General features: G+C 57.7%; 49 protein-coding genes, 1 tRNA gene and 1 pseudogene. 34 read left to right on the forward strand and 17 right to left on the reverse strand.

The features are described 5' to 3' along the window. From M6F29_RS03360 to M6F29_RS03375, 4 genes and pseudogenes are all read left to right on the forward strand, one after another. Positions 1-260 (forward strand): annotated as a pseudogene (locus tag M6F29_RS03360) (dihydroxy-acid dehydratase domain-containing protein); the annotation flags it as partial. A 24-nt stretch (positions 261-284) separates the two neighbouring features. Further along, positions 285-704 carry a secondary thiamine-phosphate synthase enzyme YjbQ gene (locus M6F29_RS03365; protein WP_298157528.1) on the forward strand — a complete coding sequence of 140 codons (420 nt, stop codon included), beginning with the start codon at positions 285-287 and terminating at the stop codon, positions 702-704. Positions 705-847: 143 nt separating this feature from the next. Further along, a complete protein-coding gene (locus M6F29_RS03370; RefSeq protein WP_298157531.1) occupies positions 848-4297 on the forward strand; it encodes a DEAD/DEAH box helicase in 3450 nt (1149 codons plus the stop codon). Between the two features lie 163 nt (positions 4298-4460). Then, complete coding sequence (locus M6F29_RS03375) at positions 4461-4832, forward strand: HVO_A0114 family putative DNA-binding protein (RefSeq protein WP_298157534.1); 372 nt, start codon at positions 4461-4463, stop codon at positions 4830-4832. Between the two features lie 148 nt (positions 4833-4980). On the opposite strand, the gene M6F29_RS03380 is transcribed toward M6F29_RS03375, so the two are convergent. From M6F29_RS03380 to M6F29_RS03415, 8 genes are all read right to left on the reverse strand, one after another. Next, positions 4981-5065, reverse strand: a tRNA-Leu gene (locus tag M6F29_RS03380). A 44-nt stretch (positions 5066-5109) separates the two neighbouring features. Next, the gene (locus M6F29_RS03385) at positions 5110-7131 is read right to left on the reverse strand and encodes a hybrid sensor histidine kinase/response regulator (protein WP_298157536.1); all 2022 of its coding nucleotides are present in this window, start codon (positions 7129-7131) and stop codon (positions 5110-5112) included. Continuing rightward, on the reverse strand, positions 7131-8261 hold the full coding sequence (locus M6F29_RS03390; protein ID WP_298157539.1) for an FIST signal transduction protein: 1131 nt from the start codon (positions 8259-8261) through the stop codon (positions 7131-7133). Before M6F29_RS03390 ends, M6F29_RS03385 begins: the two co-directional genes overlap by 1 nt. Before the next feature lie 83 nt (positions 8262-8344). Next, a complete protein-coding gene (locus M6F29_RS03395; protein ID WP_298157542.1) occupies positions 8345-9094 on the reverse strand; it encodes an energy transducer TonB in 750 nt (249 codons plus the stop codon). Further along, positions 9084-9491, reverse strand: coding sequence for an ExbD/TolR family protein (locus tag M6F29_RS03400; protein WP_297455260.1), 408 nt, complete (start codon positions 9489-9491; stop codon positions 9084-9086). The genes M6F29_RS03395 and M6F29_RS03400 overlap by 11 nt, the downstream gene beginning before the upstream one ends. Further along, positions 9488-10141: a MotA/TolQ/ExbB proton channel family protein gene (locus M6F29_RS03405; protein WP_297455263.1), complete on the reverse strand. Its 654-nt coding sequence runs from the start codon at positions 10139-10141 to the stop codon at positions 9488-9490. Before M6F29_RS03405 ends, M6F29_RS03400 begins: the two co-directional genes overlap by 4 nt. 23 nt (positions 10142-10164) lie before the next feature. Beyond that, a complete protein-coding gene (locus M6F29_RS03410; RefSeq protein WP_298157547.1) occupies positions 10165-12540 on the reverse strand; it encodes a TonB-dependent receptor in 2376 nt (791 codons plus the stop codon). Positions 12541-12588: 48 nt separating this feature from the next. Then, a complete protein-coding gene (locus tag M6F29_RS03415; RefSeq protein ID WP_298157549.1) occupies positions 12589-15315 on the reverse strand; it encodes an Rne/Rng family ribonuclease in 2727 nt (908 codons plus the stop codon). Between the two features lie 421 nt (positions 15316-15736). Between M6F29_RS03415 and rluC the strand changes: the two genes are divergently transcribed. After that, complete coding sequence (gene rluC / locus M6F29_RS03420) at positions 15737-16732, forward strand: 23S rRNA pseudouridine(955/2504/2580) synthase RluC (RefSeq protein ID WP_298157552.1); 996 nt, start codon at positions 15737-15739, stop codon at positions 16730-16732. Here the strand turns inward: rluC and M6F29_RS03425 are convergent. Both M6F29_RS03425 and M6F29_RS03430 read right to left on the reverse strand, forming a co-directional pair. Next, complete coding sequence (locus M6F29_RS03425) at positions 16691-17428, reverse strand: SAM-dependent methyltransferase (protein ID WP_297457186.1); 738 nt, start codon at positions 17426-17428, stop codon at positions 16691-16693. The genes rluC and M6F29_RS03425 overlap by 42 nt on opposite strands. 12 nt (positions 17429-17440) lie before the next feature. Beyond that, positions 17441-18019: a Maf family nucleotide pyrophosphatase gene (locus M6F29_RS03430; protein WP_297457183.1), complete on the reverse strand. Its 579-nt coding sequence runs from the start codon at positions 18017-18019 to the stop codon at positions 17441-17443. 113 nt (positions 18020-18132) lie between these two features. Here M6F29_RS03430 and M6F29_RS03435 point away from each other — a divergent pair, with 113 nt between their 5' ends. From M6F29_RS03435 to M6F29_RS03535, 21 genes are all read left to right on the forward strand, one after another. Then, positions 18133-18642 (forward strand): YceD family protein, encoded by a 510-nt coding sequence (locus M6F29_RS03435; RefSeq protein ID WP_298157555.1) that lies wholly within the window; start codon positions 18133-18135, stop codon positions 18640-18642. A 45-nt stretch (positions 18643-18687) separates the two neighbouring features. Then, positions 18688-18867, forward strand: a complete 180-nt coding sequence (rpmF, locus tag M6F29_RS03440) for a 50S ribosomal protein L32 (RefSeq protein WP_031597042.1) — start codon at positions 18688-18690, stop codon at positions 18865-18867. Positions 18868-18888: 21 nt separating this feature from the next. After that, positions 18889-19920: a phosphate acyltransferase PlsX gene (plsX, locus tag M6F29_RS03445; protein ID WP_297453733.1), complete on the forward strand. Its 1032-nt coding sequence runs from the start codon at positions 18889-18891 to the stop codon at positions 19918-19920. Further along, complete coding sequence (locus M6F29_RS03450; protein WP_298157559.1) at positions 19917-20879, forward strand: beta-ketoacyl-ACP synthase III; 963 nt, start codon at positions 19917-19919, stop codon at positions 20877-20879. The genes plsX and M6F29_RS03450 overlap by 4 nt, the downstream gene beginning before the upstream one ends. 28 nt (positions 20880-20907) lie before the next feature. After that, positions 20908-21828: an ACP S-malonyltransferase gene (gene fabD, locus M6F29_RS03455; protein WP_297453726.1), complete on the forward strand. Its 921-nt coding sequence runs from the start codon at positions 20908-20910 to the stop codon at positions 21826-21828. A gap of 28 nt (positions 21829-21856) precedes the next feature. Next, positions 21857-22597: a 3-oxoacyl-ACP reductase FabG gene (gene fabG, locus M6F29_RS03460; protein WP_298157562.1), complete on the forward strand. Its 741-nt coding sequence runs from the start codon at positions 21857-21859 to the stop codon at positions 22595-22597. 86 nt (positions 22598-22683) lie between these two features. Beyond that, positions 22684-22923: an acyl carrier protein gene (gene acpP / locus M6F29_RS03465; protein ID WP_031597031.1), complete on the forward strand. Its 240-nt coding sequence runs from the start codon at positions 22684-22686 to the stop codon at positions 22921-22923. 69 nt (positions 22924-22992) lie between these two features. Beyond that, positions 22993-24234, forward strand: a complete 1242-nt coding sequence (fabF, locus tag M6F29_RS03470) for a beta-ketoacyl-ACP synthase II (protein ID WP_297481286.1) — start codon at positions 22993-22995, stop codon at positions 24232-24234. Positions 24235-24248: 14 nt separating this feature from the next. After that, complete coding sequence (mltG, locus tag M6F29_RS03475) at positions 24249-25250, forward strand: endolytic transglycosylase MltG (protein WP_298157564.1); 1002 nt, start codon at positions 24249-24251, stop codon at positions 25248-25250. Continuing rightward, complete coding sequence (gene tmk / locus M6F29_RS03480; RefSeq protein ID WP_298157566.1) at positions 25240-25866, forward strand: dTMP kinase; 627 nt, start codon at positions 25240-25242, stop codon at positions 25864-25866. Before mltG ends, tmk begins: the two co-directional genes overlap by 11 nt. After that, complete coding sequence (gene holB, locus M6F29_RS03485; RefSeq protein ID WP_298157567.1) at positions 25863-26816, forward strand: DNA polymerase III subunit delta'; 954 nt, start codon at positions 25863-25865, stop codon at positions 26814-26816. The genes tmk and holB overlap by 4 nt, the downstream gene beginning before the upstream one ends. 15 nt (positions 26817-26831) lie before the next feature. Next, positions 26832-27596 (forward strand): TatD family hydrolase, encoded by a 765-nt coding sequence (locus M6F29_RS03490; RefSeq protein WP_297484431.1) that lies wholly within the window; start codon positions 26832-26834, stop codon positions 27594-27596. A 68-nt stretch (positions 27597-27664) separates the two neighbouring features. Beyond that, a complete protein-coding gene (locus M6F29_RS03495) occupies positions 27665-28198 on the forward strand; it encodes a cytochrome b (RefSeq protein WP_298157569.1) in 534 nt (177 codons plus the stop codon). Between the two features lie 97 nt (positions 28199-28295). After that, positions 28296-28769, forward strand: a complete 474-nt coding sequence (locus M6F29_RS03500; protein ID WP_298157570.1) for a YceI family protein — start codon at positions 28296-28298, stop codon at positions 28767-28769. Positions 28770-28778: 9 nt separating this feature from the next. Then, positions 28779-29576 carry a 3-methyl-2-oxobutanoate hydroxymethyltransferase gene (panB, locus tag M6F29_RS03505; protein ID WP_298157571.1) on the forward strand — a complete coding sequence of 266 codons (798 nt, stop codon included), beginning with the start codon at positions 28779-28781 and terminating at the stop codon, positions 29574-29576. After that, positions 29566-30921, forward strand: a complete 1356-nt coding sequence (locus tag M6F29_RS03510) for a TolC family protein (RefSeq protein ID WP_298157572.1) — start codon at positions 29566-29568, stop codon at positions 30919-30921. The genes panB and M6F29_RS03510 overlap by 11 nt, the downstream gene beginning before the upstream one ends. Beyond that, positions 30918-32102 (forward strand): HlyD family secretion protein, encoded by a 1185-nt coding sequence (locus tag M6F29_RS03515; RefSeq protein ID WP_298157573.1) that lies wholly within the window; start codon positions 30918-30920, stop codon positions 32100-32102. Before M6F29_RS03510 ends, M6F29_RS03515 begins: the two co-directional genes overlap by 4 nt. A gap of 224 nt (positions 32103-32326) precedes the next feature. Then, the gene (locus M6F29_RS03520; RefSeq protein ID WP_298157574.1) at positions 32327-33214 is read left to right on the forward strand and encodes a tetratricopeptide repeat protein; all 888 of its coding nucleotides are present in this window, start codon (positions 32327-32329) and stop codon (positions 33212-33214) included. 18 nt (positions 33215-33232) lie between these two features. Further along, a complete protein-coding gene (locus tag M6F29_RS03525) occupies positions 33233-33646 on the forward strand; it encodes a DUF2946 domain-containing protein (RefSeq protein ID WP_298157575.1) in 414 nt (137 codons plus the stop codon). Between the two features lie 211 nt (positions 33647-33857). Beyond that, positions 33858-34772 carry a hypothetical protein gene (locus M6F29_RS03530; protein WP_298157576.1) on the forward strand — a complete coding sequence of 305 codons (915 nt, stop codon included), beginning with the start codon at positions 33858-33860 and terminating at the stop codon, positions 34770-34772. Between the two features lie 68 nt (positions 34773-34840). Continuing rightward, positions 34841-35758, forward strand: coding sequence for a copper chaperone PCu(A)C domain-containing protein (locus tag M6F29_RS03535; protein ID WP_298157577.1), 918 nt, complete (start codon positions 34841-34843; stop codon positions 35756-35758). Here M6F29_RS03535 and pabB read toward each other — a convergent pair. Next, complete coding sequence (pabB, locus tag M6F29_RS03540) at positions 35739-37472, reverse strand: aminodeoxychorismate synthase component I (RefSeq protein ID WP_298157578.1); 1734 nt, start codon at positions 37470-37472, stop codon at positions 35739-35741. The genes M6F29_RS03535 and pabB overlap by 20 nt on opposite strands. An 86-nt stretch (positions 37473-37558) precedes the next feature. Here pabB and M6F29_RS03545 point away from each other — a divergent pair, with 86 nt between their 5' ends. Genes M6F29_RS03545 through M6F29_RS03560 form a run of 4 tightly spaced genes read left to right on the forward strand, consistent with a single transcriptional unit; the run spans position 37559 to position 42882 of the window. Then, complete coding sequence (locus M6F29_RS03545; RefSeq protein ID WP_298157579.1) at positions 37559-39940, forward strand: 3-hydroxyacyl-CoA dehydrogenase/enoyl-CoA hydratase family protein; 2382 nt, start codon at positions 37559-37561, stop codon at positions 39938-39940. Between the two features lie 13 nt (positions 39941-39953). Then, positions 39954-41138, forward strand: a complete 1185-nt coding sequence (locus tag M6F29_RS03550; protein WP_298157580.1) for an acetyl-CoA C-acyltransferase — start codon at positions 39954-39956, stop codon at positions 41136-41138. Positions 41139-41172: 34 nt separating this feature from the next. Beyond that, positions 41173-41922, forward strand: a complete 750-nt coding sequence (locus tag M6F29_RS03555; RefSeq protein WP_297481250.1) for an electron transfer flavoprotein subunit beta/FixA family protein — start codon at positions 41173-41175, stop codon at positions 41920-41922. A 3-nt stretch (positions 41923-41925) separates the two neighbouring features. Further along, positions 41926-42882, forward strand: a complete 957-nt coding sequence (locus M6F29_RS03560) for an electron transfer flavoprotein subunit alpha/FixB family protein (protein WP_297505179.1) — start codon at positions 41926-41928, stop codon at positions 42880-42882. Between the two features lie 11 nt (positions 42883-42893). Here M6F29_RS03560 and panD read toward each other — a convergent pair whose 3' ends face one another. Next, positions 42894-43274 (reverse strand): aspartate 1-decarboxylase, encoded by a 381-nt coding sequence (panD, locus tag M6F29_RS03565; protein WP_366525929.1) that lies wholly within the window; start codon positions 43272-43274, stop codon positions 42894-42896. A gap of 157 nt (positions 43275-43431) precedes the next feature. On the opposite strand from panD, the gene nadC reads away from it, so the two are divergent. Further along, complete coding sequence (gene nadC / locus M6F29_RS03570; RefSeq protein ID WP_298157581.1) at positions 43432-44304, forward strand: carboxylating nicotinate-nucleotide diphosphorylase; 873 nt, start codon at positions 43432-43434, stop codon at positions 44302-44304. After that, positions 44291-45382, forward strand: a complete 1092-nt coding sequence (gene nadA / locus M6F29_RS03575) for a quinolinate synthase NadA (RefSeq protein WP_298157582.1) — start codon at positions 44291-44293, stop codon at positions 45380-45382. Before nadC ends, nadA begins: the two co-directional genes overlap by 14 nt. Positions 45383-45389: 7 nt before the next feature. Here the strand turns inward: nadA and nadB are convergent, their stop codons facing one another. Next, positions 45390-46976 carry an L-aspartate oxidase gene (nadB, locus tag M6F29_RS03580; RefSeq protein ID WP_297481242.1) on the reverse strand — a complete coding sequence of 529 codons (1587 nt, stop codon included), beginning with the start codon at positions 46974-46976 and terminating at the stop codon, positions 45390-45392. A gap of 168 nt (positions 46977-47144) precedes the next feature. On the opposite strand from nadB, the gene M6F29_RS03585 reads away from it, so the two are divergent. Continuing rightward, positions 47145-47849: a response regulator transcription factor gene (locus M6F29_RS03585; protein WP_297481239.1), complete on the forward strand. Its 705-nt coding sequence runs from the start codon at positions 47145-47147 to the stop codon at positions 47847-47849. Here the strand turns inward: M6F29_RS03585 and rfbA are convergent, their stop codons facing one another. The 3 genes from rfbA to M6F29_RS03600 form a co-directional block, all read right to left on the reverse strand. Next, positions 47850-48728: a glucose-1-phosphate thymidylyltransferase RfbA gene (rfbA, locus tag M6F29_RS03590; RefSeq protein ID WP_297455087.1), complete on the reverse strand. Its 879-nt coding sequence runs from the start codon at positions 48726-48728 to the stop codon at positions 47850-47852. Beyond that, positions 48725-49795, reverse strand: coding sequence for a dTDP-glucose 4,6-dehydratase (rfbB, locus tag M6F29_RS03595; RefSeq protein WP_298157583.1), 1071 nt, complete (start codon positions 49793-49795; stop codon positions 48725-48727). Before rfbB ends, rfbA begins: the two co-directional genes overlap by 4 nt. 208 nt (positions 49796-50003) lie before the next feature. After that, on the reverse strand, positions 50004-50639 hold the full coding sequence (locus tag M6F29_RS03600) for an outer membrane lipoprotein (protein ID WP_297481233.1): 636 nt from the start codon (positions 50637-50639) through the stop codon (positions 50004-50006). 148 nt (positions 50640-50787) lie between these two features. Here M6F29_RS03600 and ettA point away from each other — a divergent pair, with 148 nt between their 5' ends. Further along, positions 50788-52455: an energy-dependent translational throttle protein EttA gene (ettA, locus tag M6F29_RS03605; RefSeq protein WP_297455096.1), complete on the forward strand. Its 1668-nt coding sequence runs from the start codon at positions 50788-50790 to the stop codon at positions 52453-52455. Here ettA and M6F29_RS03610 read toward each other — a convergent pair. Beyond that, entirely contained in the window at positions 52434-55598 is a 3165-nt protein-coding gene (locus M6F29_RS03610; protein ID WP_298157584.1) for a DEAD/DEAH box helicase, read from the reverse strand. The two genes, ettA and M6F29_RS03610, sit on opposite strands and share 22 nt — an antisense overlap. Positions 55599-55635: the final 37 nt, after the last annotated feature.

The raw sequence follows: 55635 nt of genomic DNA on the forward strand, positions 1-55635 counted from the left end.
GCTCGCCTGAAGCAGCGGCTGGCGGCGCGATTGGATTGGTCAGGAATGGTGACCGTATCCGTATCGATATTCCGAACCGCAGCATCCATGCATTGGTGAGCGAGGATGAACTGGCCAGGCGCCGCAGCGAGCAAGACAAGTCCGGTTGGAAGCCTGTGCTGCCACGCCCACGCAACGTGTCGGCTGCGCTCAAGGCCTACGCCAGGTTGGCCACCTCGGCCGATAAAGGCGCGGTGCGCAATTTATCGCTCCTCGATTGATCCTGGACCTGGCCCGGAATTCGCATGAAAAGTTATCGAAAAGAGATTTGGTTCAATGTTCAAACGCGTCGGGCATTCGTAAACATTACGTCCGAAGTGGAAAAGTGCCTGAGTGACAGTGGGGTACGGGAGGGTCTGGTCCTGGTCAATGCCATGCATATCTCGGCATCGGTCTTTATCAATGATGACGAGCCCGGCTTGCACCATGACTTCGAACAGTTTCTGGAACGCTTGGCGCCGCACGAGCCCATCACTCAATACCGGCATAACGACACCGGGGAAGACAATGCAGACGCCCATATCAAGCGTCAAATCATGGGACGGGAGGTGGTGGTCGCAGTTACAGGTGGAAAGCTCGACTTTGGTCCCTGGGAGCAGATTTTCTACGGCGAGTTTGATGGCGGACGACGCAAGCGCGTACTGGTAAAAATCATTGGGGACTAAGCCCTACGCCACTTTGGCTAAAAAAAGTGGCACCAAACGAATGTCAGGGATGAACTCCGTCATGCCTTTCGCCGTGAATGGTGATTGAGTCTCCATCGATGATTCTGTGCAGTAGAGCATAGGGACTCAGGACTCAAAGGCGCTTGACCTCGTCGTATTTACGTCTGGATAATCTGGTTCACTACACCCTGCTGCCCCTATCCTATCCACCAACGCCACCGACGATGATTAAAAATCTTACTGCCCGTGATATTTCCAGGTCCCTCTCTTCCACCTATCTGGAACGCGGACAGGTCTATTACCGCCAGGGCAAGGTGACCCGGCAGGAAATCCATCTGGATGGCAACGGCGTGACGGCCATCGTTTCGGGTTCGGGGCGAAACGCCTACCATGTCAAGATCCGTCTCGTGGAACTCCCTGGAGGCGGTATGGAGATCGATGGAGAATGCAGTTGCCCCGTGGCATATAACTGCAAGCATGTGGCGGCGGCCTTGATCAGCGCCCATACCTATTGCCTGTCCCAGGCGTTTACCAAAGCCCCAGGGACGAGCATCGCAAAACCAAAGCCCACCCCAGCGGAACTTCCCCAGGAACTCATGGTCTGGCTACAGGAGCTTGAACGGGCCAGCTACCCCGCCATGGACAAGGATGCCCTGCCCCACGAGGTGACTCAACGACTCCTGTATGTGCTGAAACTGACCTCCACTCACCCCCCGCAACTGGGGGTGAGTTATTTCATCAGTCGGGTACTCAAGGCAGGAGGGTTCGGCAAAGCCCAGCCCCACCACACCGTCCTTGATCAGCGCAATCCCGCCCGCTACCTGACGGAGCGCGACCAGGACATTGTGGCCACCATGAGCGGATTACGCGCCCGCCAGCCCCAGGGACGACTGCGAGGCGAAGTGGGCGCCCGAGTGGTCACGGAAATGATTGCCACTGGCCGTTGCTTCTGGGAAACGACCGACGGGGAACCCCTTGCTCTGGGCGAAAAGCGCAGCGCCCAACCGCTCTGGACCATGGATGACGAGGGCAACCAGAAGCTGACTTTCACCCTGGCAGAACCGGCCCATATTTTGCCCTTTGCCCCCCCGTGGTATCTGGACGAGCACACCGGACTGTGCGGCGAGATCGACTCGGGCCTATCCGCCACCGTAGCCCAGGCCATGGCCGAAGCTCCGCTCATTCCACCCACCCTGATACAGCCCCTCAGCAGGGAATTGGCGCGGAAAGCGCCTGCGGCACAGGTACCCTTGCCGCAAACCCTGCAGGAGCGGCAGATTACCCAGGTTGTTCCGGTTCCCTGCCTGCGATTATCCACCGTCGAAGTGCCCGTCCCGTCCTTTGCTTCCGGGGCATCCCGCTTTGATCTCTATGTGCGAAGCCTGATCCGTGAACCCGAGCCGGAAATCATCGAGGTGGCACAGGTGGAATTCGATTATGACGGCATCCGGATCACGGGAACCGACTCCTCTCAGATGATTACGCGCCTTCGGGGAGCGGAATTGTGGCATATCCTGCGCCAGGACGACGCTGAAAAACGCCATATCGAGGAGGTGGAGTGCCTGGGGTTTTTGTCGGCCAGGTTGGCCCATAGCCCATTGGCAAAAATCGTTCCCCACGGCTGGATCCTTGCCGACAATGAGGACTGGACAAACTTTTGTCTGGTGGAACTGCCAGCGCTGAAGGCAGCAGGTTGGCGCGTGGAGGTGGAACCCGGTTTCCGTTTTGATTTTGCCCAAGTGGACGAATGGACCGCCACGGTGGAGGAAGGCAGTGGCAATGACTGGTTTGGTCTGGAGTTGGGAATCCAGGTGGAGGGCCAGAAGCTGAATCTGACGCCGATCCTGCTCAACCTGATACGCCAGTTTCCGAAGCAGTTGACGCCAGCAGCGCTGGCGCAGATGACCGATGATCAGCACATCCTCATCGGCACCCTGCCCGATGGCCGGCCTTTGATCTTGCCCCCCTCCCGGGTGCGCGGCATTCTGTCCGTGTTGGTGGAATTGTTCGACAAGGACGCCCAACTGCAACGTCTGGAACTGTCCCCCTTTCAGGCCGCCCGCCTGGTGGAACTGGAAGAAGCCCACGGGGACTTGCGCTGGATGGGCGGGGAACGGTTGCGCGAACTGGGCAGAAAACTGCAATCCTTTGAAGGGATCCGCCCCGTTCCTCCCCCGGCGGGACTGATGACCGGGTTGCGCGGCTACCAGCAGGAAGGGCTCAACTGGTTGCAGTTTTTGCGGGAATACGATCTGGCAGGGATCCTTGCCGACGACATGGGGCTGGGCAAGACGGTTCAGGCCCTGGCCCATCTGCTGGTGGAAAAGGAATCCGGACGCATGACCCATCCCTGTCTGGTGGTGGCGCCTACCAGCCTGATGTTCAACTGGCACCGGGAAGCGGAGCGCTTTGCTCCCTCCCTGCGGGTTCTGGTCCTGCAAGGGTTGGAGCGCAAACAGCATTTCGACGCATTGGGAAATTACGACCTGGTGCTGACCACTTATCCTTTGCTGCCAAGAGACCGGGAAGTGCTGACCGGGCAGCAGTTTCATACCCTGATTCTCGATGAGGCGCACATCATCAAGAACCCCAAGTCCCAGGCCACCCTCATCGTGCACCAGATCCAGGCGCGCCATCGGTTAGCGCTGACGGGAACCCCTCTGGAAAACCATCTGGGCGAATTGTGGACCCTGTTCCATTTTCTGCTGCCGGGATTGCTGGGCCATGACAAGAGTTTTCGCAAACTGTTTCGCACCCCCATTGAAAAACAGGGCAACAGCGAACGGCGCGGCATTCTGGCGCGGCGCATCGCCCCCTTTCTGCTGCGTCGAACCAAGTCCCAGGTGGCGCAGGAATTGCCTCCCAAAACCGAGATGGTGCGCTATTGCCAACTGGAAGGCCCCCAGCGGGATCTGTATGAAGCCATCCGGGTGGCCATGCATGAAAAGGTACAACAGGAAATCGACAAGAAGGGCATGAACCGCAGTCAGATCATCATTCTCGACGCCCTGCTCAAACTGCGCCAGGTGTGCTGCGATCCGCGCCTGCTCAAGTTGCCCGCCGCGCAAAAGGTGAAGCAGTCGGCCAAACTGGAATTGCTCATGGGTCTGCTGCCGGACATGCTGGAAGAAGGGCGGCGGATCCTGCTGTTTTCCCAATTCACTTCCATGCTGGCCCTGATCGAGGAGGAATTGATGAGCCGAGAGCTGCCCTATGTGATCCTCACCGGCGATACCCTCGATCGTGCCACCCCGGTCAACCGCTTTCAGCAGGGGGAAGTATCCCTGTTCCTGATCAGCCTCAAGGCCGGCGGGGTGGGATTGAACCTCACGGCAGCCGACACCGTGATTCACTATGATCCCTGGTGGAATCCCGCCGTGGAAAACCAGGCCACGGACCGGGCTCACCGCATCGGCCAGGAAAACCCGGTATTCGTCTACAAACTGCTGACCGAGGGAACGCTGGAGGAGAAGATCATCGCCCTCCAGGAGCGCAAAAGGGATCTGGCCCAAGGAGTTCTGGCGGGTGCCGGAGAAGCCACGACTTCCCTCACGGCCACCGAACTGGCCCAGTTGTTCGAGCCTTTGGGGTAAATCCGCCTTGGAATTGCTGGCATAGGACGAGTAACGATGAAGGGCGTCCATATACTTTCGTTTCGGTTGAGCAGTTGCTCAATGATTTTTTTACTGAGGTTGAGAAGATATGCGAAATGCAGGGCATTCCAACCGAGGTCGTAGATGACAAGGAGACATGAAAATGAAAATTCTGTCCATGAAAAACCTTAAAAAAGAAATGCTGTCCGTTGTTCGCGGTGAGCGCAAAGCCCCTGCCGATGCTGCGCAAATCACTTTTGAGTCTGTGGAAGCAGTGATTCGCTTGCTCACTCCTGAAAACCGTTTCATGCTGGCAACTATTGATGAGAAAAAACCCGAATCGGTTGCCGACTTGGCACGATTAGTGAATCGAGCCGAACCTAATGTCAGTCGCACATTGGGAAAACTTGAAGCCTTCGGCTTCGTACGACTGCGTCAAGGCGCCGGAAAATCCAAAATACCAGAAGTCGCAATCCATCGGCTGACTGTGGACATGGACATCTGCGCTCAGCAAGATAGGGTAGCGGTCGCTTAACGAACAAGGTCAGATCGTGCGCAAGCCACGATCTGAACCGTTTGTTGGACAAGCCCGGCAAGTCCGCCAAGTCCCTGTGACCCTTGTTATGGAAATATCTCTCTGACTGTGGTGGTGCCGATGGGGGTCATCCCCGGATAATGATGACTGGTGCCCAGGAAGGGACTCGAACCCCCACACCTTGCGGCGGCAGGACCTAAACCTGCTGCGTCTACCAATTTCGCCACCTGGGCCAATCTCCCTGGGGATTTTAACTGATTTTGCAGGGGAAAGGGGTTCAGTGCTTCAGCCAGCGTTCCAGGATCTCCCGTAACTCATTGGGTTTGAAGGGTTTGGACAGGTAGTCGCTCATGCCTGAATCGAGGTAGCGTTGACGGTCTTCCATCATGGCATTGGCGGTGAGGGCAATAATGGGAACAGGAGAGCTCCCCTTGAGTTTTTCCTTGGCCCTGATCTGAAGGGTTGCCGTGATTCCGTCCATGATGGGCATCATTCCATCCATCAGAATCAGATCGATGGGATTTGATTCCCACTGGTGGAGGGCTTCCTCTCCGTTTACTGCCAGAATGATCTGGCATCCTTCCTTCTCCAGGATTTTCTGGGCCAGGAGACGGTTGGTGGCATTATCTTCGGCAATCAGAATCCGCGCGCCCTTAAGGGAGGGAAAGACTTGGGCGGGCGTTTGGGCGGGCGGGGGAAGGGCGGGGGGATCCTTGTATTGATAGGGCAGAACAAAGTGAAATGCTGCCCCTTTCCTCGGCTCACTTTTAACATAAATATAACCGCCCAATATTTTGATTAAATTTGATGAAATGGTCAATCCTAACCCAGTTCCCCCAAACTGACGGGTAATACTGCCGTCACCTTGGGTGAATGCAGAGAAAATCTGTTCCTGCTGCTCTTCAGGAATACCGATGCCACTGTCAGAGACACAGAAATGCAGCGCATTCGGCAGGGAAACTTCCGGCTCGACCCGCACCTTTACATGACCATGGGCTGTGAACTTGATGGCATTGCCCACCAGATTGACCAGGATCTGGCAGAGTCGGTCAGGGTCTGAACGGATCAGAGCCGGTAAGTTGGGTTCGACTTCAAGGGAGAATTGTAATTTCTTCTCTTCAGCCTGAAGTTGAAGTGGGCGAATGGTTTTTTCCAATACCCGACGCAGGTCAAAAAACTCGTGAGACAGGGTAAGTTTTCCGGCCTCAATTTTGGAATGGTCCAGAATATCATTGATGAGGGTGAGTAATTGTTGGGCTGAGGACCTGACGAGGTTGAGGTATTCTCGTTGTACGGGGGTCAGTTGGGTATCCAGCACCAGATCGGTCATGCCTATGATGCCATTCATGGGAGTCCGGATTTCATGGCTCATGCTGGCCAGAAATTCACTTTTCAGACGGTTGGCTCGTTCGGCGATCTCGTACGCCTTGACCAGTTCTTCCTCGAGTTTCTTGCGCTCCGTCATATCGGTAATGGTACCAACGACCCGCAGGGGATTGTCTTGATCGTCACGCCCAAACACCATCCCCTGGTCGAGCATCCATACATAGTGTCCCTGACGATGCCGCATGCGATGCAAACTGCGATAGACTGGAAGTTTTCCTGCCAGATGGTGTTCCAGACATTCCATACAGGCGGGCAAGTCCTCGGGATGAATACGGCTGGTCCAATCTTCGAAACGATTCCCTATTTCTTCCTCTTTGAATCCCAGCAGGGACTTCCAGGAGGAGGACATGAACATGGCATTGGTGACGGGGTTCCAGTCCCAGGCTCCGTGTCCGGCGCCCTCCAGTGCCATTTTCCAGCGCCGCTCGTTATCTGCCAAGGCTTGGCGGGTCGTATTCAATTGAGCGTGTTGTTGGCAGGCTTGTATGGCTACGCCCAGTTTGCCCGCCAGGGGACCGATTTCCTGAACCAGATCGATGGGCAACGAGGTGCTGCGTGCCAGTAACAGAAAGCCGATTTCGGGAAGTGGCCAGAGATAACAGTGAAACTTGTCCAGTGCAGTGTGAAAAATCGACCGTATTTCCTTGTTTCGTCGATCATACTGACTAATAAGCCGATACAGGAATTCCATCTGTAGCTCATGACGGGTGTTGCGGGGCAGCGTCATGAGTTGGACGGGGTCTTCTTCGCCGCGACGAGTGACAACGGAGGCCAGGGTACATCCCAAACGGCGCATGAAGACCGGGAGTGTGGACTTGAGCATTTGCTCCAGGTCCAGACTGATGCCAATGGACATGGCAATTTCCTGCAGAACCTCCTGCTGGACTGGACGCCAGGATTCCGTATCCTCCATCAAAAAAAACCTACCACGACGGTTTTATTGTAGAACTCCAGATAGTCTTGACCGCTGTTTGCGATTTCACCGATGGTCAGGGCACCCAACATCGGACCGGAGGAATGGATGACTGCCAGTTCCTGAAGGAAATCCTGCTCGAGAAAAAGGGCGCGCGAAACGCAATCCACGATGAATTGAAGTTCGTGGGGACGGGACTGGCTTTCAAACCAGGCCTTGCGAGCCATAGCATGAGCTTTTTGTGCCGCCTGGAGCAGCGTGTGCCGGTTGCCGTGCAACACGCGCACGAAAGCGCCGGTAGGTACCTCACCGGCACAGGTGATGTACTGGTTCTGGGTCATCAGAGGGTCACGGACCACCATTTCCGCATCGAGACGGGTAATTCCAAAGGGATAGGCTTTGGCAACGGGAAAAAAGTTGTCCGGGGTTATGGGCTGTCCCCCGTGCGTTGTCAGAATCTCCTGATATACCTCGAAGGCCGGGCGCCAATCCAGGGAATGAATGGTGTTTCCCTGGGCTGAAGTGACCTTGAAGGGCTTGGAAACGGAGTCCCATCCATGGGCGACCCCAACCCCGCTGGGGTGGTCCAGAAAGATCAGCAGGGCGCCATCCTGGAGCAGGCCGCTGGGGGTGATGACGCAGGGCTTGGGCTGGAGAGAGAGGGATCCACAGCCTCCGCCCAGGTAATTGAGTTCCAGACCGAAGGTATTGAAGAGTCCTTCGATCAAACTGGAAATATGCGCGGCAAATCCGTCGACGAACACCAGCAGGGTCTGGGTAGAGGGTGAACTGGACAGGTTGAAGGAACGGTCAAGAATTTCTTCGAAGCCGGATTGTTGCGACAGATTGTCCAGAATGACAAAAACGGGTGCACGTGCCAAACCGACCACTACCACCCCTTCAGACCAGGCTCTGCCTTCATGCAGTATTTGCGGAAAAATTCCTCCCAGAACGGGTTTGGTGCAGGTCTTCAGGAGGGGGTTCAGATTGGCCGGGGTATAGCCATTGGCATCGCATGCCAGGATCAGGATGGCTGCTACTTCAGGAGCTTGCTCGAAGGAGTCGAGGTGCTTTTTCAGCGCACTGACCTGGGTCGACGGTTCAAAAACGAATGAGGTGTGAAGAGGCATGGCGCCATGATAACTGAAAGAATTTGATATTGGGAGAGGGGGTAAAGGGGAAAGAGGGGTAAAAGTTGGGCAGGTAGATGCCGTCATTGCACGGATATTTGGAGATTCAGATCCTGAACCGAGTCGATCGGATGACCGTCCTTGATGGCAGGAAAAAACCGCCATTGTTGCAATGTTTCCAGAAGCAGGCGATTGAGGCGGGGGTTTTGGGTGGGATGCAGCAATTCCACGGTGACGGTGCCGTCCTTGCTGATATGAAAACGTACCAGGGCTGCCTCTTTCAGGGCCGAGGCGCGCAATTCATCAGGAATGACCGGGAGTGGATGAACCAGGGCACGGGCTGCCCGGACTTCGCTGGCCCCTTGTCCATGGGGGCCTGTGGGAGGGGGCGCATTGGATGAAGGGGTAGGGAGCGGCGGAGAGGCGCCAGGTGGTGTGGGGGTTGAAGCAGGAGCCGTATTGGCCGCCGGGGTGGACGGTGCGGCTGGTGCAGTTGGAGGAGGTGTCGGGGTGGGTTCTGCCAAATGAGGCATGGGGGGAGGACTGGAGGGAGTGCTGGGCATGGGCGCATGCAAGGCTTGGGGCACGATGGGGGTGGATTTGACTGCAGGCGCTGGGGGAGGGCCGGCATGGGCCTCATGGGCGGCGGGCAGTTCAATGATCTGTGCATCTACGGGTGGGGGGGGCGGAATTCTCTTGGCAGGAGGAGCCAGCCACTGGGTGAGCAGTTGCAGACCAAGGAGACAGAGGACAAGGGCAAGAGGAAGAGTGACCGGCAACCTGGGCCAGAAGCCATCGTTCAGGGTCAGTAGGGCCGGGGGCTCAGTCCGCATGTTTCACGGCGATCAGAAAATGCTGTACGCCAACGCTACGGGCGCGCAACATGGCCTGGACGGTAATGCCGTTGGGCGCCTGGCTGTCGGCGGCCACGATAAGGTCGGTTTGTTCAGAATTCTCCATTTTTTGTTTCAGCACGTTTCCCAAGGTTTCCAGTGTGACGGGGGTTTTGTCGATCAGAATCTGGCTTTGGGCCGTAATGGTCAGGGTGATGGGGTGCTTGGCCTGGAGGGGGGCCGCATGCCCCTGTGGCAAATTGACCGGCAGCGAGTGGAGGTTTTGCATGGACAGCGAAGCCAGCATGAACGTGGCCAACAGGAAGAACATCACATCGATCATGGGGATGATTTCGATGCGGCCCCGACGGTAACTGCGACGAGGACGGAGTTTCATGGGGTTTCCTGTTCGGATGCAGGAAATTCGTAACCCAGGCGGAGATTGTCCAGAAGGTGGGTCCCCAGTCGCTCCATTTCTTCGAGGGCATGGGTTTGTTGACGGGAAAAGTAATTGAATCCGAACAGGGCAATCAGGGCAATGAATATCCCGACAGCCGTGGCAATCAAGGCTTGTGCCACACCGCCCGTCACGCCGCTGGGATCGACCAGACCATTGCCTCCGATCAGATTGAAGGCATGCATCATGCCTGTGATGGTACCCAGCAGTCCCAGCAAGGGCGCAGCGGTGACAATGGTTTCCAGGACCCAGAGTCCTCTTCCCATGCCTTTTTCCAGGATTTGCGCCTGATCCTGGGCGCGCGATTCGATCCACCAGAGAGGGCGTGTACGGTGGTCCAGGATGTTGCGGCAGAAGCGGCCGTAATAGTTCCTTTCTCCTGTACGACGAATTTCTTCATCCAGACTTTCCCAGGTGAACCCGTAGGTGCTGACCAGTTGGTCCAGGGAGCGGGGCAACCGGATGAACCCCCAAAAGATCCATGCACGATCGAGCAGAATGACCAGTGCCATGAGTGCCAGGAACAACAGGGGATACAGTGTCGGCCCTCCCAGTTGAAGAGCGTGCCAACTTTCGATCAGTTCTTGCATGAAATCCATAGCCTCACAGGTCGTTACAGGGGTTTGGTGATGCCCAGAAAAATTCCTCGGGGCATGCCGTATTGAGGGGCAACCACGCCAATCCCGGAACCATCCCGGATCAGATAGGTTTGATTGAACAGATTGAGCAGGACCAGACGATATTCCATGGGACCGGTGGAATCAAGAGCGATGGTACGACGCACCCCCAAATTGACCACCGTATAGGCGGGCAGGCTGGTGGTATTGGCAAAACCGTTACGCAGTCCGCTCTGGTAGATGAGATCGGCAGACAGGTGGGTACCTTCCCAATTATAAGCCAAGCCACTGGATGCGGTGAGCGCCTGTTGATGGTCTACATAAACCCAATTGTTGGCAGCATAACTCAATACGGCCGGAGAAAACAGGTACTGACTCGAACTGATGCCGCGTGCCTGACTGATGGTACGTGCCAGGTTGGCATAGGAGGAGAAATTTTCGTTCTTGTAGTTGGCCGTGAATTCGATCCCATAGATAAGGCCCTCGTTGTAATTGAAGGGAGTCATGATCAGGGCAGGCCCAAACTGGCCTTCGTCGAGCAGGTTGGTGCTCCGGCTGTAATAGGTATCCACCCCTACATTGGTCTGGGTATTGAGTTGATGCAGAAGACCGACATCGTAGTAATCGGTGCGTTGCGATTTGACCGGGCTGTTCTGGCCATTGGTTGCCAGAGTGGTATTCTGGAACAGTGCCAACGTACTGGTGCTGACCAGTTCATTGGGTGGTGGGGTGAAATAACGTGAGTACCCCATGTGCCAGGTGGTTTGTGGAGTCAGGGTATAGACCATTCCGATACGGGGACTCCATTGATTTTCACTGACAAAGGCATTGATCTGATCGAAACGTAATCCGTAATTGACCGTCAGACGATCATTTGCCTTCCATTCGTCCTGGGTGTACAGGGCCCATAAGGTGTTGCCATTGTAGGTGTGGTTGTCTGTAATGGCGTAGGCGGGTCCCGACACCATACCATTGCCATTGACCGGAAACACGGTGGAGGTGTTGTTGCTGACGATATTTTCCGTCTGGCCGTAGAAACCGAAACGCACGGTATGAGCCGGTGTGAGACGCCAGGTGGCATCACTTTGCAGCCCGTTGCTGAGGCTGCTGCGCAGAATATCCGGGGCGACTCCGTTGAAGGCGAGGTCTCCGGGAATGTCGGATAGATATTGGAGACTTGTGGTGCGACTGAAGAGCGAACTTTGGTAGTCCAGTTGATCGCTAAGGGAACCCTGTAGGGCCAGGATGGAGAACTGGTTGGATTCGTTCTGTTGATCGGTCACCGTGGCGGAGTTGTATCCATTCAGACCCATCTGGGGCAGGATTCCGATTTGATTGGGGTCAGGGACTTGACCAGGGTTGGCGGGAATCTGGAAAGACCCTTTATATCCGCCCAGCATGAGACTGACCTTGGTGGTGGGGTCGAGCAGGTAAGACAGGTAACCAAAACCGCGAAATTGCTGGGTATTGTCATGAATCGGCGAACCGGGGTTGGGACGTTGAATGCCCAGGCTGTTGCTCAGGTACGAACCCGTGAAGAAATAGGACAGATTGCCGATGGAATTACCGTATTCCACACTGGGGTTGAGCGTGCTGAAACTCCCGCCGTAAAGGTCGAATTGCCCCGATCCGTCGTACTGCTGTTTCGTGGTGATGGAGACGACTCCCGCTGTATGGTCACCATAGAGAGCGGGTAGGGCGCCGGTCATGAGGTCGATCTGTTGGGCGAAACGGGTGTCGAAGAACTGCCCGAAACCGTTCATCCCCTCCGGTAGCAGGATGCCGTTGATGCGGTATTGGATATTGGCATGGTCGCCCCGGATATGCAGTTGTCCAAAGGAATCATTGACGACGCCCGGGGCCTGCAGAAGAACCTGATTGAGAGGGGTATTTTCTCCCTGAGGCAAGTCCTGGATGGCCTGGGCATCGAACCGCGTGACACTGCTTGCGTCCTGAGTGGAGACCTGAGTGCGGGAACTCCTCTTTTGCGCGCTACTGATCTGAATGGCCAGGGCCTGGGTACTCCCGAGAGTCAGTCGGGTTGCCTGATCGGTGCCGTCCATCGTGACAATCCCGATGGCATCCTGATAGGGATCCTGGTGGGCTTGCAAACTGTAAGTACCCTGGGGAAGCGAAAGTTGGAACTGGCCCGCGGCATCACTGTGCAGGGTGGCCAGTGTCTTGCCGGAATCGTCCTGAACCTGGATTTGAGCCTGGGCAATCGGATTGCCCAAACTATCCTCGACCTGCCCTTGTAACCTGTTGTCTGGTCCGGCCCAGGCTGGTTGGCTGGTCAATCCAGCCAGCAGGCCCTGACTCAGAGCGAGGGTGCAGGCAATGCGCTTTATGGTCTTTAACACTGGACAATACATTCGCCTATCCCCCGTCCGGAATTTCATCCGAGCAGGGGATGGTCGGGTTTACTCGGCGACGTCTGGAGTCGTCACTGATTTTTGCGTTTCCACCTGCATCAAGGGTTCACTCTGCGCAGGCGCGGAACGCGTGCGTGCCGTGCGGCGGCGCCGTACCGGGGGAGGAAGTTCCTCCGGTTCCTGGGTGGGAGGGGCGTTACGAGTCTGCACCAACACCAGACCGGATTCAGGCGGGACGACCAGGGTTTCCAGTTGAAGGGACGTTGCGGGAGCCGAGATCACTGCAGCAGGATGCTCCGGGGAAACCGTTTCCGCCGGTAAGGAGGGTGGCTGGACGGGTTCCGGGTGGTGAACTGCCGCAGGGGCAGGAGCCTGTTCGGCCACTGCGTCCGGCGAGGATACCTGGGCAGGAATGGTCAGGGGCTCCGCATTGGGTAAGGACACCTCCCCTTTTTCTGCTTCGGGCAATGGAATTTCCGAGTCGACCGAGGGTACGGGGGCTACGGCAAGGGGGGCGTCGACCCGATGGGCTTCTTCTGAGTCAGGCTGGGCGGAAACAGGTGCATGAAGCATCTCGCTTTCCTCCTCATTCCCTTCTTTCAGTGCATCCTGCTCGGCGCGGGGGAAAGAGGGCGCAATGGCTCCGTTGAAACGCCGAGATTTTTCACGTCGTCCTCCCCGACGTCCCCGACGCCGACCTTCCTTTTCCGCCGGAACGGGGCTGGCTTCCTCTCCTTCCACGACGGGCGGTTCTGCCGCCATGACCAGGGTGGGGGCGGAGTCATCCGTGGGACGAATTCTTCTTTGGGTCCGGGGGGGCTTGGGGGCAGACTTTGATTCTGCTTGGCTATCTGGAGTGACCACCTCCTGGGTGGAAACCTCAGGGACGGGTGGGCGGTTCTGAGGCCCCCGTTCCCGCCGTTCCCGCCGTTGACGCGGAGGGGGACGACGATCTTCCCGTTCGGAGCGCGCAGCAGGAACGGCAGGCACCGTCTTGACCTGGGCAGGAACGGACGAGGTCGGTTCTGCTCGAGCCGGTTCAGGATTGCCTTTCAGCCAACCGATGATGGTTTCAAACAGACCTTTGCGCTCCTGTTCGCGATAAGTATGCGCGGGTGGAGCAGCAGGTTCCGGGGTGCGGACCACAGGCATGGGCGCAGGTTGTTGAGGGGTGATGCCGCGGACCGCGGCAACGGGGCGATCGGGTTTTTGGGCGGTGGCCGCGTGGACCCGGGGTTCCTGATTTTCGGCAGGAACTTCCACCATCTGATAGCTGGCTTCCGTGAAGTCCATTTGATTGGCTTCATCATGACGAATGCGAACCACGGAGTAGTGGGGTGTTTCCATGTGAATGTTGGGAATCAGCATGACATGGACCTTGAGGCGGGCCTCGATCCCATAGATGTCCGGACGCTTTTCATTGAGCAGGAAAGTGGCGACATCTACCGGTACCTGAGCGCGCACGATGGCCGTATTGTCCTTCATGGCTTCTTCCTGCAGGATGCGCAGGATATGCAGGGCAGAGGATTCCGTGTCGCGGATCACCCCGGTTCCATGACAGCGCGGGCAAGGGGTATGACTGGTTTCGCCAAGGGAAGGCTGCAGGCGTTGGCGGGATAGTTCGAGCAAACCAAAGCGGGAAATCTTGCCGGTTTGAACGCGTGCCCGGTCATAGCGCAGGGCATCGCGCAGACGGTTCTCCACTTCGCGCTGGTTGCGCGGGCTCTCCATATCGATGAAATCGATGACGATCAGTCCACCCAGGTCGCGTAAACGCAGTTGGCGGGCAATTTCGTCGGCCGCTTCCAGATTGGTGTTGAGGGCCGTATGTTCGATATCCGCCCCCCGCGTGGCACGGGCCGAATTGACATCTACCGAGACCAGCGCCTCGGTATGGTCGATGACGATGGCTCCTCCGGAAGGCAGACTGACCTCACGGCGGTACGCCGTTTCAATCTGGTGTTCGATCTGAAAGCGCGAGAAGAGAGGCACGTCATCACGATATAACTTGACCTTGCTGACGTTCCCGGGCATGACATGACTCATGAACTGGCGCGCCTGTTCGTAAATGAGCTCGGTATCGATGAGGATTTCGCCGATATCGGGCTGGAACAGGTCGCGAATGGCCCGAATGACCAGGCTTCCTTCCTGATAAATCAGGAAAGCGCCTTTTTGGCCTCCAGCAGCAACTTCAATGGCAGTCCATAGTTGCAGGAGATAGTTGAGGTCCCACTGTAATTCCTCGGCCGAGCGTCCAATGCCTGCGGTGCGGGCAATCAACGACATACCGGCAGGGACTTCGAGTTGGGCGAGGACATCCCGGAGTTCGGCGCGCTCTTCGCCTTCCACCCGCCGCGAGACCCCACCGCCCCGCGGGTTGTTGGGCATCAATACCAGATATCGCCCCGCCAGACTGATGAAGGAAGTCAGGGCTGCGCCCTTGTTCCCCCGTTCATCCTTGTCGACCTGAACGATCAGTTCTTGGCCTTCCTTGAGCAAACTGGCGATGCGTTGGCGGGAAAAATCGCCTTCCTCGTCGCCCAGTGCGGTACGGGCAATTTCCTTGAAGGGCAGAAAACCGTGGCGGTCTGCACCATAATCTACGAAGACGGCTTCGAGCGAAGGCTCGACACGACTGACGACTGCTTTGTAAATGTTACTTTTTTTCTGTTCCTTACCGGAATACTCGATATCAAGGTCGATCAGTTTCTGACCGTCGACGATAGCCACCCGGAGTTCTTCCGTATGTGTGGCGTTAAACAACATTCTTTTCATACTCAGGCTCCAGCGCGCTGGGGCTGCCGGGCGGTAAACACCCTCTACTCGAAATCTCCCGGATTAAGGGGAAGTTCGTGAATGATCCTTCAAAGAGTCTGGAAATCCGTTTTAATGGTGAACAACCTCTTGTGGGCCACGATGGGAATTACCTTCAACGACGTGTGCATCTATAACGCCGGATCAATCAAATACGGAGCGGTCAGCGCGCAAATCAACAACTATCGCTACTTTTTGGTGAGCGAGATTAACCAGAGTCGAAGACTGATCATCGGTTCGATGAGATAATGAGCGAAATCTCGACGGTCAGCATCCGTATCATTCATGCGTTGCGGATACCTTGCCGGATGGGGCGGAAATTTCTGCCGCGCCTGCTCCGAACTGGGTATGTTTTCCACAAACACTTATTCTAAAACAAATAATGACATTAAGCAAAGCATTCGTGGAATGGCTGGAAGTCGACGAAGACCAAGCCGGTCAGCGCCTCGACAATTTTCTGCAGGGATACCTCAAAGGAGTCCCCAAAAGCCACGTCTATCGCCTGTTGCGCAGCGGTGAGGTAAGGGTCAACAGCAAGCGTGCCGATCCTTCCTATCGGCTTCAACGTCAGGATCGTTTGCGGATTCCTCCGGTACGCCGGACAATCCCCGAGAAGGAGGGTATGGTGCTTCCTTTGCCGGTTTCTCTGCGTTCGGAGATTCTGCATGAAGACGAGGGGCTGTTGGTCCTGAACAAACCGACCGGGGTGGCCGTCCATGGAGGAAGCGGCATCCGGTTGGGCGTCATCGAACAATTGCGTCAGGACCGCCCCGAGGCGCGTTTCCTGGAGTTGGTGCACCGGCTCGATCGGGATACCTCGGGGTTGTTGCTGGTGGCCAAGAAGCGTGCCGTTCTGGTGGCTTTGCATGAATCATTGCGTCACAACCGTATGGAAAAATCCTATCTTGCCTTGGTGCAAGGCCAATTTCCCCAAGCCCGGCAACACGTCCGTTTGCCCTTGCACAAATACATGACGGCCAGTGGCGAACGACGGGTAGTCATCCATGCAGAGGGAAAGCCGTCGGAAACCCTGTTTACCCGGCTCCGGACCTGGCCTGAAGCCACCCTTCTGGAGGCGCGCCTGCTTACGGGGCGAACCCACCAGATTCGGGTGCATCTGGCGCATTTGGGGTTTCCCATTGCCGGGGATGATAAATACGGCAATCATGAATGGAACCATCAACTGACCCGTTTGGGTCTCAAGCGTATGTTTTTACATGCAGCCCGCTTGTCCTTCGTGCATCCCCTGGATCAGCGTTCGTTGGTCTTCGAGGCTCCTCTGCCTCCTGCACTGATCCAGATCCTGACCCGCCTGACAGGATCGGGCGAGGAGCCGTTACCCGCTCCGGCCGGACGAGTGCGCCAGAAACAGGAATAGGGTAGGGAAGTGATGGAGGTCGGGAGGGGGACGGTGTCGCCATTCGGACACGGAAGCGGTCCGGATCCATTCCTGAGACCCGGTCAGATCTCTGGCCACGCAGAGTTGGGTCATGGGGTGGAGAGTGCGACACAGGCTGGCGAAGAGGGCTTCGTTGCGGTAGGGGGTTTCTATGAACGACTGGGTTTCCTGATGGGCTCGCGAACGCTTTTCCAGTTCGATCAGACGTGCGTTACGGGCCATCTCGGGTACAGGAAGGTAGCCGTGGAAAGCGAAACGCTGTCCTTCCAGTCCGCTGGCCATGAGACCCAGCAGTAGTGAGGAGGGGCCCGTTTCGGGTACGACCCGAAACCCCGCAGCGTGGGCGGCATTGACCAGACGCGCTCCGGGGTCGGCAATGGCAGGGCATCCTGCATCTGACAGCAGTCCCAGGTTGTGTCCTTGACGCAACGGTGCCAGCAGGGATTCCAGGTGGGCCATCGTGGCCTCCTGGGGCAGTGGGGAAAGCGTCAACTGGGCGATGGGCAGCGGATGGTCGATCCGTTTGAGTAGACGGCGGGCTGTTTTGGGCGTTTCCACCACAAAGAAGGAAAGTTGCCTGAAACGATCCAGTAACCGGGGCGACAGTGTCAGGAGTGCTTCAGGCGCTTCGCTCAAAGGGACAGGAAGCAGGTACAGGGTGCCGTGGGGGGTCATGGAGGGAGGGCCTCAGGGAAGGACGATTCCAAAACGCGCCAACAGAGAGGTCAGGGCAATGAGCGGAAGCCCGATCAAGGCGGTAGGATCATCGCTGATCACCTTTTCGACCAACGTGATGCCCAAGGTTTCGATACGTCCGCTGCCGGCACAATCGTAGGGTTGATCCTTGCGCAGGTAACGTTCGATCTGTGCTGGTGTCAATACCCGATAATGAACCGTCACGGTCACCCGGAGGGATTCATGATGGCCGGTGGCGGCATCCAGAACGCAAAGCCCCGTATGAAATTGCAGGGCGCGACCACTGGCCCAGGTCAATTGTTCCACGGCAGCTTCATGATCGGCGGGTTTGCTGATGGCTATCCCCTCCCGTTCGGCTACCTGATCGCTGCCGATGATCAGACCTTGATCATGGAAGCGGCTGATGGCGCGGGCTTTTTCCAGTGACAGGCGCAGGCAGGTCTGCTGAGGGGACTCTCCCCCGATCGGGGTTTCATCGACATCCGGCGCTTTCCAGACGAAAGGAATCTGGAGGCGAGCAAGCAGTTCTCGGCGGTAGGGTGAGCTGGAAGCCAATATCAGGGGGATCATGGAGGTCGGGATTCAGTACGGGGAGATACGAGGTGGGGAGTATAGCAAAGTTGCCGCCACCAATTGACAAGTCTTTGACAGAAAGCGGGGGAACACGGTAGAATCGAGGGCTTATGTTTGATGCACCCATACTCGATCCTCAGCGTTTTACGGCCCTTGCAGAGCGGGTTGAGGGGGAGTGTCGTCCAGACCAGATCCCTGCCTTGCAGGAGTACCTTTTTTCTCCCGAGGGAAAGATTCGGTTTGTCATGCGCGGATGGGTGGATGAAAGAAGGCGGCGCCTGCTCGAGGTTCAGGTCGACGGACAACTCTGGTTGGTATGCCGGCGATGCCTTTCCGGCCTCTCCTTTGATCTGGAGGCCCGTTCGCGAATACACTTCGTAGGCAGCGAGGCGGCTCTGCCAGATCTTGAAAGCGAGGACCCCGAAGAGGAAACCCTGGTTTTTCCGGAATCGCTGAATGTGGCTGAATGGGTTGCGGAGGAAGTATTGTTGGCTTTGCCGTTGGCGCCGGCGCATGAGGGAGATGCCTGTGTCGGTGCCGAACCCGTCGAGGAAGCACGGGCGGGCAAGACAAGGCCGTTTGCCGTATTGGGTGCACTGAAAGTTCCAGCGCGCGAGTGAAGGACACTTGGCGTTATATTAATCGATCATTTAGGAGTCAGAACCATGGCTGTTCAACAAAATAAAAAGTCCCCTTCCAAGCGCGGCATGCATCGTGCCCATGATTTTTTGACGGCCAAGCCGCTGGCGACGGAACCGACCACGGGAGAAACCCACCTGCGTCACCATATCAGCCCGAATGGTTTTTACCGTGGCCGTAAAGTGGTTCAGTCCAAAAACGACTAACTTTTATTTCAGTATTACCGCGTGTCTGTGACTCGTTTGCTGACGATAGCGGTGGATGCCATGGGAGGGGATCATGGTCCCGCTGTGGTCATTCCGGCCGTCCTCGATTTTCTGGTACAGGACTCTGAAGTCGCCGTAACTCTGGTCGGCTTGCGTTCGCCCATTGAATCCCTTCTCCACGCCTCGCCCATTTATGGTTCGGTGCGCACCCGCGTTGCCATCCAGGAGGCCAGCCAATTGGTCAGCATGGATGAATCTCCTGCCTTGTCTCTCAAGAACAAAAAGGATTCTTCCTTGCGGGTCTCGCTTAATCTGGTGAAGTCCGGCGCGGCGGATTGTTGCGTCAGTGCGGGGAATACGGGTGCCCTCATGGCGACGGCACGTTTCGTTCTGAAAATGATGCCCGGCATCGAACGTCCGGCCATTGCCACCACCATGCCCTCCATACGCGGCCCCGTCTATGTGCTGGATCTGGGCGCCAATGTGGATTGCGCGCCCGAACACCTCCTTCAATTCGGGATCATGGGGTCCATTCTGGCCACCAGTCCAGACTGTCCCCAACCCAGTGTCGGGTTGCTCAATATCGGACACGAGGCCATCAAGGGAAATGAGATCATCAAGCGCGCGTCCGAGTTGTTGCGCTCGGCCCCGATCCGCTTTCATGGTAACGTGGAAGGGGATGACATATACAAAGGGACGGTAGATGTCGTGGTCTGCGATGGATTCGTGGGCAATGTCGTCCTGAAAACCTCGGAAGGTCTGGCCTGGATGTTGGGGCAGATGATTCGCACCGAGTTTAATCGTTCCTTCTGGACGCGTCTGGCGGGTGCGGTGGCTCTGCCCGTCCTGAATCGGTTCAGACGCAGGGTGGATCATCGTCAGTACAATGGAGCCAGTCTGTTGGGACTCAGGGGACTGGTGGTCAAAAGTCATGGAGGGGCCGACGCCTATGCTTTCCGCCACGCCTTGCATTACGCCGTGACAGAAGTGCGCAGTAACGTGCTGGGGCGCATTCGGGAAGCCGTACAGGAACGGGAGAATCTGGCGTCATGATTTATTCCAACTTATTGGGAACAGGGAGTTATTTACCGGAACAGATCGTCACCAACGACGACCTGGCGAAACGGATGGAGACCAGCGATGAATGGATTCGCAGTCGCACGGGAATTCGTCAGCGCCATGTTCGGGCGGCAGGACAAACCACCAGTGATTTGGCCCTGGAAGCTTCGCGTCGCGCACTCGAAGCGGCTGGGTTGAGACCGGATCAACTGGATCTCATCGTGGTGGCAACCACCACGCCGGATATGGCCTTCCCCAGTACGGCCTGCCTGCTTCAGGCCAAGTTGGGGGCAAATACTGGCGCTCCAGCCTTTGATGTGCAGGCGGTATGCACGGGGTTTCTCTATGCCCTGTCCGTGGCGGATCAGTTCATTCGATCAGGCTCGGCACGTCAGGTTCTGGTGGTCGGCGCAGAAACTTTCACCCATTTGCTCGACTGGAATGATCGCAATACCTGTGTCCTTTTTGGTGACGGCGCCGGTGCAGTGGTTCTGGGCGCTTCTTCGACTCCCGGTTTGCTGGGAACGCGCCTGCATGCTGACGGTCGTTATGCGGGCTTGCTTTCCGCCCCAGGCTCCGTGAGTGGGGGGCAGGTGCTGGGCAAGCCCACCGTGCAAATGGATGGGGGTGCCGTTTTCAAATTTGCCGTCAAGGTACTGGATCAGGTCAGTCGTGAAGTACTGGCCGAGCATGGCCTGACCCCGGCGGCGGTGGATTGCTTCATTCCCCACCAGGCCAACATCCGTATCATTGAAGCCACGGCCCATAAACTGGGGATCCCGTCGGAATGCGTGGTACGCACGGTGGGGGAGCACGGGAACACCTCGGCGGCCTCCGTTCCCCTGGCATTGGATCACGCCTTGCGTTCCGGGCAATTCAAGGCGGGGCAACTGGGTTTGCTGGCAGCCGTGGGGGGGGGGTTTACCTGGGGTGCCGGATTGCTGAAGATCTAACCGAATTCTAATGACGAGGAATAGTCAGATGACGTGGGCCATGGTTTTCCCGGGTCAGGGATCACAAAGTATTGGCATGTTGCACCCCTACGAAGGGTTGCCGGAGGTGCGTCACACCATCGACATGGCTTCTGCCGTGCTGGATCAGGATATTTGGGGCTTGGTGGCGGATGGTCCAGAGGAGTCTCTGATGGCTACGGTCAATACCCAACCTGTCATGTTGGCAGCCGGGGTCGGGGTTTATCGCGCCTGGCGTGGACGGGGCGGTGCCGAGCCGGACTGGTTGGCGGGACACAGTCTGGGGGAATACACGGCACTCGTGGTGGCGGAAAGCATCTCTTTCGAAGACGCGTTGCGCCTGGTTCGTTTTCGTGCCCAGGTGATGCAGGAGGCGGTACCCGCAGGCGTGGGGGCCATGGCAGCACTCCTCGGTCTGGAAGATGATGCCGTGCTGACGGCCTGCCAGGAGGCAGCCCAGGGTGAGGTGGTGGAGGCCGTCAATTTCAATTCTCCCGGCCAAGTGGTCATAGCCGGGCATCGGACGGCAGTGGCGCGTGCCATCGAAGAGGCCAAGGCCCGTGGCGCAAAGCGTGCCGTCATGCTTTCTCTCAGTGTCCCTTCTCACTGCAGTCTCATGAAGCCGGCTGCCGAACGCCTGGCACACTACCTTGAACAGGTTGCTCTGGTGGCGCCGCGCATTCCCGTGTTGCACAATGCCGAAGTGGTTCAGGCCACTACGCCGAGGGAGATAAGAAGCGCGCTGACGAGGCAATTGCATCGTCCTGTGCGTTGGGTCGATACGATTCGTGCCTTTGCCCGGAACGGGTGTACGCGTGTGGCAGAATGTGGGCCCGGCAAGGTTTTGGCTCCGCTGGTCCGTCGCATCGACCCGGAGATGGAAGGCTTCGCATTGAACAGCGCAGAGGCTGTTCAGGGTGCGTTATCATAAGACAAAATAAAAACGGGGGGAGGGGAGAATGCTCAAGGAACAGGTGGTTCTGGTGACGGGGGCCAGTCGAGGCATTGGTCAGGCAATTGCTCGGGAATTGGCACGCCAGGGGGCCAGGGTGGCGGCTACCGCCACCACTGCCCAGGGTGCCGAACAGATCGAGAAAGACTTGCGGTCCATCCATCCGGAATGCCTGGGGCTCGTGCTGGATGTGTGCAAACCCGAAGCCATTCTGCAGACAGTGGATACCGTCAAACAACGTTTGGCCCCTATTTCCATTCTGGTGAACAATGCGGGTGTGACGCGTGACATGTTGGCCGTTCGGATGCGTGATGAAGAGTGGGACATTGTTCTGGATACCAATTTGAAGGCGGTTTTTCAGTTATCTCGGGCTGTCTTGCGGGATATGATGAAGGCTCGTCGGGGACGCATCATCAACATCGGTTCCGTGGTGGGGAGTACCGGCAATGGGGGGCAGGCCAACTATGCTGCCGCAAAGGCGGGGCTGGTGGGGTTGACCAAGTCCTTGGCACGGGAATTGGGTAGTCGCGGCATTACAGTCAACTGCGTAGCCCCAGGATTCATTGATACCGATATGACGCGCGGACTGGATACTGACCAGCAACAGGCCCTGTTGTCCAGTATTCCCCTGGGCCGTCTCGGCCAGCCCGAGGATATTGCGCAGGCCGTTGCGTACCTGGCATCGCCGGGAGCGGCTTATGTGACCGGGGCCACCCTGCACGTCAACGGGGGCATGGCCATGGATTGACCCATCCTTCGGGATGGTATTCGTCGGCGGGTTTTGGTACACTACGCCTGTTTTTTTGAAAGACAACAGCCAAGGATCATAATTACATGTCTACTATTGAAGAACGCGTCAAGAAAATCGTTTCAGAGCAACTGGGAGTCAAACTCGAGGATATTCAGACCTCCTCGTCTTTTGTGGAAGATCTGGGTGCGGATTCTCTCGACACCGTTGAACTGGTGATGGCTCTGGAAGAAGAATTTGAATGCGAAATTCCGGATGAGCAGGCCGAAAAGATTACGACGGTGCAGCAAGCCATCGATTACGTGAATTCCCACTTGCCTGCCTGAGAAGGCAACACCCCAAGCCCGGAATACCGGGCAAGCATTGCGTTGCCTTGAATTATGGAGGTCAGAAACATGTCCCGTCGTCGCGTCGTCGTCACTGGTCTGGGAATCGTGTCCCCTGTCGGGAATTCTGTCCCCGAGGCCTGGGCGCAACTGTGTGCCGGGCGTTCCGGAATCGGGCCGATCACCCGCTTTGATCCTGCGCTCATGCCTTGCCAGATTGCGGGCGAAGTCAAAAATTTTGATCCGGCACAGTACCTCAGTCCCAAAGAAGTGCGCCGCATGGATATTTTTATCCATTACGGTCTGGTGGCTGCGATGGAGGCCTTGCGTGATGCCGGCGTTGAGGCCCATCCGGCGGATGCCGAGCAAGTGGGTGTGTGCATCGGTTCCGGGATCGGCGGGTTGCCCATGATCACGGACACCGGTCGCGCTTATCTGGAAGGTGGCGTGCGCAGGATTTCTCCCTTTTTCATCCCGGGCAGTATCATCAACATGATCTCGGGTAACCTGTCGATCATGTATGGACTGAAGGGCCCCAACCTGGCTCTGGTCACTGCCTGTACCACCGGGAATCACAGTATTGGGGAAGCGGCTCGGCTGATCGAGTATGGCGATGCGGACATGATGGTCGCAGGCGGGGCTGAAGCCGCCATCAACGAATTGGGGATCGGAGGATTTTGTGCCGCCCGTGCACTCAGCACGCGCAACGCCGATCCCGAGGCATCCAGTCGTCCCTGGGATCGAGACCGTGACGGCTTTGTCATGGGCGAGGGCGCCGGGGTGCTGGTGCTGGAGGAACTGTCCCATGCCCGTGCGCGGGGCGCCAGAATCTATGCGGAACTCTGTGGCTATGGCATGAGTGCCGATGCCCATCACATCACCTCGCCTCCGGCGGATGGTGATGGTGCCAGGCGCAGTATGCTCAACGCCTTGAAGAATGCGGGATTGAATCCTGACCAGGTGGACTATATCAATGCCCATGGCACTTCCACGCCCATCGGGGATCTGGGCGAAACCATCGCAGTCAAACGTACCTTTGGGGATCATGCCCACAAACTGGCCATCAGTTCCACCAAGTCCATGACGGGGCATCTGTTGGGGGCGGCAGGCGGCATCGAGGCCGTGTTCTCGGTATTAGCCTTGCATCATCAGGTGGCTCCGCCCACCATCAATCTGGACAATCCGAGTCCCGAATGTGACCTCGATTTCGTGCCCCATACCGCACGGCAGATGAAGATGGATGTTGTCCTTTCCAATTCCTTCGGTTTTGGCGGAACCAATGGAAGCCTGATTTTTCGCCGCCTTGAATAGATTTCATCATTCTGATGCGCCGTCTGCTCTGGGTTCTGGTGAGTGGACTGAGCGGGTTGGTTATCTGGCTCGCTCTGTTTTTCATTCGCCCCCTGCCGCTTCCCCACACACCGTATGTCTTTGAATTACCCAGTGGACTGGGGTTGCGTGCCGTGGCACAACAACTGGTTCAAAAAGGGGTGCTCCCGGAACCCTGGACCTTCACCTGGGTAGGGAGAGTTCTGGGCGAACAGAGCCACCTGAAAGCCGGCAGTTATGAATGGCTCCAACCTCTGACGGGTTGGCAGATGCTGCGTCAAATGGCGCGGGGGGAAGGGGATGCCTGGCAGGTGCAGATCATCGAAGGAACCACTTTTGCACAGTTGCGCGCCCTGTTGGCACAACAACCCAATTTGCGTCAGGACAGCGCCGGATTGTCCGATAGTGCAGTGATGGCGCATCTGGGTGCTGCGGGGCAGAGTCCCGAAGGATGGTTTTTTCCTGATACCTATTTTTACAATCCCGGCGAGAGTGATTGGAGCATTCTCGAGCGGGCACACCGGGCCATGAGCGAACGGCTGGCCCAGGTTTGGGCGACGCGTGATCCTCACCTGGCCCTGACGGACCCTTACCAGGCATTGATCCTGGCCTCACTGATCGAAAAGGAAACCGCCAATCGAGAAGAGCGGGCGCGCATTTCCGCTGTTTTTTTGAATCGGTTGCGGCTGGATATGCGCCTGCAAACCGATCCCACCGTGATCTACGGTCTGGGGACGGACTACGATGGTCATCTGCACCACCGTGACCTGCATCGGGACAGTGCCTACAATACTTACACCCGAAGTGGCCTTCCTCCGACGCCCATCGCCTTGCCGGGGGCCGCAGCGCTCCAGGCAGCCGTACATCCGCTGGCAGTTCCCGACCTGTTTTTCGTGGCGCGAGGCGATGGGACTCACCAATTTTCCACTACCCTGGAAGCGCATCAGCAGGCAGTACAACGATACCAGACCAAACGGACGACAGACCATGAGCGGTAAGTTCATTACGCTGGAAGGGATCGATGGCGCGGGAAAAAGCACTCAACTGGATACGGTTCAACGCTGGCTGGAGGTGCGCGGCGTGGTGGTGAGACGGACGCGCGAACCGGGAGGAACCGTTCTGGCGGAAGCTCTGAGGCCCCTGCTTTTGAATATGCCCATGTCTCCCCTGAGCGAGGCTCTGCTCGTCTTTGCCGGGCGTCACGATCATGTCACTCAGGTGATCGAGCCTGCCCTGGCACGGGGAGAGTGGGTGTTGAGCGACCGTTTCGTGGATGCCAGTTTCGCCTATCAGGGCGGCGGTCGAGGGTTGTCCCTGGATATTTTGAAGACCCTGGAAACCTGGGTTTGTGCGGGTTTTCAACCGGATTTGACCCTGTGGTTCGATCTGGATCCCGACATTGCTGCCCAACGTTTGGCGCGAGGGCGCCAGGAAGGGGACCGTTTCGAGCGTGAAGAGCGGGTTTTCTTTGAACGGGTGCGGGCCGGGTACGAAGCGCGCAGTCATGCGCCCCGCATTTGCAGGATGGATGCGGCTGCCGATCCGGAGATTCTGGCAGAGCAGGTCGACAGCGTGTTGCGACGGGCTTTCCCTTTCCTCGCAGGCAACTCATGATCCACCCCTGGAATCACCGGGTGTTCGAACGACTATGGGCAGCCGAGCGGCCTCAGGGCCTCCTGCTGACCGGTCCCGTCGGACTGGGCAAAGGCGCGTTGGCGCGTCACCTGGCCCAGGCGATCCTGTGTGAAGGGAAGGCGCCACAACCCTGTGGAATCTGTCTTTCCTGTGGTTGGTTTCAGGCCGGGAATCACCCTGACTTCCGGCTGTTGGTACCGCCTTGCCTGGAAGAAGGCGGAGATGCTGAGGGGAGTGCCTGGATTACCGTGGATGCAGTGCGTTCTCTCGCTGAATTCCTGATGACCACGAGCCACCGACAGGGGTGGCGGGTCGTTTTGATCGAACCCGCCGAGGCGCTCAATCTGGCGGCTGCCAATGCCTTATTGAAAACGCTCGAAGAACCGCCCCCCCACACCCTGTTTTTGCTGGTCAGTCACCATCCGGCACGGATTCCCGTCACGGTTCGCAGCCGCTGCCGACTCTGGCCGGTTCCATTGCCCAGCGTGGAGCAGGCCGTGCAGTGGCTCCATCAGGAAGGCGTCAATGAACCTGCCGGCTACTTGCGCCGTTCGGGAGGGGCGCCCCTGCGGGCTCTTGAACAGTTTCAGCGTGACCATGAGGGACGTCTGGGATTTTTACGGATCCTGACGGATAATGGCCTTTCCCTGACACAGCAAGCGGACCGGATCCTGAATCTGGGTCTGGTTCAATGGCTGGAATGGCTTCAGTTCTGGGTCATGGATTTGATCGGACAAAAAATTCTGGGCCACGGCCATTATCATCAGGATTTCCAGGAGGCATTGAGCCGCATGGCTCCCCGTCTTGATCTTTACGATCTGCTGGCCTGGGAAATACGTCTGCGCGAAGCCCGTCGCTGGATGACTCATCCCCTGAATGCACGTCTGCTGACCGAATCCTTGCTGGCACCACTTCATTTACCTTCCTGAATGCGAGGTTGTTCCATGTTTGCCGATTCTCACTGTCATTTGGATTTTCCTGAGTTACGGACCCGGTTATCGGACGTGCACGCTGCCATGGTACAGGCCAGGGTTACCCGTGCACTCTGTATTTCCGTTCAGTTGGAAACCATTCCGGATGTGCTGGCCGTGGCGGAAACGGACCCGGGGTGGCATGCCACGGTGGGGGTTCATCCGGATTATCAGCAGATCGAGGAACCCAGCGTGGAACGCCTGGTGGCTGAGGCAACCCATGCCAAGGTGGTAGCCATCGGCGAAACCGGCCTGGATTATTACCGGTTGGAAGGGGATCTGGAATGGCAACGGGCGCGTTTCCGGACTCACATTCGCGCAGCCCGCCAGGTACGGAAACCCCTCGTGATCCATACCCGTTCTGCGGCTGCGGATACCTTGCGTGTGCTGGACGAGGAGGGTGCGGATGAGGTGGGTGGGGTGATGCACTGTTTCACCGAAACTCAGGCAGTGGCCGATGCAGCCGTGGAGCGAGGTTTTTACTTGTCCTTCTCGGGAATCGTCACCTTTCGCAACGCCAGGGCCCTCAAGGAAGTGGTGTGCCGGATTCCCCTGGAGCGCCTGTTGATCGAAACGGATTCCCCCTATCTGGCCCCGGAGCCCATGCGCGGGAAGACCAATCAGCCGGCTTTTGTTTCCCATGTGGCGGGAGAAATCGCGCGCTTGCGCGGGATTTCCATCGAAGAAGTCGGCGAACGCACCACTGAAAATTACTGTCGCCTGTTTCGGGTCAGTTGAAAGAAATTGCGTTATTTGGTTCGTACGCGTACAATTTAATCTGCCGATTGATGCTCCCGGAGTTTCCCATGAATTCTTCTTCCGCAAAATTCACCCCTGTCGCGATCGGTCTGCACTGGATCATGGCCGCAGGACTGGCCCTCGCTTTTGGGGTGGGACAGTACATGTCCGGTCTGGAACTTTCCCCATGGAAGTTGAAAATATACACCTGGCACAAATGGTTGGGCGTGACCCTGTTCCTGCTGGTGGGGATACGGGTGGCCTGGCGCCTGACGCATCGTCCCCCTGCCTTACCGGCGACAATGAGTCAACGGCTTCAAAAGATCATGGAAGCGGCCCATCGGGTTCTCTACGTCCTGATGGTGCTCATTCCCCTGACCGGGTGGTTGCACAGTTCGGCTGCGGGCGTGTCCGTGGTTTATTTCAACCTCTTTCCCTTGCCCAATCTGGTTCCCAAGGACAAGGCGCTGTCCCATCTGTTCGAGACGTTTCACCAAACCCTGAACTGGGCATTATTGGTCCTGGTGTTGGGGCATGTGGCTGCGGCCCTCAAACATCAACTCATCGACCGGGATCATTTGATGGTCCGCATGCGCCCTTGAAATTCCTAAAACAATCATGAAGAATATACCGTATCTGGCTGTTATTGCACTATTATCTTATTCATTGTTTTTTATTCCACAGTCCAGAGCCGAGAGGGTGGAAAGCGGGCAGATCAACTTCACGGGGACCCAGATGGGGGCCACGGTACAGGGAGGTTTCCGTCAATTTTCTGCCGACCTGCATTTTGACGCCCAGGATCTGCCGCACAGTTATGCTCACATTACCATCGATCTGGGCAGTGTCGATCTGGCTTCGGAGGAGTCGGAAGACGAGATCAAGGGCAAACACTGGTTCAATATCCAATCCTTTCCTCAAGCCCGTTTTGATTCCTCGGATATCCAGCGCGTGGGGCCGAACCAGTACCTCGTGTGGGGCCTGTTTCAACTGAAAGGGGTACGCAAACCCTTGCGAATCCCCCTCAAGATGTCCTATGATCACAGTGGGCGCAGCGCTCAGGGGCGTTTCATCCTGAAACGAAATGATTTCGGTGTGGGTGATGGAACCTGGAGCGCGACAGACACAGTGGCGGACGAAGTCACTGTCGATTATCGTTTTACCCTCATTCCCTAGGAGAGCGCCATGCGCACCTCGATCGTGGACCTGCAACTCATGCAGGAACGCGGTGAAAAAATTGCCATGCTGACCTGTTACGACTCGAGTTTTGCTCGGGTGCTGGAGCAGGCCGGCGTGGATGCGCTGCTGATCGGGGACTCTCTGGGGATGGTGGTTCAGGGTCACGATTCTCCCTTGCCGGTCAGTATCGCGGACGTTGCCTACCATACCCGCTGTGTGGCGCGAGGGGCACCCAAGGCTTTCCTGCTGGCCGACATGCCATTTGCCACCGCCCAGATCAGTCCCGAGGACACCTTTCGAAATGCGGCAGAATTGATGCGCGCAGGAGCGCAGATGGTCAAGATCGAAGGAGGCGCCAGCATGGCCCCGACGATCTCTTTTCTGGTCGCCCGGGGCATTCCCGTTTGCGCCCACATCGGTTTGACCCCACAATCCGTGCACCAACTGGGAGGATTCAAGGTGCAAGGCCGCAATGCCGCGATGGCCCAACAGATACTGACCGACGCGCAGGCACTGGAACAGGCCGGGGCCAGCATGATTCTGATAGAGGCCGTGCCGCGTTCCCTGGCCGACCAGATCTGTGCCCAGGTTCAGGTTCCGACCATCGGCATCGGGGCCAGTCCTCACTGTTCGGGGCAAGTTCTGGTCATTTACGACATGCTGGGATTGGGCGCGTATATTCCTCCCCGTTTCGTCCGCCCCTTCATTCAGGAAACCGGTTCCATTGCAAAAGCCGTGGAACTTTATGTGCGGGAAGTCAAGGCGGGGAAATTTCCCGGCGAGGAGCATTGCTATGGGGTGTAGGGTACCCCGAACTGCGTGGGCAAGCGCCGCTTTATTACTGGTCAGCAGTACCGCCGTCTGGGCCCAGGATCCGCTGAACTCGAGTTTGCATCTGACCTTGCGTCAGGCCATGGGGATGGCCGTGACGCACCATGTCCAGGTACAACTGGCTCTGGAACAGGCTCAGGAGGCCACGGCCCGTGCCGAAGAGGCTCGGGCTGCCCTGCGCCCGGCGGTGGGCTTCAATTCCTACCAGATGCGCCAGACCCAGAACTTGCGCGCCATGGGGTTGGCGCTACCAGGGTTTCCCACCCTCATCGGTCCCTTCAATACATTCGACGCCCGAGTCCAGTTCACCCAGCAAATCCTGGACCTGGTTCATGTACACGAAGCGTCCTCGGCTCAAACCGGAGTCGAGGTTGCGCGTCTTGAAGCCACCGCACGGGAGCAACAGATCGCGGGTGCTGCCGGGTTGGCTTATCTGGCCGTACAACAGAGCATGGAATCGGTCAAGGCGGCGCAAGCCAATGAGACCTTGTCCCAACACCTCCTGCAATTGACCCGCGACCAGTTGAAAAGCGGGTTGGCCACGGGCGTGGATGAAGTTCGGGCCGCGGCGTCGGAAGCACAGGTTGCCTACCAGTTGCAGCAGGCGCTGGGCGCAGCCAAGGATGCGCTCACCCGTCTGCATCGCGCCCTCGGCTTGCCTCTCGATCTCCCCATTGAACTGACGGATACCCTGGGGGTTGTTCCGGCCTCAAGTCCCGACGGGGGAGACGCCGTGGATCGCGCCCTGCACCAACGACCGGAATTACAAGCCCTGGAAAAAACCCTGGAACAACGGGTGACGGAAACGGAAGCCGCCAAGGCGGCTTCTTACCCTACCATCGGATTGATCGGCGCGATCGGTCCCAGCGGGGTACTTCCTACCCAGTATGACTACCGCACCTATAGTTACGGCATCCAGATGAGTGTGCCCCTGTATCAGGGCGGCGCGCTGGTCGCACGCCAGGACCAGGCCGAAAGCCGACGGCGTCAGGCCGAACTGTCCCTGAAAGATGGGCGTCATCAGGTGGAGGAGGACGTTCGTCTGGCCGAAGATTCCCTGAACACCAGCCGCGCCCAGGTAAAGGCGGCGCAATTGCGGCTGGATCTGGCCCAACGGTTGATGCAGCAGGCTCAGGATCGATTCGTCAGTGGTGTTGCCGATAATCTCGAAATGGTGGATGCACAGGCCGGTCTGGCGCAGGCCCGGAGCGATCAGATCGGTGCGCTGGGGGCCTTGGGCATGTCACAGGTAAACTATGATCTGGCGTTGGGTCAAATCGCCTACGAAACCCCCACTCAACCGGAGTCTCTCCCATGATTCAGGACGATGCCCCCGTTTCTTCGCTCCCCGCTGCCCAGCCGCTCACCGCGGTCTGGCGGTTCTGGCTGATGCTGGGGGGAGGAGTGGTGCTGTTGTGCGCTTTTGGTTTATGGTTCGCCCAGCGGAATCAGGAGAGCACGGATGATGCCTTCATCGAGGCCGATATCGTGGAGATCAGTCCCCACATCAGCGGCTATATCGATCGGGTCGAGGTGACGGACAATCAGCGGGTCAAGGCAGGCCAACTTCTGGCGCTCATCGATCCCCGTGACTATGTTTTGCGTGTGCAACAGGCAGAAGCAGTTCTGGCTGCGGCCAAAGCCCGGCATGGAGCCACCTCGCAGGATCTTTCCGTGGTGACCACCACTACCACTGCGGCGGTGCGGGAAGCGCGGAGTGCCCTGGCCTCGGCGCTGGCAGCTCAACAACAGGCCGTGGCGGAAAGCAGCGGGAGTGAAGCAGAAGCCCAACTCACCCACAGCGATGTGCAACGTTATCAGGCGCTCTACGAAAAGCAGGAAATTTCGCGCCAGCGACTCGATCAGGCCCTGACGGCAGACCGGGCCGCTCAAGCACGGAAAGAATCGGCCCAGCGCGCGGTGGAGATCGCCCTGGCGCGAGTCGGGGAGGCGCGGGCACGTCTCGATGAAGCAGGTTCGGGACCTCGTCAGGTGGCGCTCAAACGGGATCAGGAAGCCGGAGGGCAGGCCTCGGTGGCCGAAGCCGAGGCAGCACTGGCTCAGGCGCGGCTCGATCTGAGTTATACGCGGCTGGAGGCTCCCTCTTCCGGGAAGGTGACCCATAAAACGCTTTTGCTGGGTCAACTGGTTCAGCCTGGCACGGTGGTTCTGTCCCTGGTGACAGGCGCTCCCTGGGTGGTTGCAAACTTCAAGGAAACCCAGTTGCACCGTATGCGCCGTGGTCAAAAGGTAAAAATTCGGGTGGACGCTTTTCCTGGCCGGGAATGGCATGGACATATCGATAGTTTCCAGGACGGCACGGGATCCCGTTTCAGTTTGCTGCCTCCCGAGAATGCCACCGGAAATTACGTCAAGGTGGTACAGCGCCTGCCCGTCAAAATCGTGTTCGACGAGCCGTTGGACCAGTTGCAGCGTCTGTCCCCCGGATTATCCGCAACCCCAACGGTAGAACTGGATAGCGGCGGCTTACCTTTCTGAGTGAGGGTGTCTGGAGAGAATGGGAGGGGCCGGGAGGGCAGGTCGCGGCATCTGACAAAATAATTTCATTTTCAATCACGAAAGTGGTTACGAGTTCATGATATTTTGGTATATTCCGACAAGCGCGCAGGCTCAGGAGCAGGATGTTCCTGAGTTGCTTTTTGATATTTGATTCGGTGGATACTCACCGCTTGGCGTTTTCGCTCCCGATTGAGAAGGTGCACATGAATAAGTTTTTCGGTTCCAGATTGCTTTTTCTAATGATGCTTGGGGTTTCAACGACTTCATACGCCACGGGTTCCGTGTCTGCGCCGCTGGCCACCATGACGGAGTCGGAAGCAGTCTCCCTGGTTTCCAACGCCAAGAGCGGGGATGCCGTGGCCGTTCAGAAGTTGCTTGATTCAGCGCGCAACAACGATCCCAAGGCCCAGACCTATCTGGGCGCCTACCTCGACATGACGGGAGACCATGCCCAGGCTGCGGACTGGTATACCAAGGCGGCCAATCAAAACGTTGCCTGGGCCCAGTACAAACTGGGGATGATGTATGTCTCCGGTCAGGGCGTGCCCCGCGATTATGCCAGGGCGGCCGAATGGTTGAAAAAGGCGGCCGACCAAAATGTGGCGGAGGCCCAGTTCCAGTTGGGATTGCTGTATGCCAATGGTTCGGGAGTGACTCGAGACTATGCCGTTGCCGTCGATTACTTTCGCAAGGCGGCGAATCAGGGCAATGCCATGGCCCAGAACAACATGGGCGTTTTTTACGAGTCGGGGCGTGGCGTCCCTCAGGATCCGGCAGAAGCCGCCGACTGGTACCGACGCTCTGCGGAGCAAGGCAATTCCAAGGCCCAGAATAACCTGGGCGTACTTTATGAAAATGGGCGGGGGGTTCCCAGGGACTACATCATGGCTGCAGAATGGTACCGCAAGGCTGCCATGCAGGGTTCTGCTCGCGCTCAGAACAACCTGGGAATGCTCTATGACAACGGTCTGGGGGTGCCCCAGGACTACGCCAAAGCAGCGGATTGGTTTCACAAGGCCTCCGAACAGGGAAACACCGAAGCCCAGAAAAATCTGGGGGTTTTATATTCCACCGGTTTGGTCAAGCCCTGATCCTGTGCGCATAACGTCATGAATCTTTTGTCTCCCCAACGGATTCGACAACTGACGGGCTGGCTTTTATGGCCATTTCTGTTTCAGATGTTCCTGGTGGTTGGAGCACTGGATCCCCTTCTGAATCAAGGCAGTGAAACCGGTCCTGCTCTTCAGATCTGTACGGTTTCGGGCCAGCAGTGGGTCCAGACGGTTTCCGTTCCCGACCAAAGGAACTCCTCTCACCTTCCTTCCTCACCCTCCGATTTCGGCCATGGCCATTGTTCCTTTTGCGGTTCGCTGGCTCTGGCCCTGCCCATGGATCTGTCCAATCCGGGACTGGGGCTCACCCTGTTTCGCGGACAACTCCTGCCCCCCCGTGAAATCCATGACTTCCTCGCGTTCCGCGACTTCTTCCTGCCTTATCCCAACGCACCTCCCTTTTTCGCCTGAATCGTTTTTTCCGGGATGATGTTTCCCCGATCGGGGACATGACCGGAAAGTGATTTTTCTTTCTGACGGATGTACGAGCGGCTCGATCACGGAGCAGTCGTCCATCCGACGGTAAAAGTTAACTTTTCAGGGGAGTTTATTAATGTATCATTATGGTTTAAAACATAAATCATCTTTAAACCCTGCGTTAATCAAAGGACTGGCCGGATTGGTGTTGGGCTTTGGAGTCGTCACCCAGGGATGGGCTTGTGCTTGCGGTTGCGGGGTCTTCGACGTGGGTTTGCCCGGGTTGCCCGTGAGTGGCATGAATGATCAGGTGAGCCTTCAATATTCCTTCATGAACCAGAACTGGAATCATAGCGGCGCCAGTGGACAAGTGGGGGCACTCAACCCCGACAAGCAGATCGGAACCAACTTCTACACCCTCTATGGCCAGCACATGTTCAATGACAACTGGGGGGTCGAGGCCATGTTGCCCTACTGGACGCGTACCTTCACCACCGATACGAGCGGGGTACCGGGACAGATCAATCCTTCTCCCAGCACCCGCTCGGCCAATATCAGCAGCCTTTCCGATTTACGTGTGATGGGTATGTATACGGGATTCTCCAAGGACAAATCCAGCGGGCTGACCTTCGGCCTGAAATTGCCCACCGGCCCGGTCAATCCGGCGCCTTTGATCGATCGGGACACGGCACCGGGAACCGGCACCACCGACTTGCTGCTCGGCTACTACAGTATGGGGAATTTCAGCGCCAACTGGGGCTGGTTTTCTCAAGGAACCTGGCGTCATGCCCTGGATCATTATCAGGGATACAAACCGGGGGACAGCCTCAATACGGTCGCGGGGGTTACCTGGAATGCCATCGAAGCCAGTACGCACGTGATTCCCATGATGCAGGTGAATGCCTTGTGGCGGGCACGGGATCAGGGGGGTGGGGATGCCTTGTATGGTAACCTGAACAGCGGTTATGCCAACCTTTTTCTGGCTCCCGGCGCCTTGATCGATCTGTCTCGTCACTGGCAGGCCAATACATCGATTTATCTGCCCCTGTACCGCTATGCCAACGGAGATCAACTGGTGCCGCACTGGATGGTGAATGCGGGCATCACTTATCTGTTCTAGTTTCTCGCCAAAGAGTTTTTTCGCTTCCGGCGTGTTATCGTGCCTTCTGACTATCAAGGAGAAGTTTTATGCGGCACTCTATATTCTGGTTCATCGTCGCCTTGCTGCTGGGGTCTGCACCGCTGGTACAGGCTCTGGAAATGGATGCGCCCGTACCGGCCTATACCCTGAATCTGGAAGGGGGCGGGAAGGTGACGGCGCAAAGCGAACGGGGCCACGTCACCCTGCTGCATTTCTGGGCTTCGTGGTGTGTCCCCTGCCGGGTGGAAATGCCGCGCCTGGAAAAGTTGTATCAAAAATACCATGCCCGTGGCCTGGACATCGTGGCCATCGACATGGACAGTGATGAGGACCAACCTCTGGCGCGCGCGATGATGGCCCACTACCACTTTCCATGGGCTCTCAAGAGTCATGCTGAAGTCGATGAATTAGGACGGATCTGGCGTATGCCCCTATCCATCCTCGTGGATCGGAAAGGGATCGTCCGCCAGAATGCCTGGGCGGCCGATGATGATCAGGGACTGCCTGAATCTGTTCTGGTGGCGGGCATTGAACCCCTGCTTGGGGCCGCACCTGTTCCCATCCCTGCATCGGGCATGCAGTCAGGGACTTCACCCGCCATTCAGGTCCTGCATCCGATGGCCCGTGCCACGGCTCCAGGCCAGGAGGAAGGGGTGGTGTATCTGACCCTGGTCAATCCAGGGGACCGGGAAGATGCCCTGGAAGGCGCGGACAGCGCCGTGGCTGACCATATCATGCTGCATCAGACCACGGAAATGGAAGGCAACATGGCCCATATGGCACACGAATATCATCTGGTGATCCCTGCCCATGGTCAGGTGACCTTGGCACCCGGAGGACATCACCTGATGCTGGAGGATTTGGCTCACCCCCTGGTGGCCGGGCAGACCGTGCCCCTGAATCTCCATTTTCAGCATGGTGCCACCGTGCATGTGGACGTGCCGATCACCCCTCTGGTGCCTTGAGAATCACCGGAACCCAGCCGCGCACGCTGTTGATGAACCAGAGTCGGTCGGCCCGTGCCAGGTCCTCCCGCGTCAGGATCTGTTCTTCGAGTTCTCCCTGATCGCAGAGAAACTGACGGAACGTTCCTGCCAGTAGTCCGCAGGACAGCGGGGGGGTGAGTTTTTTCCCCTTTTTCTCGAGCACCAGATTACCGCGCGTGAATTCCGTCAGTTCACCCCGCCCGTTCCAGAGCAACACGTCGAAACACGGCGTGGGCAGGGAGGAGAGAACAGCCTCATAGAGACGACGTTCGGTGGTCTTGTGCGCCATCGTCCGGGGATCGAATGGGAAGGGATGGGCGGACAGACAGATGGGTTGAGGAATTTTCCGGAGGGGGAGGGACAGAACAAACCCTTCAAGATGAAAGTTGCCTTGCCGATTGTAACGCAGGCGGACCCGATAAGATCCAGTGGGATACTGTCGGGCGAAATGATCCAGGGCCTCGGTGAAACGTTGCGCCGTCAGGGGAGGAAAGCCCAGGGCCTGAACGGAGTGGAGCAGGCGGCGGCAGTGATAATGGGGAAGTTCCCAAATTCCCTGTTCGAGGCGGAGGGTTTCGAGCAGATCGACGGACGCAGCACCTTCCAGAAAACGGGCTTTGGTGGCAATTTCAGCCCATTCGGCGGGGGCCTGGGAATCCCAGGTGATGCCACTGCCCACACCACAGAGAAGGCGGTCATGCGGGACGTCATGCCAGAGGGTGCGGATGGGTACATTGAATTGCGCATCCCCGCCCGGGCGAATCCAGCCGATGGCCCCGCAATAGGCGCCGCGCGGGCTCTTCTCCAGCCGTCTGATCCAGCGCATGGCTTGCCATTTGGGGGCGCCGGTGATCGATCCGCAAGGAAAAAGGGCAGAGAAAATCGCTTCGAGATCGGCCTCGGGTTTCAACGTGGCTGCCACCGTGGACGTCATTTGATGTACGGTGGGATAGGTCTCTACCCGGCAGAGATCGCTGACGTTGACCGAACCGGGCAGGGCGATGCGCGCCAGATCATTGCGGAGAAGATCGACGATCATGATGTTTTCAGCCCGGTTTTTTGGACATTGGGCCAGATTTTCGGCGTCTTCCGGGGAAGCAGTGCCCTTCATGGGACGAGTCAGAATCCGGCGGCCGTGGGTTTCAAAGAACAGTTCCGGCGAAAGGGAAAGGAGGGCTCCGTCGGTCCAGGACAGCCATGCACTGAAGTCTGCGTCCTGGACCCGGCGCAGGTGCTCGTAGAGGTGACGGGATGAACCGGAGAACGTGCTTTCCAGGCGTAACGTCAGGTTCATCTGATAGGCCTCCCCTTGCGCAATGGCCTGACGCAAGGCCTGTACCGCCTGGGTATAGGCGGACAGCGTCAGGTCGGGTTGCCAGGGGCCACGGAATTCCGCCGAAGGAGAAGCGTTTTCTTCGTCCCATCCGGGAAGGGGCGCATCGTATATCCCGAAGCAGGCCAGGGGAAAATCCTTCAGGGGCGGATGGGTGAAGGCGGCCGTATCGAAAGCTGCGGCGGCTTCATAGGCCACGAAACCAGCCGCATGGGCACCTGCCTGACAGGCATGGGCTACCTGACGCAACACGGGACGTACCTCTGCCAGCGAATGGGCGACCAGACATTGGCGGGGCGAGCGGAAGACGCGCCGGAGGCGCAGCCCCGGACATTCGGCAAAATCAAGGAGGATGTTCATGTGACGGATTTTAAAGCCTGGCGATACAGTATGTCGGGAAGATTCGGTTAGAATGAACAAATAAATCCACAGGAAGGGAGGAGAGGATGACTCAGATTCAGCGCGTGGCCGTGTTGGGGGCCGGGGTCATGGGGGCGCAATTGGCAGCGCACTTCGTCAACCTGGACATTCCTGTTCTGCTCTATGATCTGCCCCTTGACCAGGGAGCCCCGAATGGACGGGTTCTGCAGGCCATCCGGGGATTGAAGAAAATGAGTCCGCCGCCTCTGGTCGAACCCGAACGGGCAGACCTGATCGAAGCAGCCAATTATGACGAACATTTGCCCCGGCTTTCCACCTGTGATCTGGTCATTGAAGCCATCGGTGAACAGTTGGCCTGGAAACAGGCACTCTATGCACGCATTTTGCCTCACCTGGCTCCCCAGGGCTGGTTGGTCTCCAACACCTCCGGCCTGTCTCTGGAAGAACTCAGTACCGCACTGCCCGAGGATCGCCAACCGCGCTTCTGCGGCATGCATTTCTTCAATCCCCCCCGTTACATGGCGTTGGTGGAATTGATTCCCACGGCACGAACGGATCGGGACAGTATCGCCATTCTGGAATCCTTCATCACGACCCGTCTGGGCAAGACCGTCATTCATGCCCTGGACACGCCGAATTTCGTGGCCAATCGGATTGGGGTTGCCGCGACCGTATTCACCTTTCACCAGGCCCAGAATTTTGGGTTGTCCTGTGATCTGGTGGATGACCTGACCGGCCCTCTGTTGGGACGGCCTCGTTCCGCCACTTACCGTACTGCGGACTTGGTCGGTCTGGACATTCTGTCGCATGTCATCCATACGACCTATACCCAGGTCCCGGACGATCCCTTTCGTGCCCTGTTTGCCCCTTTCCCTCTCCTCGAGGGACTGATTTCGGCAGGGGCGCTGGGCGCCAAGACCGGCGCTGGTTTTTACCGCAAGGAAGGCAAGACGATTCTTCGCCTGGACCCCATGACCCGTTCCTATGTGCCCAGCGGGGCCAAGGCGGAGGCAGAGGTAAGGGCTTGTCTGGACGCTTCGCCGCCGCGCAGACTGGCCAGTCTGCGTGCCAGTGCCCACCCCCAGGCTCAGTTTTTGTGGGCCATTCATCGCGACCTGTTCCACTACTGTGCCCTTCACCTGGCGTACATGGCGCCCTCGGCCCGTGAGGTGGATACGGCATTGCGGCTGGGCTTTGGTTGGGCTCTCGGCCCCTTCGAACAGTGGCAGCTGTCAGGTTGGTCGGAGGTCGCAGCATGGATCGAGGAAGATCGGCAGGCGGGAAAAACCCTGGTCGACCTTCCTTTGCCGGATTGGGCCATGGACCCCCAACGTCAGGTCGTTCATACGCCGCAGGGTTCCTGGTCGGCGGCCCGTGCCACCCTCAGCCCTCGTATTTCCCAGCCCTGGCTGAAACGTCAGCACTTCCCCTTGCGCCTGCTGGGCGAGGGGGGAACCAACCCGGCCAGCGCGGGACGGACCGTGGCCGAATCCGAAGCCGCGCGTCTGTGGACACTGGATGAGGCGGTATTGATCCTGACCCTTCGCACCAAGATGAACCTCCTGGGCGAAGTTGCGCTGGAAGCACTGGATCAGGCGCTGACCGAAGCCGAAAGCCAGTTCCGCGCTCTGGTTCTGTGGAGTCCCGGCCCACACTTTTCGGCGGGGGGAGATCTCAGGGGGTTTATCGAAACCTATACCCGCCATGGTTTGACGGGGTTGGCATTGGCCCAGGAGCGGTTCCAGCGTGTGGTTCAGCGTTTGCGCTACAGCGCAGTGCCCACCGTGGCCGCCCTGCAGGGCTATGCCCTGGGTGGGGGGTGTGAAGTCACGTTGCACTGTACCCGTCGGGTTGCACACACGGAAACCAACCTGGGCATGGTGGAAGTCAACGTCGGGATCTTTCCCGGCGCCGGCGGTTTGACGGAAGTTGCCCGGCGCGCCGGACTGCGCGCCCTGGCAGCCCAATCGCCCCTGCAGGTGGCTGACTACCTGCAAGAGGATCTGACGCGCATCCTGCGCTGCACAGTCAGTCAAAGCGCCCAGGAAGCCCGTTCCTGGGGCTGGCTCGAAAGCGGCGACGTTCTCGTTCCGAACCGTGAAGAATTGCTCCATGTGGCCCTGACACAAGCCCTGGCTCTGGCCGAATCCGGTCATGCGCCTGCTCTGCCTCGTCCCTTTCCGGTGGGTGGGGTGGAAGGCCGGGCCCAGATGCTTGCGGGATTGGTCAATGCGCGCCAGGGAGGGCAAATTTCGGCGCATGATTTCGAGATTGGACGTATTTTGGCCACAGTCGCCTGCGGTGGAGAATTGCCCGCAGGAACCCTGGTCAATGTGGACTACCTGCTTGGCCTGGAACGGGCACATTTCGGTCCTTTGCTGGCCACTCAAAAAAGTCGGGAACGAATTCAGTCTTTTCTGGAAACTGGCAAGGCTGTGCGTAATTAGTCGGGAGAGTGACATGAAAACAGCGTATATCGTGGCAGCCACCCGTACCCCTGTGGGAAAAGGGCGAGGACAGTTTGCCCAGGTACGGGCAGATACCTTGCTCATCACGGCGTTACGGGGTGCCCTGGCCCAGGTTCCCATGCTGGATCCGGAAGCGATCGAAGATGTGGTGATCGGATGCGCCATGCCGGAAGGTGAGCAGGGTCTCAATATTGCGCGCAGTGCAGCCCTTCTGGCGGGGTTACCCCTCTCTGCGGGAGCGATGACGGTCAATCGGTTCTGTGCCTCCGGATTGTCTGCCATCCAGATGGCGGCAGAGCGTATCCAGTTGGGCAGCGCAGACCTCATGGTCGCCGGTGGCGTGGAATCCATGAGCCGCATCCCCATGATGGGCCGGCATCCTGCGCCCAGTCCCCTGATTTTTGAAACGCCTTTTCACACGCCACTGGCCTGGGGAATGGGGGCGACTGCAGAAAATCTGGCGAATCAGTGGAACATCAGCCGACTGGAACAGGATACGGTGGCTCTGGAATCGCACCGACGCGCACTGGAAGCACAACGCCAGGGTTTTTTTGAGGCAGAAATCACCCCGGTCACCCTGCTTCAGCACTCTCTGGATCTGAGTACCGGACTGACGACTCCACAGGAGAAAACGTGGCGCCAGGACGAAGGGCCTCGTGCCGATACCAGTCTGGAGATTCTGGCCCGGCTCAAGCCAGCCTTCCATGTCCGGGGGAGTGTCACGGCCGGTAACAGCAGCCAGATCTCGGATGGAGCCGCCGCCCTCATTCTGGCCAGCGAAGAGGCGGTGCACCGTCATGGTTTGACCCCTCTGGCGCGGGTCCTGGGTTTTTCTGTCAAAGGCGTGCCGCCGGAGATCATGGGGATTGGTCCCGTCAAGGCCGTTCCTCCCCTGTTGTCGCGACATGGGGTCGGTCTTGCGCAACTGGACTGGATCGAACTCAACGAAGCCTTTGCGGCACAGGTATTGGCGGTTCAGAAAAATCTGGCTTTCGACCCGGTTCGGCTCAACCCGCTCGGGGGAGCAATTGCGCTTGGCCATCCCCTGGGGGCGAGCGGCGCCATTCGCACGGCCACCTTGATCCATGGGTTACGTCGCACCAACGGGCGTTATGGCATGGTGACGCTGTGCGTGGGCATGGGGCAGGGGATTGCCGGACTATTCGAACGGGTATGATAGAATCCTGCCCTGTCATGTACAAGGAAACCCCATGAAAATACTGGTCCCTGTAAAGCGCGTTCTGGACTACAACATCAAGGCCAGAGCCAAGGCAGACGGCAGTGGTGTGGCGTTGGCCGGGCTCAAGATGTCCCTCAATCCCTTTGACGAAATCGCCCTGGAAGCAGCGATTCGCCTGAAGGAAGCAGGGCAGGCCACGGAAGTGGTCGCCCTTTCCTGCGGCGATGCGGCGGTTCAGGAGGGGCTGCGTACCGCTCTTGCTCTGGGCGCTGACCGGGCGCTCTGGGTCTCTTCGAGCGAAGAATTACAACCTCTGGCCGTGGCCAAATTGTTGCGTGCAGTGGTTCTGCGCGAAGCGCCCACTCTGGTGATCTGTGGTAAACAGGCCATCGATGATGATGCAAACCAGACCGGACAAATGTTGGCTGCCCTGCTGAATTGGGGGCAGGCCACCAATGCTGCTGAGATACAGTTGGGGGAGGGAAGGGTCGACGTGGTGCGAGAAACCGACGGGGGAACCGAAACCCTGCGCCTGCTTTTGCCTGCCGTGATTACGACGGACCTGCGTCTGAATGAACCGCGTTACGCCACCTTGCCCAATATCATGAAGGCCCGGAAAAAACCGATCGAAACCCTGACCCCCGAGGAACTGGGGGTGACGGTGACGCCTCGCCTGAAGACTCTGCGCGTTCAGGAACCGCCGCAACGCCCCGCCGGCATCAAGGTGGATTCCGTTGCCGCGTTGCTGGCGCGTCTCAAAAATGAAGCCAAGGTGATTTGAACGATGGAAAACCGAATTTTACTGGTCGCTGAATTGGGTTCTGAAGGTCATTTGAAATCCTCCATTCGTTCTCTGCTCACGGCGGCCAGATCCCTGGACGGGGAGATCGATGTGCTGGTCTGGGGGGGCGATACAACCTTCGCCGTGGCCGAGGCCCGGCGTTTACCGGGGATTCGTCGGGTTCTGAATGGGGTAGGGCCGACTCTTGCGGATGGACTGGCGGAAATGCTCTGCGCTCTGGTGCAACCGCTGGCGAGTCAATATACGCACATCCTGACTGCCGCGACGGTCATCGGCAAGAACTGGATGCCGCGTCTGGCGGCACTGGAAGATGTGGCCATGGTCAGCGATATCGTGGGCGTGGAATCTTCGGATACCTTTGTCCGACCGATTTACGCCGGGAGTGTCTGGGCAACGGTATGCTGCCCCGAACCCCTCAAATTGGTGACGGTGCGCAGCACGGCCTTTCCGGGGGTGGAGGGGGAGGGGGCGGATCCGGTTGCGGTGGAAAATTTGCCTTGTCCCGAAGCGCTGCCGCAGTCAACCCGAATTGCCGTGCACACGCATGTACAGGAAGGTCGCCCCTCTCTGGAGAATGCCCGGGTCGTGGTGTCCGGTGGGCGCGGCCTGGGAAGTGCCGAACATTACGAGGCTTTGCTGGGGCCTTTGGCAGACGAGTTGAACGCTGCACTGGGCGCATCCCGAGCCGCCGTGGACCTGGGGTATGCGCCCAATGATGTCCAGGTGGGCCAGACCGGTAAGGTGGTCGCCCCGGACCTCTATATTGCCATCGGTATTTCAGGCGCCATTCAGCACCTGGCAGGCATGCAGACTTCCCGGGTTATCGTGGCCATCAACAAGGATCCGGATGCCCCCATCTTCACTGTGGCAGATTACGGACTGGTGGGGGATTTGAACGTGCTGGTCCCTGAATTGACCGCGGCGCTTCATCAAAAATGAGCGTCCCGGGTTCAAGCGCCTTGTAGCGGAATCTCGTGCTCCAGGCGCTTGACCTGGTTGTGTTCGTCCACATAAACCAGGCGTGGCGAAAAGTTTTTTAGTTCTTCCGGGGTGTAACTGGCATAGGCGGCAATGATCAATAGGTCTCCTACCTGAGCCTTGCGGGCAGCAGCGCCATTGACGGAAATCATGCCGGAATTCCGTGCGCCCCGAATGGCGTAGGTCGTGAAGCGCTCTCCATTGTTCACATTGTAGATGTCGATCTGCTGGTATTCATGAATGTCCGCCGCTTCCAGCAAAGTTTCATCGATGGCACAGGACCCTTCATAACCCAGTTCGGACTGGGTCACCGAGACGCGGTGCAGTTTGGCCTTGAGCATGGTTTGGTACATAGGCAATGGCAAGCAGGTAGGCTTTCTCAAATCAACAAAAGCCGCATTTTACCCCAATTTCTCAGGATTCATATTGCAAGCCCCTGCAGTCCTTGGGACAATGGGGGTTTTGCGCTGTACATTTTATCAGGGAGGCGAGGTGGAAGAAAGGGAATGGATGGAATCCCATCAAACGCAACAGGAAAGCACGGCACAACGCTTGCACCTCGAAAAACAGGTCCAACGAACTCTGGCCGAAGACGTGGGGGCAGGGGATCTGACCGCGTTCCTGATTCCGGAACCCGTGGTTTCTGAAGCACGGATCCTGGTTCGTGAAAGCGCGGTTCTGTGTGGTCAACCCTGGGTAAACGAAGTCTTTCGACAATTGGACTCCCGGTTGCAGGTGGAATGGCAGGTCGCTGAAGGCGCGGAAGTCGTGCCCGGCCAGGTGGTGGCCACGCTGAAGGGGCCGGCACGGGCGTTGCTGACCGGCGAACGGGCCGCGCTGAATTTTTTGCAAACCCTGTCGGGCGTCGCAACCCAGACCCGCCAGTTTGTGCGTGCCGTGGCAGGCACGCGGGCGGTGATCGTCGATACCCGAAAAACCATTCCGGGGTTACGTCTGGCAGAAAAGTACGCCGTGCGGGTCGGGGGAGGAACCAACCACCGGATGGGACTTTACGATGCCATCCTGATCAAGGAGAATCATATTGCAGCCACGGGCTCCATCACCCAGGCGGTTACCTTGGCCCAGAGCATCAGGGGAAGTTACAAGTTCATCCAGGTGGAGGTGGAAACTCTGGAGCAACTGGAGGAAGCGCTCAGCGCCGGGGCGAACATGGTCATGCTGGATAACATGTCCCACGAGATGCAACGACAAGCCGTGACCCAGGTTGCCGGACGGGCACGGGTCGAAGTGTCTGGCGGAGTGAGTCTGGAATCGGTGCGTCAGATTGCGGAATTGGGGGTGGATCGAATTTCCATCGGGAGTCTGACCAAGGATATAAAATCTATCGATTTTTCCATGAGGTTCAAGGATGTCAACTTGTAGTATTAAAGTAGATTATGAAAATCCTCAGGGGCTTGCCACGGCCTGGGCACGCGTGTCAGAAGAGCCTTCCCAGGAGCGGCGCCGGGTTTTGCTGGCGGAACTGGAAGGTCTTCTGGCCCAGAGAAATGCCGTACTGGTGGCTCATTACTACGTTCATCCCGATCTCCAGGACCTGGCCGAAAAGACCGGTGGTCTGGTGTCTGACTCCCTCGAAATGGCCAGGTTTGGCAAGCAGCACCCAGCGACAACCCTGGTGGTGGCCGGGGTACGCTTCATGGGGGAAACGGCCAAGATTCTGTCTCCTGAAAAAACCGTGTTGATGCCCGAGTATGAGGCGGAATGCTCCCTTGACCTGGGGTGTCCCGGTGACGCCTTTCATGCGTTTTGCGATGCCCATCCTGACCGCACCGTGGTGGTGTATTCCAATACCAGCGCCGCAGTCAAGGCGCGTGCCGATTGGGTGGTCACCTCGGGCTGTGCGGTAGCCGTGGTTCGCCACCTGCACGAACAGGGACAAAAAATCCTGTGGGCGCCGGACCGTCATCTGGGGGACTATGTGGCTCAGGAAACAGGCGCTGACCTGCTTTCCTGGCAGGGCTCCTGCATCGTTCACGACGAGTTCAAGGCCGCCGAACTGGCGGACCTGAAAACGAAAATGCCCCGGGCGAGGGTGTTGGTCCATCCCGAGTCGCCCAGGTCGGTTCTGGCATTGGCGGATTATGTCGGTTCCACACGAGGCATCCTGGAAGCCGCGGGTGACCCGGCGGTGGAGACGTTTATCGTGGCCACGGACAACGGCATGTTCCATAAATTGCGTCAAACCTATCCAGATAAGGTCTTTATCGAAGCGCCGACCGCCGGATCGGGGGCTACCTGCAAGAGTTGTGCCCATTGTCCCTGGATGGCCATGAATGGACTGGAAAATCTGCGCGCCATCCTGGCTTCGGGCACACCTGAAGTCACCATCGATCCTGCGCTCATCGATCGGGCCCGTTTGCCCATCGAACGGATGCTGGCCTTCACACAAGCCGGCGCGCCACGGGCGACAGGGCTGGTGCCTCATTTGGGGTCTGCCTGAACGAAATTCAGGGAGGGGTGAGCAGGGTGGGGCGCGCAGAAGGCAAACTCAGCGGATAGTCCCGGCTGTAGTGGAGCCCTCGGCTTTCCTTACGCAGGCGGGCAGAATTGACGATGAGTTGGGAAACCGTCACAAGGTTACGCAATTCAAGCAAGTCCCGACTGACATGGAAATTGGTATAGAACTCAAGGATTTCCTCGTGTAACAGTTTCAGGCGGTGAGCCGCCCGCTCCAACCGTTTGTCGGTGCGCACGATTCCGACGTAATCCCACATGAAGCGGCGTAGTTCCTCCCAATTATGGGAGATGACCACTTCCTCATCAGGGTCAGTGACCTGACTGCTGTCCCAGGGCGGAATGAAGGGCAATGGTGCAGCGGGTGGCTGGGAGAGAATGGCGGCGCTGGCTTCCCGGGCCATCACCACGCATTCCAGCAGCGAATTGCTGGCCAAACGATTGGCGCCATGCAAACCCGTGCAGGCCGTTTCGCCAATGGCATACAGACCGGCCAGATCGGTGCGCCCCTGCAGATCGGTACGCAACCCGCCACAGGTATAGTGCGCTGCCGGAACCACCGGGATGGGTTGGGTGGTCATGTCGATGCCCAGGGACAGGCATTTTTCATGGATGGTCGGGAAATGGTCGAGAATGAACTCAGGGGACAGATGGGTAATGTCCAGATAAACGCAATCCAGTCCGTGGCGCTTCATCTCATAGTCGATGGCACGGGCCACGATGTCGCGCGGGGCCAATTCTGCCCGGTCATCGTGCTCAGGCATGAATCGGTGACCGTTAGGCAGACGCAGAATGCCGCCTTCCCCCCGGACGGCTTCGGAGATGAGGAAGGACTTGGCATGGGGGTGATACAGGCAGGTGGGATGAAACTGGATGAATTCCATATTGGCAACGGTACAGCCTGCCCGCCATCCTGCGGCGATGCCATCTCCCGTCGCCGTGTCCGGATTGGTGGTGTAAAGGTAGACCTTGCCCGCACCGCCGGTGGCCAGCAGGGTGTGCGGGGCAGTGAAGGCATGCACTTCGCCGCTGGTTTCCTCCAGTGCATACAAACCCACACAACGCCTTGGCCCCGGCAGTGCGAGCCGTTCACTGGTGATCAGATCGACCAGCATATGCTGCTCGAATAGGTGAATACGCGGATGCTGGCGCAATTGGGGGTGCAGTGTGTTCTGAATGGCGGCCCCGGTAGCATCGGCCACATGGGCTACCCGCCGCTGACTGTGTCCGCCTTCCCGGGTGAGGTGCAACGCACCATTTTCCCGTGTAAAGCGGACACCGCGACGAGTTAACCAGTGAATGGCCATCTCACCCCGCTCAAGAATGAAATGAGTGGCTTCGAGATCGCAAAGGCCAGCACCGGCAATCAGGGTATCCTGCACATGGGTATCGATGCTGTCCAAACTCGACAATGCCGCAGCAATGCCTCCCTGAGCGCGAGGGCTGGCGCCGTCCTCCAGGGACCGTTTGGTGATGAGGGCAACCCGGAGGCCATGGTCTGCCAACTCGAGGGCGGTGACACCTCCCGCCAGGCCACTGCCCACAACAATTGCTTCAAAGGATTTTACGGCTTCCATCATGGTCCATCGATCTGATTGTAATGCGGAGGACAAGCATAGCAGAAATCCTCTGGCGAACTGGCCGCTGGGACATGAAAGGAGTTGTCACGAAAAAACTTATCCCTTAGAATTGCCTCGAATGATAGAACAAGGTATTTTATCCCATACTCATAAAAAGACGAGGCCGGCATGAATTCATGCATCATGATCCTTGATTCCGATTATCGTCGCGCTGTTACCCTTGAATCCCATTTGATCCCTGCTTCTTTCCATACCTTGCGTGCGGCTCATGTGGAGGATGCAAAATCACTGTTGCGCACACATCCCATTAAACTGGCGATCCTCAATCAGGATCATGGAAGCAACGGTCATGGTTATGAATATATTCGCTTCATGCGCGAACATTACCCCGATCTCGGCATCATCATCCTGAGCGAAGATTCCTCGCCTCTGGACCGTGCTCTGGGCATTGAAATGGGGGCCGATGATTTTCTGGTCAAGCCTGTGGACATCCGGGAACTCATGGCTCGGATTCGGCGCTTACTGGAACGTCTGACTGTTTCTTCCTTTTATCTGGACAAGGGAATAAATTTTTCTGGATTTGGGCTCGATCGAAAAAAACGGGAAGTCACGTGGATTGCCTCGGGAAATAAAGTCCATTTCACCAACCGTGAGTTCGACATGCTGCTCTGTCTGCTGGAGAACGCCAATCGGGTGGTGGGGCGCAATACGCTGTCCCATGTGGTCTGCGGACGATCCTGGCATGCCGAAGACCGTTCGGTGGATGTCACCGTTTCGAGCATCCGATGCAAGTTGCGCCAGTACAATCCTGCCGATACGCTGATCCGTTCGATTCGAGGAACGGGATACAGTTTGATCATCCGTCATGAATGATCAGAAAACCCGTTCGTTCAGGATCTGGCGCAAATAGGCGCCATAGCCATTCTTGCTCAGGGGAAGAGCCAGTTTTTCCAGTTGGGTTGCATCGATCCAGCCTTGACGATAGGCGATTTCTTCAGGGCAGGATACCTTGAGTCCCTGCCGTTTTTCCACGGTCTGGATATACTGGGCAGCCTCCAGCAGGGAATCGTGGGTCCCGGTGTCCAGCCAGGCAAATCCTCGTCCCAACACTTCCACGCGCAATCGTTGCTGTTCGAGATAAAGACGATTGAGATCGGTGATCTCCAGTTCGCCCCGCGCCGAGGGAACCAGGGTACTGGCCAGATCGCAAACCTGTGCATCATAGAAATAGAGACCGGTGACGGCATAACGAGAGCGGGGTTGAGCGGGCTTTTCTTCCAGCCCGATGACATGGCCGGTATCATCAAACTCCGCCACCCCATACCGTTCAGGGTCACTGACGGGATAAACAAAAACCGTCGCGCCTTCGGGGTGTTTTCCCGCTTGTCTGAGTTTGATGGAGAAATCATGACCGTAGAAGAGATTATCCCCCAATACCAGGGCACTGGGCTGATGTCGGATAAAATCCCGCCCGATCAGAAAAGCCTGTGCTAATCCGCCGGGGTCCGGTTGGACGGCATATTCGAGATTCATTCCCCAGTGGCTGCCATCTCCCAGCAACTGCTGAAAGCGTGGGGTATCCTGAGGCGTGGAAATGATCAGGATGTCGCGGATCTCCGCCAGCATCAGGGTACCCAGCGGATAGTAAATCATGGGCTTGTCGTACACGGGCAGCAATTGCTTGGAAATGACCTGGGTGGCGGGGTAGAGGCGGGTCCCGGAACCGCCCGCCAGTATGATGCCCTTTCTCATGCTTCCTGCCTCCGTTCCGCGTAGTTTTGTTCCAGCCAGGAACGGTAAGCGCCGGACAACACGCGTTCGCTCCACTCCTGATGTGTCAGGTACCAATGCACGGTCTGTTCCAGACCAGAATCGAAGGTATGGGCAGGCTGCCAGTTCAGTTCCTGGCGAATCTTGCTGGCATCGATGGCATAGCGACGATCATGCCCCGGTCGGTCCGTGACGAATTGTATGAGTCGACGGCGGGGGCCCAGCGCCGAGGGGCGATGTCGATCCAGTGCATCACAAAGGGCTTTGACCACGGTCAGATTGGCCAATTCGCTATTTCCGCCGATATTGTAGGTTTCTCCCACCCGTCCGGCTTCGAGCACCCGGCGAATGCCGCTGGCATGGTCACTGACATGGAGCCAGTCCCGTACATTCTGACCATCTCCATAGACCGGCAGGGGTTTTTCAGTCAGGGCTTGGTGCAACATGAGGGGAATCAACTTTTCCGGGAACTGGTAGGGCCCGTAGTTATTGGAACAGTTGGTGGTCAGGACGGGCAATCCGTAGGTATGGTGCCAGGCACGCACCAGATGATCGGAAGCGGCTTTGGAGGCGGAGTAGGGGCTATTTGGCGCATAGGGCGTAAATTCGGAAAAGGCGGGGTCCTGAGGTGCCAGGGAACCATAAACCTCATCGGTGGAGACATGCAGGAAACGGAAATTCTTGCGTTCTTCCCCTCCCAATTCATTCCAGTAAGCGCGTACCGATTCCAAAAGATGAAAGGTGCCGACGATGTTGGTTTGAATGAAGTCCGCCGGCCCGTAAATGGAGCGGTCCACATGGCTTTCGGCCGCAAAATTGAGGATGGCGCGGGGCTGGTGCAACTTCAACAAGGCACGGACCAGGGCCGTATCTCCAATATCGCCTGCCACCAGCGTATGGCGCGGATCCTGATCGAGGCTGGCCAGGTTATCCCGGTTTCCGGCATAAGTCAGTTTATCGAGGGTCAGTACGGGTTCATCCTGGAGATCCAGCCAGTCCAAAACAAAATTAGCACCGATGAAACCAGCACCTCCAGTCACAAAAATCATACTGACTCCTTAATCATGGGATTCTCGCACATGGGGAACAATGAAGGTGCATTGTACCAATACCTTGTCGTTTCGCGTCAAAACCCCATCACATACGCACATTGCGTATAATGTATATTATGTTAAATGCGAAGGGACAACAAAGCCCCATCCGCAGATGGGGCCTCCAGAAATCCCTGCTGGAGCGGTCAACCCGGACAGGAATTGATCAGCGCACCACTTTCATCCAGGGGGATTTGCAAGTGGGGACGGCAGGATAGTAAGCGTTGCTGTCCGGGCAATAATAATGAATTTGTGACTGCCCTCCACTGGTCGGTGCCGTGCCGCTCCCCGATGGGGGTGCGCTGGACCTCGGGCTCAGGTCGGAACGAGGGTCCAATTTGGTGACCCGGGTGGCCCCTCCTCCCCCCAATACCTGTACGCGATCACCCACATGGAAAACTTCATCGGCTCCCTGAGTGACGGCAATCACGTAACCGCTGTCCAGTCGAATCGTGATTTCCACTCCGTTTTCAGTGGACAAGGCATTTTGAGCCGCGTTGCCCGCCGCTCCGGCGGCCAGTGCGCCTAAAACCGTTGCTGCCGCATTGCCGTTGCCCCCTCCAATGGTACTTCCCAGTGCGGCTCCAGCCACACCGCCGCCCAGAGCGCCCAATATGCCCGGTTCACTGCTTTGAATGTGGACCTTGCGCACGCTCTCTACCGTCCCCAGTCGGACCGACTGCTCACCGCGCACTTCCGTGCTGGTATAATCGCTGCCCCCCAGCCCCGGCGAGGAACAGCCCGATACAAGCGCCAAAGTCAGGGAACACAGGGTAACTGTCAGATAATGTTTGTGCATCATGTTGGTTGATCTCTCTCACGAATAGGTCGGGAACTTCGGACACCTGCGATTATAACTCGCGAGGGTAGACTTTAACCGCAGGAAATGGTTCCGTGTACTTCGTCTATGGTAATCTGTCACTCTTTTCGGAAAGGGGCATCTCAATTCTATGGCTCAGTACGTCTACAGCATGAACCGAGTGGGGAAGATTGTCCCCCCCAAACGACAGATTCTCAAGGATATCTCGCTGAGTTTTTTCCCAGGGGCGAAAATCGGGGTACTCGGACTGAATGGTTCGGGTAAATCCACGATTCTCAGAATCATGGCGGGCATCGACCGGGACATTGAAGGTGAGGCCACTCCCCAGCCCGGGCTCAAAATCGGCTATCTTCCCCAGGAACCCAAACTGGATCCTCAATTAACCGTTCGCCAGGCCGTAGAGCAAGGTCTGGGTTCGGTCATCGAGGCGCGTGCGGCATTGGAGGCCGTCTATGCGGCTTATGCCGAGCCCGATGCGGATTTTGATCATTTGGCGTCGGAACAGGCACGGCTCGAGGCCATTCTCAGTGCGGCTGACGGGCACAGCGCCGAGTTACAAATGGACATTGCTGCCGATGCCCTGCGCCTTCCTCCCTGGGAAGCGCAGATCGGCAATCTGTCCGGCGGGGAAAAACGTCGTGTGGCTCTCTGTCAACTGCTGATCTCCAAACCCGACATGCTGCTGCTGGATGAACCCACGAACCATCTGGATGCAGAAAGCGTTGATTGGCTGGAACAGTTTTTACAGCGTTTTCCAGGTACGGTGGTGGCTGTGACCCATGACCGATATTTTCTGGACAATGCCGCCGAGTGGATTCTGGAGCTGGACCGGGGGCACGGTATTCCCTGGAAGGGCAACTACAGTTCATGGCTTGGTCAGAAGGAAGAACGCCTGAAACAGGAAGAGTCCCAGGAATCTGCACGCCAGAAAGCGATTCACAAGGAACTGGAATGGGTCCGTCAGAACCCGAAAGGTCGTCAGGCCAAATCCAAGGCACGTCTGGCACGTTTCGAGGAACTGAATTCGCAGGAGTACCAGAAGCGTAATGAAACCCAGGAAATTTTTATTCCTGTGGGCGAACGTTTGGGCGATTCCGTCATCGAGCTCGAGGGGGTCACGAAATCCTTCGGGGATCGTCTGCTCCTGGACAATGTCAGCCTGACCATTCCGCCCGGTGCCATCGTTGGCATCATTGGTCCTAACGGAGCCGGCAAGTCCACGCTCTTTCGCATGATCGTCGGTCAGGAAACGCCAGATTCCGGTACCATCAAAATCGGTTCCACCGTCAATCTTTCCTATGTGGATCAGTCACGGGAAACCCTGGACGGGGATAAAACCGTCTGGGAATTCATTTCCGGAGGCTCGGACCTGCTCACCGTGGGCAAGTATGAAACGCCCTCCCGTGCCTATATCGGACGATTCAATTTCAAGGGGGCAGACCAGCAAAAGATCGTAAGAAACCTGTCGGGCGGAGAACGGGGTCGTCTGCATCTGGCCAAAACCCTGATTCGGGGAGGGAACGTCCTGCTCCTGGACGAACCTTCCAACGATCTCGACGTGGAAACCCTGCGCGCACTGGAAGATGCCCTGCTGGAATTTGCCGGCGCCGTGTTGGTCATCTCCCATGATCGCTGGTTTCTGGATCGAATCGCCACCCACATCCTGGCCTTCGAGGGCGATTCGCAAGTGACCTTCTTTACCGGCAACTATCAGGAATACGAAGCTGACAAGAAGAAGCGTCTGGGGGAAGAAGGCGCGCGGCCCCGTCGCTTACGTTACAAACCCTTGCACGGCTGATCCTGCAGGAGACCGATCAACTCTTCAGTGCTGAGGGTGCTGGTTTCCCCAGCGCCCTCCAGCAAACTGTCTGCCAGGTTGCGCTTGCGTTCATGCAGGGCGACGATCTTTTCCTCGATGGAATCCTTGATGATCAATCGATAGACCGTCACGGGTCGAGTCTGCCCCATGCGATGGGCGCGGTCCGATGCCTGGTCCTCTACCGCGGGATTCCACCAGGGATCCATGTGAATGACGTAATCCGCTGCGGTGAGGTTGAGCCCTACCCCACCGGCCTTGAGACTGATGAGGAAGATGTCGTCCGTGCCGTCCTGAAAGGATTTGACACGTTTACTTCGCTCGGCGGAGGGGGTGGACCCATCCAGATACTGATAGGTGATGTGATGCTCTTCCAGGGCCTGTCGAATCAGGGTGAGATAGTCCACGAACTGACTGAAGACCAGGGCCCGGTGCCCACTCTCCTTCAACTCTTCCAGGATTTCCATGAGCGCGGTAATCTTGGTGGAGATCCAGGGCCGATCGGGGAGAATCAGGGCGCCATGGCAACAGGCCCGCCGCAACCGCATGATTCCTGCCAATACCTTGATTCTATTGGGTTGTTCATCACCCGGCAAAGTGGTGTTCTCCAGCGCTTCGAGACGGACCGCTTCGTACATGGCCTGTTCTTCAGGAGTGGCCTCCAGTTGCAGCGTGACTTCCGTACGTTGGGGCAATTCGGTCAATACCTGGGACTTGGTACGCCTCAAGATGAAAGGTTGGATCAGGCGGCGCAATTGTTCCCGGGCTTCGGCATCTCCATGCCGCTCGATGGGGTGGGAAAACTTTTCCGTAAACGTATCCAGGGTTCCCAACAGGCCAGGATTGATGAAACGGAACAGGTTCCATAATTCCCCGAGGTGGTTTTCAATGGGGGTTCCCGTGGTCAGAAGGCGAAAATCCGCACGAATCTTCATGGCCGCCTGCGAACGCTTGGTGCTTGGGTTCTTGATGGCCTGGGCTTCATCCAGCACGCAAGTGGCCCAATGGTGACTGCTGATCATCTCCATCTCTTGCTGGAACAGGGTGTAACTCAGAATGACCAGGGAATTCGGGCCCAGGTCTGACAGTTGGTTTTTTCCGCCTACGCAGAGCCAATGCAGGTCCAGAGTGGGAGAAAACCGTTTGGCCTCCTGGACCCAGTTGCCGCAAACCGAGGTCGGCGCAACCACCAGGGCCGCCCCCAATGGGGCTCGGTAAAGGAGCAAGGCCAAGGTCTGAAGCGTTTTTCCCAAACCCATGTCATCCGCCAGACAGGCCCCCGCTCCTGCTTCGGCGTGACGCACCATCCAGACAAATCCCGCCCGTTGGTAATCACGCAATTCCGCCTGGAGGGTGGGGGGGATCTGGGGTTCCCACTGACTCAGGGATTCATGCCGAGACAGCAATTCGATCCAACGTTGGTCGGTGATTGCGGCGCTTTCCTGCTCGATCAGTTGGGACAGATGCGGCGCAGCGAGGGCATGGATCTGAAGCTCTCCGGCGTCTTCTTCATGAGACAGGCTGGCCAGTCCCCGAATTCGATCCAGCAAGCCTTCACTCAACGCAACGAATTGACCATCGGACAAGGCCACGAAACGGCAGTCCGAATGTTTTGCCGCGGCCATGAGGGTTTTGAGTTCCAATACGGTATGGGCATCGACACGTACTCCCCCGGAAATCTTGAGCCAGTCTCCCCGGGTGTGGATCTGGAGGGCCATTTGGGGAAGGTGCGCTTCTCCCCGGATCCGTAAACTTTCTCCCGCCGGCCAGCGCAGATGCACGGCGGATTCCCCCATCGCCTTGAGTAACGTCAGGATTTCACAGGCTGCTGCGGGGTGACGACTGATCCCCGTAAAAGGAAGGTCGGCGGGAGCCAGCCAGGGAAGGCAGGCATCGAAGATCTCCTGGGCGCGGCGACGCTCTTCATCCAGCGCACGCCTCACACCTTTCAGCGCGCTGTCACTCTCCCCTTCGATACAAAAGGCATGCCCTGCTCCGGGAATGAAGGAGGCCCCGGATTCTCCCAGAGGATAGACCACCAGAGCCAGATGTATCCCCTGGGGATGAGGAGACAGCAACGCATAGAGCGACAGGAGGGAGGCGTCCGACAGGAACAGGTTGGCGGGCGTGGGCGGATCACCTTGCACCAGAAAACGGGGGGTCAGGGTCTTGAGCAGGGAGACAACGCGCTCCTCCTGATTGACGGGGATCTGTTGTCCCAAATCACCCAGAATGTCGCGCAGACGGATTTCCTCATCGGTCAGCGCATAGAGACGTAACCGGTGGGACGACTCTTGCTCGATCCACAAATCCTCGCCTACAGGAATCTGCGGTTCCAGTTGCAGGTACCAATGATGGCGGTCATGCCCACTGGTCAGGACGAAACGTCCTGCCACGAGTTCCACGGGACGTTGAAGGTCGTGTCCCCAGAATACCAGCGGATGTCCCATCAGCAGGCGCAGGGCCTGGGGTGCAACAAAACGTTTGTCGTGGGGCTTCTGGTCTACCAGGGCGTTTCTCAGGTAAGCGATCACGGTTTTATCCTGATCCGTGAGACCTTCCAGTTCCTGGGTCGCATTGATCAGACGCTGAAAAGTGATCGCTTTGCTGGCACTCCAGGATCCATGGGTCTGACGCTTCTGTTCACGGGCTTCGATGAGAAAGGTGCGGCCGTTGGAAGGGCGACTGAGTGCCCAATAAAACCGCTGCTGCCGGACTGGCGTCGCGGTTTCACCCAACTCTTCCCCAAGTCGCTCCAGCGCGCCCAGTGCTCGCTCCCACAAGGGTTGACGGCGAATGGCAGGAACCAGGGTGAGCGACCCCATTTCCTGGTGCAAATGGGTGGCATGGTGCACGAGCCCACCGGGCTGCATGCGTTCCAGGAGTTCCCAGGCTTCTGCCGCAATCCAGCGGTAGCCATGGGATTCTGCGCGGCGGGCCAGTTCGATCAACCGCATCGAGTCGATACGTTCGCCATCGCCATCCACCCACCAGCAAGCCAGGGCACGAAACAATTGGGCCAGAGATTCCTTGTCTCCTATTTCCGTGCGGTCTTCTGCCGGGTTTGCCTGGACGGACTGGGTTGCGTGGGCGACCTGGCCCAGACAGGCAGAGATGGAACTCATGCCGGTTCCATTGCGGATCACCAGGGCAATATGCTGG

The organism is Ferrovum sp. (genome assembly GCF_027317285.1).
Lineage (GTDB): Bacteria > Pseudomonadota > Gammaproteobacteria > Burkholderiales > Ferrovaceae > Ferrovum.

Coding starts and splice junctions, on each gene's coding strand:
- M6F29_RS03365 (WP_298157528.1), top strand. CDS start 285: ATGAAAAGTTATCGAAAAGAGATTTGGTTCAATGTTCAAACGCGTCGG.
- M6F29_RS03375 (WP_298157534.1), top strand. CDS start 4,461: ATGAAAATTCTGTCCATGAAAAACCTTAAAAAAGAAATGCTGTCCGTT.
- M6F29_RS03385 (WP_298157536.1), bottom strand. CDS start 7,131: ATGGAGGATACGGAATCCTGGCGTCCAGTCCAGCAGGAGGTTCTGCAG.
- M6F29_RS03390 (WP_298157539.1), bottom strand. CDS start 8,261: ATGCCTCTTCACACCTCATTCGTTTTTGAACCGTCGACCCAGGTCAGT.
- M6F29_RS03395 (WP_298157542.1), bottom strand. CDS start 9,094: ATGCGGACTGAGCCCCCGGCCCTACTGACCCTGAACGATGGCTTCTGG.
- M6F29_RS03400 (WP_297455260.1), bottom strand. CDS start 9,491: ATGAAACTCCGTCCTCGTCGCAGTTACCGTCGGGGCCGCATCGAAATC.
- M6F29_RS03405 (WP_297455263.1), bottom strand. CDS start 10,141: ATGCAAGAACTGATCGAAAGTTGGCACGCTCTTCAACTGGGAGGGCCG.
- M6F29_RS03410 (WP_298157547.1), bottom strand. CDS start 12,540: ATGTATTGTCCAGTGTTAAAGACCATAAAGCGCATTGCCTGCACCCTC.
- M6F29_RS03415 (WP_298157549.1), bottom strand. CDS start 15,315: ATGAAAAGAATGTTGTTTAACGCCACACATACGGAAGAACTCCGGGTG.
- rluC (WP_298157552.1), top strand. CDS start 15,737: ATGACATTAAGCAAAGCATTCGTGGAATGGCTGGAAGTCGACGAAGAC.
- M6F29_RS03425 (WP_297457186.1), bottom strand. CDS start 17,428: ATGACCCCCCACGGCACCCTGTACCTGCTTCCTGTCCCTTTGAGCGAA.
- M6F29_RS03430 (WP_297457183.1), bottom strand. CDS start 18,019: ATGATCCCCCTGATATTGGCTTCCAGCTCACCCTACCGCCGAGAACTG.
- M6F29_RS03435 (WP_298157555.1), top strand. CDS start 18,133: ATGTTTGATGCACCCATACTCGATCCTCAGCGTTTTACGGCCCTTGCA.
- rpmF (WP_031597042.1), top strand. CDS start 18,688: ATGGCTGTTCAACAAAATAAAAAGTCCCCTTCCAAGCGCGGCATGCAT.
- M6F29_RS03450 (WP_298157559.1), top strand. CDS start 19,917: ATGATTTATTCCAACTTATTGGGAACAGGGAGTTATTTACCGGAACAG.
- fabD (WP_297453726.1), top strand. CDS start 20,908: ATGACGTGGGCCATGGTTTTCCCGGGTCAGGGATCACAAAGTATTGGC.
- fabG (WP_298157562.1), top strand. CDS start 21,857: ATGCTCAAGGAACAGGTGGTTCTGGTGACGGGGGCCAGTCGAGGCATT.
- acpP (WP_031597031.1), top strand. CDS start 22,684: ATGTCTACTATTGAAGAACGCGTCAAGAAAATCGTTTCAGAGCAACTG.
- fabF (WP_297481286.1), top strand. CDS start 22,993: ATGTCCCGTCGTCGCGTCGTCGTCACTGGTCTGGGAATCGTGTCCCCT.
- mltG (WP_298157564.1), top strand. CDS start 24,249: ATGCGCCGTCTGCTCTGGGTTCTGGTGAGTGGACTGAGCGGGTTGGTT.
- tmk (WP_298157566.1), top strand. CDS start 25,240: ATGAGCGGTAAGTTCATTACGCTGGAAGGGATCGATGGCGCGGGAAAA.
- holB (WP_298157567.1), top strand. CDS start 25,863: ATGATCCACCCCTGGAATCACCGGGTGTTCGAACGACTATGGGCAGCC.
- M6F29_RS03490 (WP_297484431.1), top strand. CDS start 26,832: ATGTTTGCCGATTCTCACTGTCATTTGGATTTTCCTGAGTTACGGACC.
- M6F29_RS03495 (WP_298157569.1), top strand. CDS start 27,665: ATGAATTCTTCTTCCGCAAAATTCACCCCTGTCGCGATCGGTCTGCAC.
- panB (WP_298157571.1), top strand. CDS start 28,779: ATGCGCACCTCGATCGTGGACCTGCAACTCATGCAGGAACGCGGTGAA.
- M6F29_RS03510 (WP_298157572.1), top strand. CDS start 29,566: ATGGGGTGTAGGGTACCCCGAACTGCGTGGGCAAGCGCCGCTTTATTA.
- M6F29_RS03515 (WP_298157573.1), top strand. CDS start 30,918: ATGATTCAGGACGATGCCCCCGTTTCTTCGCTCCCCGCTGCCCAGCCG.
- M6F29_RS03520 (WP_298157574.1), top strand. CDS start 32,327: ATGAATAAGTTTTTCGGTTCCAGATTGCTTTTTCTAATGATGCTTGGG.
- M6F29_RS03525 (WP_298157575.1), top strand. CDS start 33,233: ATGAATCTTTTGTCTCCCCAACGGATTCGACAACTGACGGGCTGGCTT.
- M6F29_RS03535 (WP_298157577.1), top strand. CDS start 34,841: ATGCGGCACTCTATATTCTGGTTCATCGTCGCCTTGCTGCTGGGGTCT.
- pabB (WP_298157578.1), bottom strand. CDS start 37,472: ATGAACATCCTCCTTGATTTTGCCGAATGTCCGGGGCTGCGCCTCCGG.
- M6F29_RS03545 (WP_298157579.1), top strand. CDS start 37,559: ATGACTCAGATTCAGCGCGTGGCCGTGTTGGGGGCCGGGGTCATGGGG.
- M6F29_RS03550 (WP_298157580.1), top strand. CDS start 39,954: ATGAAAACAGCGTATATCGTGGCAGCCACCCGTACCCCTGTGGGAAAA.
- M6F29_RS03555 (WP_297481250.1), top strand. CDS start 41,173: ATGAAAATACTGGTCCCTGTAAAGCGCGTTCTGGACTACAACATCAAG.
- M6F29_RS03560 (WP_297505179.1), top strand. CDS start 41,926: ATGGAAAACCGAATTTTACTGGTCGCTGAATTGGGTTCTGAAGGTCAT.
- panD (WP_366525929.1), bottom strand. CDS start 43,274: ATGTACCAAACCATGCTCAAGGCCAAACTGCACCGCGTCTCGGTGACC.
- nadC (WP_298157581.1), top strand. CDS start 43,432: ATGGAATCCCATCAAACGCAACAGGAAAGCACGGCACAACGCTTGCAC.
- nadA (WP_298157582.1), top strand. CDS start 44,291: ATGTCAACTTGTAGTATTAAAGTAGATTATGAAAATCCTCAGGGGCTT.
- nadB (WP_297481242.1), bottom strand. CDS start 46,976: ATGATGGAAGCCGTAAAATCCTTTGAAGCAATTGTTGTGGGCAGTGGC.
- M6F29_RS03585 (WP_297481239.1), top strand. CDS start 47,145: ATGAATTCATGCATCATGATCCTTGATTCCGATTATCGTCGCGCTGTT.
- rfbA (WP_297455087.1), bottom strand. CDS start 48,728: ATGAGAAAGGGCATCATACTGGCGGGCGGTTCCGGGACCCGCCTCTAC.
- rfbB (WP_298157583.1), bottom strand. CDS start 49,795: ATGATTTTTGTGACTGGAGGTGCTGGTTTCATCGGTGCTAATTTTGTT.
- M6F29_RS03600 (WP_297481233.1), bottom strand. CDS start 50,639: ATGATGCACAAACATTATCTGACAGTTACCCTGTGTTCCCTGACTTTG.
- ettA (WP_297455096.1), top strand. CDS start 50,788: ATGGCTCAGTACGTCTACAGCATGAACCGAGTGGGGAAGATTGTCCCC.
- M6F29_RS03610 (WP_298157584.1), bottom strand. CDS start 55,598: ATGAGTTCCATCTCTGCCTGTCTGGGCCAGGTCGCCCACGCAACCCAG.